The organism is Natrinema pallidum DSM 3751 (assembly GCF_000337615.1).
Lineage (GTDB): Archaea > Halobacteriota > Halobacteria > Halobacteriales > Natrialbaceae > Natrinema > Natrinema pallidum.
The window spans coordinates 1-55204 of sequence record NZ_AOII01000107.1; the positions used below are offsets into that span (position 1 = coordinate 1).

A 55204-nucleotide genomic window follows, 5' to 3' on the forward strand; every position below is an offset into this window, starting at 1 on the left:
GACGCAGGGAGTCCGGTGCACGGGGTAAGCCTGTGTACCGTGAGGGAGACAACCCAGAGCTGGGTTAAGGTCCCCAAGTGTAGACTAAGTGCGATCGAAGGTGGTCTCAAGCCCTAGACAGCCGGGAGGTGAGCTTAGAAGCAGCTACCCTCTAAGAAAAGCGTAACAGCTTACCGGCCGAGGGTTGAGGCGCCCAAAATGATCGGGGCTCAAGTCTACCACCGAGACCTAGCAGCACCTTTCACAAGGTGATCTCGTAGGTTGGCGTTCTGTTCGGGTGGAAGCANGTCTACCACCGAGACCTAGCAGCACCTTTCACAAGGTGATCTCGTAGGTTGGCGTTCTGTTCGGGTGGAAGCATGGAAGAGATTTCGTGTGGACCGTTCAGTAACGAAAATCCTGGTCATAGTAGCAGCGTTAGTCGGGTTAGAACCCCGACGGCCGAACGAGTAAGGGTTCCTCAGCAATGCTGATCAGCTGAGGGTTAGCCGGTCCTAAGTCANTGACAACAGGGAAATAGGTTAATATTCCTATGCCAGTGTGCACTCAAAGCCGACGCTTTGGGGCCGCCTGAGCTGGGCTTTCGCCCAGTCGAACTATCGAAATTCGTGGAAGCCGTAATGGCACGAAGCGAACGAATGGTAGGATCGCGCAAGTCAGGCCAACCTAGAGCCCGTGAAAAGGCAAGCACACTGTCCGTACCGAGATCCGACACAGGTACTCATGGCGGCGAAAGCCAAGGTCTGTCGGGATCAACCGACGTTAGGGAATTCGGCAAGTTAGTCCCGTACGTTCGCAATAAGGGATGCCTGCCTCGCGAAGAGGCAGGTCGCAGTGACTCGGACGCTCCGACTGTCTAGTAACAACATAGGTGACCGCAAATCCGTAAGGACTCGTACGGTCACTGAATCCTGCCCAGTGCAGGTATCTGAACACCCCGTACAAGGGGACGAAGGACCTGTTAACGGCGGGGGTAACTATGACCCTCTTAAGGTAGCGTAGTACCTTGCCGCTTCAGTAGCGGCTTGCATGAATGGATCAACGAGAGCGTCACTGTCCCAACGTTGGGCCCGGTGAACTGTACGTTCCAGTGCGGAGTCTGGAGACCCCCAAGGGGAAGCGAAGACCCTATAGAGCTTTACTGCAGGCTGTCACTGAGACGTGGTCGCCATTGTGCAGCATAGGTAGGAGGCAGTACACAGGTACCCGCGCTAGCGGGCCACCGAGCCAACATTGAAATACTACCCGATGGTGACTGCGACTCTCACTCCTGGCGGAGGACACTGGTAGCCGGGCAGTTTGACTGGGGCGGTACGCGCCTGAAAAGATATCGGGCGCGCCCCAAGATTTCCTCCCCCGAGTCGGAGACTCGGGGAAGAGCGCAAGAGCAAAAGGAAGTCTGACAGTGTCCGGCACAACGACGGACGCTGACGCGAAAGCGTGGTCTAGCGAACCAATTAGGCTGCTTGATGCGGCCAATTGCTGACAGAAAAGCTACCTTAGGGATAACAGAGTCGTCACCCGCAAGAGCACATATCGACCGGGTGGCTTGCTACCTCGATGTCGGTTCCCTCCATCCTGCCCGTGCAGAAGCGGGCAAGGGTGAGGTTGTTCGCCTATTAAAGGAGGTCGTGAGCTGGGTTTAGACCGTCGTGAGACAGGTCGGCTGCTATCTATTGGGGGGGTTACGGTATCTGACGGGAACGTTCGTATAGTACGAGAGGAACTACGAATGGGTGCCACTCGTGTACCAGCTGTCCGAAAGGGCACGTGCTGGGCAGCGACGCACCACGGGGTAAGAGCTGAACGCATCTAAGCTCGAAACCCACCTGGAAAAGAGATACCANGTCCGAAAGGGCACGTGCTGGGCAGCGACGCACCACGGGGTAAGAGCTGAACGCATCTAAGCTCGAAACCCACCTGGAAAAGAGATACCATTGAGGCCACTCGTAGAAGACGAGATCGATAGACTCGGGGTGTACGCACCAAGGCAACGAGGTGTTGAGCCCGCGAGCACTAACTGGCCAAGCCACACATTCATACATTACATCGCATTGGATCCGTGACGCGAGAACGGGTCCGGACGTAAACTGGACTACACGTACACANCATCGCATTGGATCCGTGACGCGAGAACGGGTCCGGACGTAAACTGGACTACACGTACACACGGTCTTAGACACACCAACCGATACTGGCATTGCAACGGTTCGATTCCGTTGATCGGCGTTACGGCGGCCATAGCGGCGAGGTGACTCCCGTACCCATCCCGAACACGGAAGATAAGCTCGCCTGCGTTACGGTTAGTACTGGAGTGGGCGACCCTCTGGGAACTTCGTTTCGCCGCCACCANCCGAACACGGAAGATAAGCTCGCCTGCGTTACGGTTAGTACTGGAGTGGGCGACCCTCTGGGAACTTCGTTTCGCCGCCACCACTCATATCGACCAATTCGGTCGACGGTTACCGATCGTGGTCTTGCGGCGGTTCGATTCCGCCGATCGGCATTACAGCGGCCACAGTGGCGAGGTGCCTCCCGTACCCATCCCGAACACGGAAGATAAGCTCGCCTACGTTACGGTCAGTACTGGAGTGGGCGACCCTCTGGGAAATCCGTTTCGCCGCTTCCATTCATATTTCCTCCCCACACAGCACCTGCTGTGTGGGGTTTTGTATTTATTTTACGACTGCGATACCATCGCCTGCTACTCGAGAGCGAGCCAAAAAACCGTAGTCGCGTCGGCTTAGACTAGTTCGATGACGTTCCCGTTCGAGGTAACGTGGAGATCGCGGCCGAGCGTGTAGCCGCGGTTGGATGCCAGTTCGACGTACCCCGAGAATCCGCTCATGTCCTGGTGGGCCGGGATGATGTGCTCGGGCTGTAGTGCATCGAGCATCTCGTAGTGGCCCTCCTGACAGAGGTGACCGGACACGTGAATGTCGTCATAGATGCGTGCACCCTGCATGCGGAGTAGCTTTTCGGCCTGATAGCGCTGGCCTTCGTTCGTCGGCTCCGGAATGACCCGCGCGGAGAAGACGACTTTGTCACCGTCCTCGAGCTGGTACGGTGTTTCGCCACGGCCCATTCGCGTAAGCGTTGCTCGAGGTTCACCTTGATGACCGGTGACGACGGGAAGGAAGTTCTCTTTCCCCTCGTTCATGATTCGCTCGAAGGTCTGCTCGATGGATTGGCGATAGCCGACCATCTCGACGTCGGAGGGGAAGTCGATCCCGATCCGTTTTGCGGTTCCGGAGTAGGTCTCCATCGAGCGGCCGAGGAGAATCGGTTCGCGACCGATGTCGCGGGCGAACTCGATGAGTGACTTGACGCGAGCGATATGACTCGAGAAGGTCGTAGCGACGATGCCGCCATCGTAGTCCTCCATGCTGTAGAGGGCGTCGCGCAGGTGTTCCCGGGCGACGGTCTCGGAGGGCGTGCGTCCTTTCTTGTTCGCGTTGGTACAGTCTTCGATGTAGCAGAGGACGCCATTGCCCTCGCGACCGATCTCGCGGAACCGCTCCATGTCGATCGGGTCGCCGATGACGGGCGTGTGGTCCATCCGTTTGTCGAGTCCGTAGACAACTGCGCCTTCGGGGGTGTGGAGAACGGGATTGATGGCCTGGACGATCGAGTGCGTCACGTTGACGAACTCGAGGTCGACCGCGCCGGAGTCGCCGATCGACATCGTCTCGCCGGCTTCCATCTTGACGAGGTCGTTGTCGGTGTTGAACTTCCCTTCCTCCTCGAGTTCGCCTTTGACCAGTTCGATGGTGAACGGTGTCGCGACGATGGGTGCGTCGTACCGGTGTGCGAGTTTACTGATCGCACCGATGTGGTCCAAGTGGCCGTGGGTGGGGACGATCGCTTTGACATCCCCTTCGAGGTCGCTCATGACCCGGTCGTCGGGGATCGCGCCCATATCGATCAGGTCGAGACTGTGCATGCCTTCGGTTCGGATGTTGTCGTGAATGAGTACCTTCGAGAGGTTGAGTCCCATGTCGAAGATCACGATGTCGTCACCGGCGCGGACAGCTGTCATCTGTCGGCCGACTTCCTCGTAGCCGCCAATTGTCGCAATTTCAATGTCCATTGGTAGGGCCGATCATAGCAGTCCTGTGGACAGTCGTGCAGCCGGAATGGCTACTGGGAGCTGCGTCCTGCAACGTGAGCCGGCTTCGATCACGTCCTCGGTGGGTCGAATCGACGGCTCAGTCCCAACTGTGCCAGGGACAGCGCCTGTTTCGGTTAGTGAATCAACGACTCTCCCGACGTAAGTAGTTCTGGGTTTCAAGGCGAGTTCGGGGGCAGGTGTGGTCTCGAGGCGACTGTCGCGAGTGGAACACTGGCGTTCGATCGGGTGAGCACACGAGCCGCGTCGCCGTTCCGCACTGGAGTCGCGACGGACAGACCGGTTTCCGTCGGTGTCGTGATGAGGAGAACGTGACTCGGAAGCACTGGCTGTGGCCGCGGGCCGTCTCGTCGACGACCGGTGTGGTGTTTCCAGACTGAGTTGCTGTCTGCCGGTCGGACTGGGATCGGCGCGGGCGAAGCGTGGCTGTGTGGCGGTGGATGAGCCGCGATCCCGTCGGGTACGTGAGTTCGAGCGCGTGTGTATGGGGTAAAACCGAGTTACCTGTCGATATACTGTTGTTCCCACTCCCGGCGCTGTTCGATGGTCTGGTGGCCGCGGTCACTGATCTCGTAGTAGTTAGTGCGCCGGTCGAGTTGCCCCTTCTCGACGAGGTCTTTGTTGACGAGCGTATCGAGATTGGGGTACAATCGCCCGTGGTTGATTTCGCTGTTGTAATACGTTTCGACCTCGTCCTTTACGTCCTGCCCCGACGGTTGATCGGCCCCTGCGATCACGTACAGCAGGTCGCGTTGAAACCCAGTCAGATCGTCCATTTTGTATTCGGGTGGACGGACGGGAACCCGACTATTTGTTATCGATTTCGTATCAACCGGTTCGAATACGTTCAACGGAGCTAACTGAGTCATTCGTAGTACTGTCCGTCCTTTCGTCTAGTAACCACGTCCTACAGCCGGCCGTTTAGTTCCAATCCGGTGTCACAGCCGAAAATCTCGGACGGTGAAACGATCAACACGCTGATCACGGCGCTGTCATGCGAGCAGGTGTCCGTGATGAGCAGGCTACGACGGCATCCGTCCGCTGCTAGAACCCGGTTGTTGTGCTCCAGTGATGGTGATCGACGATCGAGTGGGACCCCTCACTGGGACAGCGGGTTCGGGCCGAGCGGCCGGTCGGCGATAGCGTCCGCTGGTTGTCGAGTTGGATTGCGAAGAATGATATTCGAAGTGTGAAACCCGTTACCGAACGTAAAAAGCCGTATTACAGGCGGGTGACGTTGGTGGCGCGGGGGCCTTTGGGGGCCTGTTCGATATCGAATTCGATGTCTGTGCCTTCTTCGAGGTCCGGACCGCCAACGTCTTCCATGTGGAAGAAAACGTCATCGTCCGCGTCGTCCGTCTCAATGAAACCGTAGCCGCCTGTGTCGTTGAAGAAATCAACGTTTCCTTTCGCCATTGCAATTCAATCGAGGCCCGGGACACGTATAACAGTTGTGTTATAGGTCGTGTGTCGAAACAAAAATAATTAGTGCCGAAAGACGACGATCGGACGCCATATCGCTCGAGAACCGGCCCCTCGGTTTTCACTGCCCACTGATGAGTTAACTCTCGAGAAGGTCAGTAGGAGGGCGCTCTGTGCCGGAACGGTCGTCTGGGGCGTGCTGATGGGGTCACTTGCTAACGGAAGGGGTCGACGAACGCAGTCGATCCGGCCCGGTCCGGGGCGATCCGAACCGACTGTTCGTCCAGAGTCGGGGTCGAACTCACCGTGGTCTGTTCGGCAGGCTTTCGACTGGGATGGTCGAACGGACTCGAATCCGATCCCGTCCATACTCGAGTACTCCGTGAATAGCACCGTTTAGGTGGATTCGGTGGATACGCCGTCCTATGAGTCAGACACAGACCCGTCACGGGCCGACGATCGCACAGGTCGCGCTGATCGGTCTCTTCGTGACGGCGCTCGTGACTGCACAGTTGACCGCCTCGAAGGTGCTCGCGTTCGAACTTCCCGTTGCGCTGCCGATCACGGGGGCGCAACTCGCGTTACCCGGTGCCGCGCTCGCGTACGCGCTGACGTTCCTCGCGAGCGACTGTTATACCGAACTCTACGGGCGTCGTGCGGGACAGATCGTCGTCAACGTCGGCTTCGTGCTGAACTTCGTCGTTCTCGCGCTCGTCTGGTCGACGATCGCCGCGCCGGCGGCCCCCACGAGTGTCGATCCCGGCGCGTTCGAGACGGCCCTGGGGGCGTCGACGAACATCGTCATCGGGAGCCTGCTCGCGTACGTCGTCAGCCAGAACTGGGACGTGATCGTCTTCCACCGCATTCGGGAGTCCACCGGCCCCGAGAAACTTTGGCTCCGTAACATCGCCTCGACGGCGAGCAGTCAGGCGATCGACACCGTCATCTTCGTCACGGTGGCGTTCGCCGTCGCACCCGCTGTCCTCGGCGTCGGTGCGGTCCTCGAGCCCGACCTCTTGCTCTCGTTGATCGTCGGCCAGTACCTGCTGAAACTCGCGATCGCCGTTCTGGACACGCCGATCGTCTACGCTATCGTCTCGCTCGTGCGCTCGCGCAAGGAGGGATCGGCCGAGGACGCCAGTACCGCCTAAGCGCCCACGGTTCGCAGCCACTCTCCGCATAGCCGCCCTGGGGGTTTCGGTTCGAACGGGGAGCGTTTAGTAGCCCGCTCGAGAGGGTTGAATATGGACGAACGCGTGCGCGAACACGCCGCCGTGTTGGTCGACTGGAGCGCTCGAGTCGAAGCGGGCGATGACGTGGTCCTCTCGGTGGGACCCGCCGCCCACGAACTGGCGGTCGCCGTCGCCGAGAAACTCGGTGATAGGGGGGCGAACCTCCTCGCGACCTACGGCTCGGGCGAGATCACCCGCGCTTACCTCCGGGCACACGACGGCGACTTCGACGAGAGCCCGGCCCACGAACTCGCCGTCGTCGAGAACGCCGACGTCTACCTCTCGCTTGGTGGGGGCCGGAACACGAGCGCGATGGCCGACGTTCCCGGCGAGCAGCGCCGAGCCTACAACGAGGCGCGAACCGAGATTCGTGAGCGGCGACTGGGGACCCGCTGGGTCTCGACGGTCCATCCGACGCGATCGCTCGCCCAGCAGGCGAACATGGCCTACGAGGAGTATCGGGACTTCGCCTACGAGGCGATCCTGCGGGACTGGGAGTCGCTGGCCGACGAGATGGCCCAGTTGAAGGAGGCCCTCGATGCCGGCTCCGAACTGCGGCTGGTCTCGAGGGGCACCGATCTCACCATGAACATCGAAGGGCGGACGGCGGTCAACAGCGCCGCGTCGGTGGCGTACGACTCGCACAATCTCCCCAGCGGCGAGGTCTTCACCGCGCCCGACGCGACCGAGGGCGAGGTGACCTTCGACGTGCCGATGACGATCCGGGGCGAGTCCGTCAGGAACGTCCGCCTCGAGTTCGACGACGGCGAGGTCGTCGACTACGACGCCGCGCAGGGTGGAGATGTCATCGACGACATCCTCGAGACCGACGCGGGTGCACGTCGACTGGGTGAGGTCGGCATCGGAATGAATCGCGGAATCGACCGCTACACGGACAATATCCTCTTCGACGAGAAGATGGGCGAGACCGTTCATCTGGCGCTCGGGCGAGCCTACGACGCCTGTCTCCCCGACGGCGAGTCGGGCAACGAGTCGGCCGTTCACGTCGATCTGATCACTGACGTAAGCGAGGAGTCCGTCCTCGAGGTCGACGGGGAGGTACTCCAGCGAAACGGCGTCTTCCGATTCGAGGACGGGTTCGACGCGTAGTTCCGCCGCGCATCGTCCGTCCCCCATGCCGGAGGCGGACCCCCCGTCGATCGGCAGCGGCCGGGGTGGGCTCGGTGTGGCTCCGACCGCGACGGCCGAGGGTCCTGCCGGCGGTCTCCGTCTCCGTCACGTTCTCCAGTCTCGAGCCCTAACGACGACTATGCGCGATCGGCTCCGGGCCGGCGTTGCCGTCTTCAACGACGGCCACTACCACGCCGCCCACGACGCTTGGGAGGACCGCTGGCTCGATCTCGAGTCGGGGAGCGACGACGAGCGACTGCTCCACGGCCTGATTCAGTACAGCGGCGCGGTCTATCACGCCCGGGAGGGGAACTGGGAGGGGGCCGTCGGGCTCGCGGCGAGCGGCGGCGGGTACCTCGCGAATCTACCGGCTGACTATCGCGATCTCCGACTCGCGCCGGTTCGTTCGTTTCTCGCACGGCTCGCGGCCGATCCCGAGATCCTCGAACGCAGGGTGCCAGTTCGAATCGAACACGAAGGCACGCTCCCGACGCTGTCGACGCTCGGGTTCGAGCCGACGGCGCTCGCCGCCGTCGTGCTCGCCGAGGCGTTCGGCTACGACGAGGAGCCGGTCGACCGAGCGCGCACGTACGCACGCCAGGATCTCGAGGCCGGCGCGGACGACAGCACGTTCATCACGCTGCTGTTCGATTTCGTCCGCGAGGACGAGAATCGCGGGATCGTCTATCAGCGGCTCACCGATCACGTCGGCAGGCGGCGGGCGCGCGAGGAGGACGTGAAGGGACTGTTCTGAACGGGTTTCCACGGGTCTCGAGCGACGAGTGCCACGGTTGGCCGTACGTCCGCCGAACCGCATGGTACTTATCGACGCTTTCCCTTCCACCGAACGAATGGCACAGTCAGTCCTGCTTACGGGGGCTGCGGGGCGGGTCGGAGAGGCCATCCTCGGCGGCCTCGCTGATGACCACGAGTGGCGATTACTGGATCGAAATCCGCCGACCGACGACCAGCCGGGCGAGTTCGTCGTCGCGGACATCACCGACGACAATGCCGTCCGCGAGGCGATGGACGGGATCGATGTCGTGATCCATCTCGCGGGCGACCCGCGCCCCGAAGCGCCGTGGGATAGCGTGCTGACCAACAACATCGACGGCACACAGACCGTTTTCGAGGCGGCCGTCGACGCGGGCGTCGAGAGCGTCGTCTTCGCCTCGTCGAACCACGCCGTCGGCAACTACGAGACCGACGCGCGCACGCCCGAGCTGTACCGCGAGCACGACGACTATCTGCTCGACGGCACCGAACTCCCCCGCCCGAGCAACCTCTACGGGGTCTCGAAGGCCGCCGGCGAGACCCTCGGCCGGTACTATCACGACGAACACGACCTCTCGGTCGCCTGCGTCCGCATCGGCAACCTCACCGAAGGCCATCCGCCGATCGACTACGAGCGCGGGCAAGCGATGTGGCTCTCATACCGGGACTGTGCGCACCTGTTCGATCGCTGTATCCGCGCCGATTACGGGTACGAGATCGTTTACGGCATCTCCGACAACGACCGGAAGTACTACTCGATAGAGCGCGCCCGCGAGGCCCTGGGCTACGACCCGGAGGACAACTCCGCGTACTACGACGGCGAGGAGCGGGTCGCCGAACCGGACGCCTGATCGGTCGCGATCGGACCTCGTTCCCGTGTTCCCCTCGAGAGCCGGCAACCGATTCCGACGAGCCACGACGTTTTGTCGTCGGCGGTCACATTCCCAGCCATGGAGTACACCACGCTCGGATCGACTGGGATGACTGTCAGCCGGATTTGCCTCGGCGGTATGAGTTTCGGGACCGGCCAGGAATGGATGCTCGAGCCCGAGGACAGCAAAGCACTCATCGAGCGCGCGATCGATCTCGGGATCAATTTCTTCGACACTGCGAACGTTTACTCGACGGGCGAATCCGAAGCGATTCTGGGCGAGGCCCTCGACGGCTACGACCGCGATTCGCATGTCGTCGCGACGAAGGTCTTCGGTGACATGAACCCGGAGAATCCGAACGCGAGCGGGCTCTCCCGCAAAGCCATCGAGCAGGAACTCGAGGCGAGCCTCGACCGACTGGGCATGGACACGATCGATCTCTATCAGACACACCGCTGGGACTACGACACGCCGATCGACGAGACCCTTCGCGCGCTCGACGATGCGGTCCGTCGCGGACAGGTGCGGTACGTCGGCACGTCGTCGATGTGGGCTCACCAGTTCGCAGATGCGCTCCACACCAGCGACGCGCTGGGCCTCGAGCGGTTCGTGACGATGCAAAACCACTACAACCTCTTCTACCGGGAGGAAGAGCGGGAGATGTTACCCCTGTGCGAGCGGGAAGACATCGGTGTCATCCCGTGGTCGCCGCTGGCCCGCGGCGTCGCAACCCGGCCCCACGAGGAGATCGAAGCCACGACGCGCGGCCGAACCGACCAGTACCTCGAACAGATGTCGTACCTGCAGGGTGGCGGCACGGAGATCAACGAACGGATTCAGGAACTCGCCGCCGACAAGGGCGTCTCGATGGGGCAACTCTCCCTCGCCTGGCTCCTCCACAAGGACTGGGTCGACGCCCCCATCGTCGGGACGACCAGCGTCGAACACTTAGAGGACGCCGTCGAAGCCCTCGAGATCGACCTCTCGAGTTCCGACATGGAGTATCTCGAGGAGCCCTACGAGCCGCTGCCGGTCGCGGGCCACGAATAAGGATCGTCTTCCGCGCCGGGAACGGCGTCCATCCTCGAAACTGTAGCCGTAGCTGACGCTCCGAGAGGCCGACGGCCATCGCAATCCCCTTGCACGCCGCACTCGAGTGTCCGTCCATGTCCACGGACACGGCACCGACGGATGCCGAGGCCGCCTGTTTCGAGGCCGGCATCAAGTTCGGCTCGCTCTACCACCAGTTCGCCGGCACACCGGTCTCGCCCGATACTGCTCCGAGCCTCGCGGCGGCGATGGCGGACTCGATCGAGAATCAGCCCCACTGTCGCGAGGTCACCGTCGACGTCCGTACCGACGAACTCGAGGCCGCGCTCGCCGAGTCGACGGCCGACTACACCGAACTGACGGGCCGCTTTCTCGAGGTCGAGATCGTCGTCGACTACGAGGGCTGTGAGGTCGTCACCCGGATGGAAATGGAGGACGGCTATCCGTTGATGCGACTCGAGTCGGTTCGGAGTCGGGAGTAAGCTTCGCTCTTACCGAAATCGAACTCGAGCCTTCGAGCAGTCACGAGGCTCTGCTTGACCGTGATCGATCTCGAGGTCGCGGCGATCGACCACGCCGACAGACACCGGTATACCGTCACTCGAGACCAGTATCGGGAGATCGGGTCCGATCCGTAACTGCGTTGTAGCACCTCGTTACCGGTCCGACGCATGCTAACAGCGGACGGACCTGGCAGGAATAAGACCATTCTGTTCGAGGTCGTTCCTTTCGAAACGCCACTACCGTTTGGCCGATATCGGTCCGCTTCCGACCGATTTCACTTTCACTTTCGGGCTATCTTTTAACCATAGTGCCCGCAAAGACGATGACATGAGCCAAGCCACGCTCGGCGACGACGAGGAACTGTTCGGCGAAGCGGCCAACGAGATGCGCGAGGACGTCGAAACCTCGCTCGAGGCGGCCTGGGCGGCGCTGCCCGACGCCGACGATATCTGGGAGACCGACGCCGACAACGTGCTGGGTGTGCTCAACGGACTCAACTCGGCGCTCGAGGCGGGCGACGCCGAGGAGAACCTCCGCGATGCGAAGAAGTGGTTCACCATGGGCCAACGCGCCGACGCCTTCGACGACGCCGCCGATCTCGAGGCGGAAATCGAAGCCCTCGAAGCAGCCGTCACGGATATTTCCGCGGCCGGCGACCAGGTCGGCGAACTCACGTCGACGGTTCCGGCCCTTCGCGGAACGCTGCAGGATGCCGGTCCCGCGGCGACCGACGACGAGCCAGCGGACGCCGACACGGATGCGGACGAAGACGAGGAGTAACCGCTTCCCGCCGCCGACGGACCGCTCGCCTGCACCCCCTACCGGCGCTCGGGCCGCGAGACATCGCGCTCGGCGACCGCCTCGAGCAGCCGAGCCAGCGCGTCCGCCGCTAACTCGAACAGTTCTGCACCCCGCTTGGCGTCACCGTCGTCCGGATCGCCGACGACTCCGTTTTCCGTAAACTCCGCCGCGTCGTAGGCCATGTTGACGTAGCTCGTCCAGTCGCCCCAGCCGTCGGCTCCGCCGGCTCGAGCCGCTTCGATCCGGTCCTCGCGGATCAATGCCGGCTCGAGGTGTCGCAGGAGTCCCGTCTCGAGGGGGCCGCCGTGGCCCATCTCGTCGCTGTGCTCGCCGACGGCTTCGAACCAGGTGAAGGGGACGGCGTACGCGTCGCCGGCTCGCGTGAGCCGGCCGCCCACCTCACGGAGGGCATCGACGTTGCCGCCGTGGCCGTTGACGAGGACGACCCGATCGAACCCGTGGTGAGCGAGGCTGTCGACGGCCTCGCCGACGTAGTCGCGGAACGTATCCTCGGAGACCCACATCGTTCCGGGGAACTGCCGGTGCTCCTCGGCGATCCCGACCGGAATCGCCGGCGCACGCACGACCTCCCGGTCGACCCGCTCGATCCCGGCGTCGGCGATCGCTTCGGCGGTCAGCACGTCCGTCCCGAGAGGCGCGTGGGGGCCGTGTTGTTCCGTGCTTCCGACGGGGACGACCGCAAGGTCCGTCTCGAGGTCCCGAACGTCCGTCCACGTCGCCGTTGTGAGGTCCATACCGGAGTATGCCGACCGTGTCGGCATGAAACCCGCGGTGGTCGACACGCCCCGGTCTCGCTCCCCGGACCCACGGACCCTGCATGTTCCCGCCCGAGCGTTATCCACGCTACCGTCGAAGAGGGGCCGTATGAACCGCGGCGCTGCCCTTCTCGAGTCGATTCGCGACTTCGTCCCGCAGTGGGGTGTGGCCGTTGCCGCGGCCGTCACTCGACTCGGCGACGGCCTGCTGTTGCTCGCGCTCGGCATCGGCGCGTCGTGGGCGATCGCGTGGCGACGGACGGGGCAGCGCGGCCGGCAGTTCGGGACCGGCCGGCCCTCTCGACGGCCCGACGGACCCTGGTTCCTCGCCGTTATCGTCGGCGGCCTGGCGACGATGACGGCGCTGAAGCACCTCTTTTCCTTACCGCGTCCCGAACTCGCGACGGTCGAGTCGACCGTCTTTCCGTCGCCGATCCGCTCGGTGTCCCGCTCGAGCGCGAGCGCCGGCGGCTACGGCTTCCCGAGCGGTCACGCGGTCGGTGCGACCGTCACCTACGGGCTGTTCGCGATGGTGTTCGAGACGGGGACGCGACGCCTCCGTCTCGCGGGGGCCGGTGTGATCGTCACCGCCGTCTGTCTCACGCGGCTCGTGCTCGGCGTCCACTACCCGCTCGATGTGGTCGCAGGCGTCGTCGTCGGGTGGTGTTATCTCGCCGGCGTGCGGTGGCTCCTCGAGCGGTCGCCGTTCGATCGAACGGCAACCGCGTTCGCACTCGCATTGGGACTCGCCGGCGCGGCGATGGTCGCCAGCGGCCGTGCGGACAGTGCCGTCGCGTACGCGGCGCTCGCGGCCGGCGCGCTCGCAGGCTGGACCCTCGAGCAGTCGACACCACCGCTCGGGTCGACGGCCGTCGACCGACGCCGACTAAAGCCGGTGGCGCTGCTGGTCGCGGTCGTTTCCATCGCCGCCGTCGTCGGGATCGGCGTCTCGAGCGGGCCGTCGAAACTGCTCGTTTCGGCTGCCCTTCTCGGCTTCCTGTCGACACTGCCGGCACTCGCCTTGTCGCGCGTGCGAATGGTCGTCCAGCGCCGCTTGCAGCGGTGTCACGGCGAACGCAGGCCGAACCCGTTTGCGTCGCCGACCCCTTCGCGTACGTATGTCCGACGATAGCCGCGAACGCGGCGTCGAACTCGGCGAGCTACGGGAGACGCTGGAGCGCGAGGAGTATCCCATCGGCCACGACGAGTTGCTCGAGAAACACGGCGACGAAACGGTCGAGATGAGCGGCAATACCACGACGCTCGCGGATCTCATCGGGCCGCTGGGCGAAGACGAGTATCGGGATTACGGTGCGGTCGAGCAGGCGATCATGAATATGGTCGGCGACGAGGCGATCGGACGGAAGAACTACAGCGACCGCACGCCGCCCGCAGCGGGCGAAGAGCGGCAGGACGAGGGCGGACCGGGGCAAGACGACCAAGGAGAGCAGGAATCGTTTTAGGCCGCTGGTCGGAGACATCGACCGCGGCGTCGATCGCAGCACTCGTCAGTCGTCGTCGCCGACTTCGGTCCGCGCCTGCCTGCGCTGGGCGCGCTCGATGAACTCCGCGGGAAGCTCGTCGATCTCGCCGGCCTGCACGCCCCAGAGATGCGAGTAGAGTCCGCCGTTCGCGAGCAGTTCGTCGTGGGTCCCCCGCTCGACGATCTCGCCGCCCTCGAGAACGAGGACCTGATCGGCGTCCTTGATCGTCGAGAGCCGGTGGGCGATGGCGAACGTGGTTCGATCCTCGGCGAGGTCGTCGATCGAGCGCTGGATGAGCATTTCCGTCTCGGTATCGACGTCGCTGGTGGCCTCGTCCAAGACGAGGATGTCGGGATCTTTGAGGATCGCGCGGGCGATGGAGATCCGCTGGCGCTGGCCGCCCGAGAGCTTGACGCCCCGTTCGCCGACTTCGGTGTCGTAACCCTCGGGGAGGTTTCGGATGAACTCGTGGGCCTCGGCCATCTTCGCGGCCTCGATCACGTCCTCGCGGTCCGCGTCGAAGGCCCCGTACGTGATGTTCTCCTCGACGCTCCCGTAGAAGAGGAACGTGTCCTGGCTGACGTAGCCCAACGATTCGCGCAGGCTCTCGAGGGTCACGTCCCGAATCCGTTGGCCGTCGACCCGGATCTCCCCCTTGTCGACGTCGTACATCCGCAAGAGGAGTTTGAGGACCGTCGACTTGCCGGCCCCGGTGGGGCCGACCAGCGCGAGCGTTTCGCCGCCCTCCACGGTGAAATCGATATTCTCGAGGATCGTCTCGCCGTCTCCCGACTCACGGCGGTCGCCGTCCGACTGAGCGGCGGCGCGCCGGGTCTCCCCCTCGCCGTACCCGAAGGACACGTCGTCGTACTCGACGCGGCCCTCGGTCACCTCGAGATCGGGGGCGTCAGGCTCCTCGCCGACCCGGTTGGGCTCGTCCATCAGCCCGAAGATGCGGGCGCTCGAGGCGCGAGCCCGCTGGTACATATTGATGATCTGGCCGAACTGCGCCATGGGCCAGATGAATCGCTGGGTGTAGAGGATGAAGACGACGAACATGCCGGTGCTGAGGTCGCCCGAGAACGGGCCCGGTGGCCCCTCGATGACCCAGAGCCCGCCGACGAGGAAGGTAACGACGAAGCCGATCCCCGCGAGCACGCGCAGGCCGGGGAAGAACTTGATTCGCGTCCGAATGGCCCCCCAGTTGGCGTCGAAGTACTCCTTGGAGACGGCTTCGACGCGGTCGGACTCGTATGCTTCGGTCGTACTGGACTTGATGACCTGAATCCCGCCGAGGTTGTTCTCGAGTCGGGAGTTGACCTTACCGACGGTTGAGCGGACCTGTGCGTACTTGGGCTGGATCGTCTGGATGAACAGGTACGTGAAGGCGGCGATTAACGGCACCGGGAGCAGGGCGACCAGCGCGAGTTGCCAGTTGATCGCGACCAGCAGCCCGCCGATACCGAGCACCATCACGAGCAGCCGAAACAGGGAGTTCAGCCCGTCGTTGAGGAACTTCTCGAGGCGGTTGACGTCGTTCGAGAGGATCGACATCATCTCGCCGGTCTGCTTGTCGGCGAAAAAGCCCATATCGAGGCGCTGCATCTCGTCGTAGGTATCGGTCCGGATGTCGTGTTGGACGTTCTGAGCGAAGGTGTTGAACCCCCAGTTTCGGGTCCAGTGAAAACCCGCCGAGAGGAGGAAGGCACTCGCGATGATCCCGATCGTCAGCCAGAACTGCGCCAGCCGTCCCTCGGGGACGGCGGACGCGACGAGCCCCCCGCCGACTGGGAACGCCTCCGCGTACGGGATCTCCTGACGGATCACGGCGTCGATCGCGACCCCCAGCATGAGCGCCGGGAGCAGGTCCAGAATCCGTGCGAAGAAACTCGCAATGATGCCGATGACTGCAGCACCCGTGTAGTTCGACCCGTACTCGAGGAACAGCCGCTTCATCGGATTCTCGACCTCTTCGCGCTGTTCCTCGAACGGATCGTCCGCGTCCGGCTCGGCGCTATTCATTGGCCGTGCTCAGGGGTCGCCGGCAATAAGGATTATCGACGCACCGACCCATGCTCGGCGGCGACCGCTACCGGCACGATCGGCTCGTGTTCCGCCCTCGTGACGGCCTGCGTGAGCGTCTCGGAGCCGCTCCCGATAATACCGCCCCGATTCTCGAGGTCAATGTCGACCTCGTCCCCGACTTCGATGCCGGTCTCGTTCGCGTAGCCGCGTGGTACTTCGAGGACCCACTTTCCGCGCCCGGTGTATCTGAGCTCTTCCCCGTCCTCGTCGGGACCGGGCGCGCGGGCGTGGTGAATCGTCGTGATCTCGCGATCCGCGTCGATGAAGACGATGTCGATATCGAAGTCCATCCCGCGCATCACGTAGGTCTGTTCCCGTTCCTCGTCGTGGACGAACAACATGCCATTACCCGGCTCGAGCGAGTCGTGGTCGCTCAACCCGGTGTACCGCTCGACACCGGAGTCCGCGACCGCCACGTCGACGACGGCTTTGGGGATGCGGTTACCGCCACCGTCCGCAGTCGTCTTCCCGTCGCCCCCGCCATCGAAAACACGGACCTCACCGCTGTCAGGAGCCCACGGAGCCGAGACGAGCCCCACCTGAACGAGAAGCAGGCCGACGAGAGAAAGACCGGCGATCACGAGTAGACCCCGCAATACGTACTCGACTGCCATGCAGATGTCCTGCACGACGAGAGAGTAAAGGTTATTCGGACGGACCCACTCGTTGCGGATGCGGGCTCGTGGTCTAGCTGGTCATGACGCGGCCTTTACAAGGCCGAGGTCGGTGGTTCGAACCCGCCCGAGCCCACTATTGCTGGCGCGAACGATTTCGTGAGCACCGGCAGTGTGACGAAAAGACGGTCCGAATCAGGGAACCGCTTCGCTGTGACCGTGGTTCGAACCGGCAGGATGTCGTCGCCTCAGTCCGACGAACGACCGCGGTAGTCCCCTCGAGTCGGCCGAATCCATGTTCCTCTCGACCCGAGATCAACCCGGACCGGTCACTGCTTGAGTCGCGCGACGTTTTCGCGGATCTGGCCGAGGAGGCCATCCCCGGACTCGGTCTGGAGCGCGGCGTGCAGCGTCGAGTTCTCCGGCTCGTCCTCGACGACGATCCGGAGGTACGGCTCGAGCTGTTCGAAGTTGTCCGCGAGGACGACGGTATGGTTGTCCTCGTCGTGGTCGACGACGCCTGCATCGTCCAGTTTCGGGACGTGACACTGGACCGATGAGACGTAGACGCTCTTGTATTCGTTCTTCGCGACTTCGTCGGGCGGCACGTCGTGTTCCCAACCCGCGACCGTCTCCGCCAGCGTCGAGAGTTCGATCGGCTCGTCGTGTCCGCGCAACGCATAGAGGAGGTAGCGACGGCGGCGGTTCGCCAACAGCTCGAGGATGGTGTTGGCGTCGAGTTCTCGGGCCTCCTGACTCGAGGTAAGGGCTGCCATAACACGATATTACTCCCCAGTGCTGAAAAGGGTGTCTTGAATATCCGAAATTCCAACAGACGCCGGGTAATCACGTATAGAAATCCCGTATCGTTCACGTTACTCGGTTTCCCGACACTTACTCGGACCGTCGAACCGGTATCGGGTCTCCTGTAAGTGGCGTGGAACACCGATTCCGATTCGAAATCCTTTTTTATACCCTGGACGGAGAATGGGGTAGGCCGCCTTAGCTCAGACTGGGAGAGCACTCGACTGAAGATCGAGCTGTCCCCGGTTCAAATCCGGGAGGCGGCATCCTTTTGCGGTTCGTTGCAGATTGACCGTACAGCGGTGGATTTCGGCAGTGTTGCCCCCGCGATTTCCGGAGAGATTTGAACCGGCTCACGAACGCACCCTTCGCCGTCGGGCGTTTCATTACATTGTACGTGCCGAGGCATCTTCATTCCTTCCCTTGTTACGGGATGAATTGTGGAGTATCGTCGGCTACGAGTGTCGTTTTCGCGTGATTTGGATTCAATAGTGGTGAGTGAGAAGGTTGTCTCGCGCCCGCTCACCGGAGGTGTTCGAGAATCTGTAGGATACGGAATCCGAGTTCGCCGTAGTCCTTCTCGGTCTGCCCCGCTCGCTCGCGCAGTTCCTCTATGCGCTCGGTGTACTCTTCGTTGATTACGAGTTCGAGTTCTGCGTCCCGTTTCTCTTCGAACTCGTCGGCCAGATCGTACAAGCCTGTTAGCAAGAATTTCTCGTCACGGTCTCCGCGCACGACGGGCGACCAGAACTGGAACACGTAGGAATCGGCGTCGAATAGGTCGGTGACGTACTCTTGATCAGCAGTGAACTTCTGCCAGAGCCGTTCGAGGGTGTGCTGGTAGTCTTCGTTCCCGTACTCTGCCCACCGGTTGGTGGCAGGCGTCCCCGAGTAGTGAAGTCCGTCGATATGCGTCACAACCTCGCAGGTGTAGATGATTTGCTCACCCTCGTCGGTATTCTCTACACCAATCACGTCGATCTCGAGTTGGTCGCCTTGCTCCTGCGACCGTTGATTGTACATCACCAACTCACACCCCTCTATCAACCGAAGGTACGATCCTACCAGTAATTCACCTGATTCGGGCTGTTCAGTCATACACCTACTCGTGATTGGCACCTGAAAAAATGGGTGGTCAGAACCCGAGCGAGACTTCGACTTCGTATTCTTCGATACGGCTCGCGTCTTGACTCGTGTACATACAGTCGAACTCCCATTCACGACCAGCCGCGAGATCGTTCACGTTGTCGGGTCCTTCACCGATCTGCGTTCCATCGGCGTCGAGGAACGTTGCGGTCGCTTCGACGTAAGAGAGTTCCCGGTCAGCGTTGTTGACAGCAGTGCCACGGACACTGGACTGAAATCCCTCGTCGTAGAACTCGTGGTCCAGAATCTCTACGTCCGACTGGTCGCTGTCGTCATCATTGTTCTGTTTCTCACTCCGCTTGTCGTAGTGCTTATCAAGTACGTCCGAACCCACGTTCATGCAGTCGCTCACGACCTTTTCAGGCGCATCTTCGGAAAGATGGTGCGTGAACTTTCACGTCGAATATCGTGGGAAGAGACGTTCACTGGACACTTGCTGTAGCCGTTGTCGTGGGTTCCCTCACAGGTATCCGGATCACGATTATGTGGACAGTCTACTCCGTCGTAGCACGGTCGAGTGACTTTGTAGACCGTCTCCCGTGAGAGACGACTGTACTGACTGGTGACGAGAGGCTTTCGGCCGGAGTCGCCCCGCGTATCTGGTCGGTTATGTTCGATGTAGCCATCCATGGCGCTACAGACGGTGCCACTCAACACGATGATTCGTTCACCCTCCTTCCCGTTCTTGAGCGCGGTACCAGTTTCGGGTCGGTGACGGGCTTAAGCTCCCCGTCGTCGCGCCGCCACGTTTGGAACTCTTGGAGCTTCCGCCCGGTGAGGTCGTTCATGTTGTCAACGTCAGCCTACCTCGTTGCACATCGAATGAAGTGCTTCAGTCGATAGTGGTAGCCGTCGAGAGTCGATTGGGACACCTCGCGCTTGCGAGCGTTGAGGTACATTTCCTTTGCGCGTTCCGGTGAGATGGGTCGGAGTTCCTGACTCATTTCAATCACCGAAACACCCGACCAGCATGGCACGCACTCGACTGAAGATCGGGCTGTCCCTGTCCCCGCGAGCGAAGCGAGCAGGTTCTTAGGCGTAATTCAGAATTCGGGAGGCGCATCCTTCTCCAATTCGTCACGTAGCGGCCATACAGCAGCTGATTTCGGCAGTGTTTCTGCCTCGAGTCGGAGGGATTTGAACCGGCTCACGAACGTCCCCATCGCCGTCGGGCGTTTCGTTATTCACGAAAACACCGTGGGCGAAGCCGTAGTCCCTAGTGCCCGCGTGCCGATCCAGAATATTAACTGTACGTGGAGCGTTCCGCTCCACAATGACGGTTACGACTGAATTACGGCTCCGATCAGCCTCGCTGCCGCTTGTGGAGCTTACGGCGTCACTGCAACCCGACGAGGTCGAGTGCGTACACGCACTCTGTCTACAGTCGGACGTTCGGATATTTACCGTCCGGATCGATTCGACGGACGATGTCTCCGACGACGACCTCGCGGCGCTCGAGGAAGTCGTGGAGGTGACGGCGCTCGGACGCACGAACGGGAAACGGATGTACCAACTCACCGTCGAACTCGCGGACGCCATCTCGGAGGCGTTCGACCCCGACCGGTTCGACGGGGCGCAACTGGAGCCGACGACCATCACGCCGGAGGGCTGGTACGAGAAGAAGGTGTTCAAAGACTACGAGACGTTCGCCGAGTTCCGAACGAGTTGTGAGGAGCACGGTATCCCCATCGAACTCGTCTCGATCACCGCTGACGCCTCATCAACTGCTGACTCGTCACGGCACGGATTAACCGACCGCCAACACGAGGCGCTCACGCTCGCGATCGCTCGCGGCTACTACGACAGCCCACGCCGAACCTCGATGGAGGCGCTTGCCGAAGAGTTGGGCATTTCACAACCCGCGCTATCGACTCTGCTCCGTCGTGCGGAGCGGCAGGTCCTCACGTCCGCGCTCGACGCACGGAAACACGTCGAGACGGTCTCCAGCTAATATCGCCTGCATGTGCCCGTATCCGGATACTGACGATAGGACCAGTCTCGAGTCGCTGACAAGGAATTCGTCGGCGATCGAGTTCGGATCACCGACGGACTTCGGGGATCGCTGCTTGACGAGCCGGTTCCGGACGCGAGTACGCGCCCGAGAGTCTCGGTCCGGCCCACTGGACTACTTAAACACCCTTTCCATATAACAGCAGTCCCAAACCGGTCGCGACCCTCGGTTCGGGTGATGACAACAGCATTCGGTTCTGAACTGGACGGGCAGGTCGCGATCGTTACGGGAGCGTCTTCGGGCATCGGCGAAGCAACGGCTACCGCGCTGGCATCGCGCGGTGCGAGCGTCGTTCTCGCCGCCCGACGCGAGGACGCACTCGAGGAAGTCGCCGCCCGGATCGAGGACGAAGACGGGGAGGCGCTCGTCGTTCCGACCGATATCACGGACGACGACGACATCGATGAACTGGTCGAGACGACGACTGACGAATACGGTCGGATCGATATCCTCGTGAACAACGCGGGCTACATGCCGCTCGCACACATTGCGGATGCGGATCGGGAAACCCTCACGACGACCATCGATGTCAATCTCGACGGGCTGCTCACGCTCACCCACGCCGTCGTTCCCACGATGCTCGAGCAAGAACGCGGACACGTCGTGAATCTCTCCTCGGTTGCCGGACGGTTTGCGATGGAGAACAGTTCGCATTATATGGCGGCGAAAGCCGGCGTGACCGGCTTCGGCCGGGCGCTTCGACGCGACGTCGCCCAAGAGGGACTCCGCGTTTCGACTATCGAACCGGGGGCAGTCAACACGGCGCTCACCGAGGACATCCCCGACGACGAGGTCAAGTCCTACGTCGAGGACTACAACCAATCGATGCGACAGCTCGAGCCCGCTGATATCGCGCGGACGATCACGTTCGTCGTGACACAGCCAGACCACGTAGATATCAACGAAGTCCTGATCCGGCCGACGGATCAGGTTCAACCGTAGCGCACAGCCGAGGGCAGCAAACTCGGCCGGCATCGGTATCGGACAGCGCCAGTGACGGTCGGTGTCCGAGACGACGGCCGCCTCGGGGATGCGCATCGTCTTGTAAATCAAGATACTCCTGTCCGGAGACGTAATCCGTGATAGAAACGACGATCATGACGGCCATTACCCCTGTGAGACGCGCGATAACGGAGGCAAACCCCATCCGATGACGATCACGACTGAATTCCGTCTCGAGTCACCCTCGCTTCCGCTCCTCGATGTCGCCGAATCGGTTCGGAGTACGGAACTAACGTGCGTTCACGGGCTCCAACTCCGAGACGGCGTCCAGTTGTTCCTCGTCCAGATCGACAGCACGGACGACGTCTCCGAAACGGAACTCACAACGCTCGAGAACGTGAGGGCGGCGACGCTGGTCGGACACACGAGCGACGAAGCGATTTACAAGATCACCGTCGAACTCGAGGACCGACTCACACGCCTCTTCGATCCCGAACGGTTCGATATCGCACCAGTCGAACCGCCCACGATTTCGCCGAAGGGCTGGTACGAGCACAAACTATTCAAGAGCTACGCGGAGTTCAACGACTATCGAGCCTGCTGTCAGGATCGTGACATCGAACTCGAACTCGTTTCGGTCAGCCCCGATCCGTCCGCGATCGAGGGCCCCTCACGGCACGGATTAACGGACCGTCAACACGAGGCGCTCACGCTTGCGCTCGCTCGTGGCTACTACGACAGTCCGCGTCGAACGTCGACCGAAGACCTCGCCCACGAACTCGGCATCTCGCAGCCGTCGATGTCGAGTCTCCTTCGCCGCGGTGAACGACAACTCTTCTCGTCCGTACTCGACTCTCGGAAAGAAGGGCGGATTCGGTCCGGCAGGGAGTGACGGTCACCGGGACGAACTCGACTCGTCCGTCTCCCGCTCGGTGGGGTACTTAAACATGCTTTCTGAACAGCATCGAGTCCATGAGAGACGACCCCCAACTATAGGTTGTCTCAACCATGGACTACACGACCCTTGGATCGACCGGGATGGAGGTCAGTTCGCTCTGTCTCGGCTGCATGAGTTTCGGATCGAGCGAGTGGCAACCGTGGGTCCTCGACGAGGAGGAGTCACGGGAGATCATCGAACGGGCGATCGACCTCGGCATCAACTTCTTCGACACCGCGAACGTCTACTCGTCGGGCAAGTCCGAGGAAATCCTCGGGAACGTTCTCGCAGAGTACGATCGTGACGAACAGGTCGTCGCGACGAAAGCATTCTTGCCCCCTGAGGAGGACCCGCATCCGAACGCGACGGGGCTTTCCCGGAAAACCATCGAGCAGGAACTAGCGAACTCGCTCGATCGGCTCGGCATGGAGACGGTCGATCTTTACCAGATTCACCGCTGGGACTACGAGACCCCTATCGAGGAGACGCTGCGGGCGCTCGACGACGCCGTTCGCCGCGGGCAGACCCGCTATATCGGTGCCTCCTCGATGTGGACGTATCAGTTCGCGGATGCGCTCCACACCAGCGACCGTCTCGACCTCGAGCGGTTCGCGACGATGCAGAACCACTACAACCTCGTCTACCGCGAGGAGGAGCGCGAGATGCTCCCGTTCGCAGACCGGGAGGGGATCGGCGTGATGCCGTGGTCGCCGCTCGCTGGCGGCTACCTCACCCGTCCTCACGACGAACTCGAGGCGACGACGCGCGGCGAGACGGACAAGTACATCGATCAACTCCCGTATCGGGATGGCGGCGGTCCCGCGGTCAACGAGCGCGTCGCAGAACTCGCCGACGATCACGGTGTCACGATGGCACAGATCGCGCTCGCATGGCTCCTTCACAAGGAGTGGGTCACGACCCCGATCGTCGGGACGACCAGTGTCGAACACCTCGAGGACGCCGTTGAGGCGCTGGAAATCGATCTGTCGGACTCGGATATCGACTACCTCGAGGAACCCTACGAGCCGCTGCCGGTCGCCGGACACGAGTAGCCGCGCGCCGTCCGGACGATCACGCGATCGGCTCGAGGGGGGAGAGTCCGATACCGTCACTGGAGTCGAGCGACGGCCATCCCGTTCGGTAACCGGTGTTCTAGCCGGGGAAGCCAACCCCTCAAGGGGGACGAGGCTGTTGTTCCGTTCGTGAGCAGTAACTCGATCACAAACGAGAGCGACACGTTCGAGATCGGCGGTTCGACCGTTCGTCGGCTGGGGTTCGGCGCGATGCGGATCACCGGCGAGGACATCATCGGTGCGCCGGAGGACGAGGCGTCCGCACGCGAGGTCGTCCAGCACGCGGTCGACTGCGGCGTCGATCTCATCGATACGGCGGACTCCTACGGTCCCGCGGTGAGCGAGCGCCTCATCGGCGAGGCGATCGGCGACCCCGACGACGTCCTGATCGCGACCAAGGCCGGCCTGCTGCGCAACAGCGAGGGCGAGTGGCTCGCCCACGGCGACCCGGACTACATCCGTAATCAGGTCCTCACGTCCCTCGACCGGCTCCGGACGGACACGATCGATCTCTATCAGTTCCATCGGCCGGACGACGACACGCCTTTCGAGGACTCCGTCGCGACCTTCGCGGAACTCAAAGACGAGGGCCTCGTCGACGCGGTCGGCGTCAGTAACGTCTCCGCGGAACTCCTCGATCGAGCCCGTGAGCAGGTCGAGATCGAGACCGTCCAGAACCGGTACAACCTGAACGACCGCGGCAGCCGGGAGGTGCTCGAGATCTGTGCCGAGGTGGGGATCGGCTTCATCCCGTGGGCCCCGATCGACGGCGACGATCTGGCCGAACACGGCGACCTCCTCGACGAGATCGCCGAACGCCACGACGCGACACGACGACAGGTCGCGCTGGCCTGGCTCCTCGAGCGGTCCGCCGTCATGCTCCCGATTCCGGGCACGTCCGATCCCGCCCACCTCGAATCCAACCTCGCGGCCTCGCAACTCTCGCTCGGTGACGACGAGGTCCGCCGACTGACCGCGGCCGCCGACTGAAGGTCGACGTTCGACGGGTGTCCCCCGAGCGACCGGTCACCCCTCGAGTCGGCCGGCGATGCGCCGGGAGAGCGCCGTAAGGTAGAACGAGCCCCAGATCGCGGCGATGACGGCCCCGACGACGTCGTAGACGAGATCGACGATCGTGTCGGTGAGCCCGTGCTGGGCGAGGACCGCGTCGAGCCCGACCCGTTGTGCGCTTCGGTCGATCCCGAACTCCATGAGTTCCCAGATGACGCCGAATGCCAGGACGAACACGAGGATGAACGCGAACAGCATCGCGGGCGGGATGTAGATCTCGTCGGTGTGGAGGTCGATCGCCCGGACGACCGCGTAGCCCGCCGCAGCGACGATCGACGCCGAGATCGTATGCGTCAGGCTGTCCCACGGGCCGATCTGGGCGTACAAGCCGGCCGAACCGAGGACGTGGAGAAACACGGCCGCCGTGAGCCAGAACACGAGCCCCGGCTCGAGTGGCAGTTTGGCGTCTCGCTCGAGGACGGCCGGGAGGAACGTGATCGCGAGCGCGATGGCGGCGTTCGAAACCGTCGTCAGGTCGCGGCCGGCGATGCCATACAGCAGGAGGACGGCGAGGGCCGCCTGCATGAGGCGCGAGAGCCGTCTGACGGTCCCGTCGGGGACGTCCAGGAGATCACGGATCAGGGACGGGACGGGGGCAGGTTCCCCGTCGGGCGACGTCTTCCGCGGCGTCGGTGAGCCTCTGGCCTCGTTATCATCCGCGCCGTAGGACTGGAAGTAGCGCCCGAAGACGGCACCCGCGAGCAGGCCGGCGACCGCCGCGTAGGCGAAGTTGTACATCAATGCACGATTGGCGGCATCCTGTGAGCGGCCGTCTAGAATGTAGTCGGTCTCGAGGGTCACGTCGGCGAGCCACTGGGCGACGTGCCATGCCCCGGCGACGGCAAGGGTCGTCAGTACGACGAGTACCACCGCGAAGGCGTGGTTCATTCGTACCGCGGTGAAGCGGTCGATCTCGACGCACACGACGAGCGCGACCGCAGCGACGGCGACGTACACGGCGATCGACGTCAGGAACGATACACCGGATATCGCCGCATCGATGACGGGGAGCAAGACCAGACACAGTAGTTCCCAGGGTGGCATCACGAGCGGATTTCGGAACGCGGCGGCCGGCAGTAAGACGATCGCGACCGCGAACGCGGTAAACGCGAACCAGCGGTAGGCGTCGAAGAGTCCGTGGGCGATCGCGAGGGCGACGAGTGCGGCCGTGACCAGCCAGGCGAGCGCCGCGTTTCGCCGCGTTTTGTCGACCCGCCCGTCGAATCGACCGTCCGCCATACGCTCCCTACGCGACGACGCTCCTAAACGCGAGAGCATGCGAGAGCCACCGAACGACCGGTGTACGTCGGCCGGGACCGTCGTATCGCGCTCGATTTACTCGCCGCCGACCGTCTTTAGTCGTGCTCCGGCGGTCCCCGAAGGAACCACGCTGGAACCGCTCGCTCCGTACCGAAGACTGATATTTCAGCTTCCGAACGTTGTCGTATGGTCGCACACGACGACCTCGAGCACGGACAGGCCCGCGTCAACGGCGTCAAACTGCACTACGTGACCGCTGGCGACGGACTGCCCCTGGTATTGCTCCATGGCTGGCCACAGACCTGGTACGAATGGCGGAATGTCATTCCACACCTCGCCGACGAGTACACCGTTATCGCGCCCGATCTTCGCGGACTGGGCGACTCCGAAACCCCCGTTTCGGGGTACGACAAGGACACCGTCGCGACCGACGTTCGGGCCCTCCTCGACCACCTCGGACATGGCGACGACCCGATCGTGCTCGTCGGCCACGACTGGGGAATGCCGACCGCGTACGCCTATGCCGCCCAGTACCGCGACCATGTCCGTGCACTCTGCGTGCTCGAGGCCGGGCTACCGGGGATCAACGAGGACGAGAAACGCCAGCTTTGGCACACCCGCTTTCACAGTGTACGCGACCTCCCGGAGCAGTTGGTCGCCGGCCGAGAGCGACTCTATCTCGACTGGTTCTACAAGGAAGGCGCGTACGACCCCTCGGCGATCGACGACGACGCCCGTGAGGAGTACGTCCGCTGTTACTCGCAGGCCGGCGGGTTGCGGGGCGGCTTCGAGTACTACCGCGCCTACGAGACCGATGCCGAGCGCAATCGAGACCACGCCGAGGAGCCACTCGAGATGCCCGTGCTCGCCCTCGGCGGCGCGGCGTCCTTCGGGGACCTCCCGATCGGGGACATGAAAGCGGTCGCGACCGATGTCGAGGGCGAGGTCGTCGACCGCGCCGGTCACTGGATACCCGAGGAACGGCCGGCGTACTTCGTCGAACGCCTGACCGACTTTCTCGCGGACGCGGCGTGAACTGCCACGGACGCGAACCGGGTGGCTCGAGGTCAGTACTGGTCTCGAACGCGGTCGATCTGACACCGGACACAGAGATCGTCGGCGAAACAGGCGATATCGTCGTACGGGCACTCGTATTCGTCGATCTCGACGGACAGACGGCGCTTTGCGCGCTCCCACTCGGTCTCCCAGTCGTCGATGTCCATCTCGGACGACGTGAAGACGACCGCGCCGTCTCGATCCAGGATCTTCGCGACGGTGACCGAGCGGTGGTTCTCTTTGACGACGGCGATCGCGTCCTCGTAGGACGGACACCGGATCTCCTTTCGCCCCGACTGATCGTCCAAGAGACGGACGACGATGGAGCCGTCGTACTCCTCGGTCGGCTCCAGTCCATTGGTCATGGCAGCTACTGTTGGAACGCCGCGACAAAAAGTTGCGCGTCAGCGCCCGGACTCGCGTCTCCCTGGTCTTGCCCGCTCGCCGTATCACTCGTCTCGCGTGGTTCGATCTCGCTTTTCGGCTTGTCCACGTCTCTCCCCGGTCAACGGAGCGGCGATGCCGCTCCGACCCGTCGCTCACCTCGTTCGTGACGGCGTCGGGAAAAGGAAGTCCGGGTGCGAGAATCGAACCCGCGTCTCAGCCTCCACAAGGCTGAAGGATAACCACTACCCCAACCCGGACACGTGTACACGTTATCCTACAGCCGGTTGGACTAAAATACGTTACGACTCTCCGACGCGGTGTGGGTCTCCGTACCGCGCGATTTCCGTCCCGTAACTGCGCGACGGTCGTGCGGGACATCTGCCCCGCTCGTGACCGGGACACTTTTCGGCGTACGGCGGGTAGCGCCCACAAGCGTGGCCATCACCGACAAGATCTACATCAAGAACCACCGGCAGCTCAGCTCCCAACTCGAGACGAACATTCCCAAGGGAGCGTTCAAGGGCGCGACGCTCGACATGCTCTTTCAGGGCGACGGCCTCGAGAAGTTAGACGACGCGACCCGCGACCGGGTGCTCGATTTCACGCAGGACTTCCTCGACTGCAACTGCGACAACAATCCCTACTGTGGCTGTCCGGAGCGGAAGTTCATCCAGTACCTCCTCGAGTTGCGCGCCCAGGGGCTGGGGCCGGACGCGATCGTCGACGTGATGACCGACGACTACATGGTCTATGCCTACCCCGGCGACGTGCTGTCCTTCCTCGACAACGGCGTCCGCACGCTCGAGGCCGCCGAGGGGCTCGCTCGCGTCGAAGGAGCGGACGAGAAGTACGATCAGATTCGGCAGGCGAAACGGGAACTCGAGCGATAGGTCCGTCTCGAGGCGTTCGGGCGAGGCACTACTGCGGCCGGCTACCTACAAGCGATGTCTCGGACGGCTTTCGAGCCTATTGATACGATGCTTACGAGCGTTCAGTCGGCGGTCGACGAACCCGGAACTCCGTTTCACGCTCCGGACGTTCCGACAACCCCTCCGCTTGCTACACGAGCGAAACGAGGCGGGACGCGACGCGGTGGGGGAGTTCGATCTCGACGATGCGACGCGTGCGAACCTCGAGCGACTCGGCTATTTAGCGCCAGGCCTTCAATTCTTCTCTAACCAGTAATCTGAATCGTCTCGGACCCGCGTCTCCTGTCGCCGTTACTACCGTAGCTGGTACGATTCGTCTTCGTCGTCTAACTCGTCGAGCAACAGTACCTCGTCTTCCTCGTCCTCGAGTCGGTCTTGCAGGTCGTTGACGTATCCTTTGTACTCGTCGAGTTGTTCACGGAGGTGCTCGGCCTCAAGTTCGAGCCGTTCGTGTTCGCGAATGAAACGCTTCGGGACTTCGACGGTCGGCGGGAACGAGATCTCCTCGTCGGCTCCCGCTCCGCCGGTGCGGGCCTCGAGTTCGTCCTCGGGGACGACTTCGACCTGGCCGTCGTGTTCGACGAGGCGGTCGACGTAATCCCGGAAGACGGCGGACAGCGAGATGTCACGTTCCTCGGCGATCGCCTGTAGCGCCTCGAACGCGTCCTCGTTGACCCGGAACGAGATCGTCTTGTTCTTGTTCCCCATTGCTACCCGTAGTCGTCGGTCACGACACTTAATCATTTGTCAGACGACCGGTGCGAGCGACGACTGGGCCGTTCGTCCGGTGCTCGAGCGTGCCCGCCGTCCGCTCGAGTGCGCCGAAACAGACCCGTTCGAGAGTCGCGTTCAGCCCGTCGCTTCCGCGTCCGCGTCGTCCGCGTCCCCGACGTTTTCGAGGCTCTCGAGCGCCTGAATTACGTCGTTGCGGTAGTTGACGACGGGGGAGTCGTACCGTTCGCGGGCCATTTCGGCGTACTCGTTGGTCGGTGCCGTCGAGCCGCTTTCGGGCGCTTCCTGCTCGGCTTCCCAGGCCTCGAATGCCTCGATGCGATCGAGGGTTCGCTCAGCCGTCTCGACGACCCAGCGGTCGCGGGTCTCGTCGTCGACGACCGCGATGGATTCCGGTCGCAAGGAGACGTTGACGGTTCCGTCGTCGGTCTCGTAGGTTCGCGGTTTGCCGACGATGGAGACGTATTCCGGCGGCTCCGTATCACGGAGTACCGATGCGGCCTCGGGCTGGTACTGCCCGGCGTAGACGAAGAACGTTCCCGTCGGACCGACGACGCGGCCGCGCCAGTACTCGCTGTCGTCGCCGACGTCCTCGGTCTCGGTGAGGGTTCCGACCACGAACACGCGGTTCGCGCGGTCGCCCGTCGGGAGCAAGGCGTAGTTGGGCGCTCGCTCGTCGTCGCTCTCTTTGAATGCGTACGTCGAATCGTTGAATTCGGAGGCGAAGACGCGGCGGGCGACTTCGCGCGTGAGTTCGGACTGGCTCATGTTACATCGACCTCGCTTTGATCAGCAGTTCCTCGGCATCCGCCGGCCCGTCGAGTTCCTCGACGTCGTCGGCCAGGACGTACCGGCCGAAGGTGGGCCCCTCGATGCGGTAGTAGGTGCCGACGATATCCGCTCTGATCTCGTCGGCGACGACGGTCGTATCGAGCGCGTCCATCGCCATGTCCTTGGCCTCTTCGAGGCTCAGTCCCGTCAGGTCCTCGGTCGCGTCCTTGTCGAAGATGACCTCGTGGGCGTCGATACCGTCGTCGACGACGGCCTTGATGCGGAGGTCGAACTCGCCGTCGCCCTCCCCGTGTTCGTTACAGCGCCCGTTCTGGAGGACGCGGGTACAGTCCTCCTCCGGACAGCGCTTGATTAGCCCGCTGCCGCTTTGCATGTCGACCAGTGCCCCCTCGATTTCGCTGGTGTCGTTACCGACCTCGAGGTCCTCGTCGAGTTCCTCGATTACCGTCGTCGAGTTGAGTTTGACCGAGTATCGGCCCTGATACTCGTCGGTGACGACGTTGCGAAGTTCGTAGACGCCCCCTTCCTCGAGCGCGGGCAGTTCCGATTTGGCCCACTTGGTGAACTTGATCGTCCCCGTCGGATCGCCCAGCAGGCCGACCTGTGCGACCGAGTCGCTGCGGGGGTCCCAGAGTTCGATGACCTTCGCGGTGAGGTCGATCCACTCCTCGGGTTCGTCGACGTCCTCGATGGTGACCGCCTCGCTGTCGCCGCTCGAGATGTCCTCACGCTCGAGACCGGCCTCCTCGAGATAGTGGTTGGTGACGCTTCGCCGTGCCTCGTCCATCGGCACTTTGTACTCGTCGACGAGCGTGGTCAGGCGCTCTTCGACGTCCTCGACGTCGACGTCGAGGTGGTCCGAAAACTGCTCGTGGATGTCGTCCGCGTGTTGTCGTACGTCGCTCATTGTGTCTCGCCTCCTCTTTGGTTTCACTGGGAGGCATACGCCCGTTCGCGCCCGATAGTATTTAAAGTACCGCCACCGGAGCGAAAGTGAACGTCGGCGAAAGAAACCGCCAGACGGCGTCGAGGGGTCGTGTTCAGTATGTCGTCCGGTGTCGCTGTCATCCGGCTGATCTGGTCGCTCCCGCCGGCCGTCGTGTCGATCGTCACCCACCGCCGACGGGCCTATGTGTCCTGCGGTCGAACGGTGTGCCAATGCCGGATCGGCGTCAGCTCGAGCGGTTCCTCCGCTCGACGCTTCAGGAGGCGGGCGAGCAGTTCGAGGAGTTCCGGAAATCGACCGACGAGCAACTCGGGGAGGCCCGGGACTCCTACGAGGTCGCGAAGAACGCTCGCGGGTTGCCGGCCGACGATGCGGGCCGGGCAAAGATCGTCTGTCGGCGCTACGCCGAACAGCGGGCGGCGAAGCTCGACGCGGAGTATCGACCGGCCTGTTACGAGGCGGACCACCCCGACTGCGAAGGGTGTGCGGAGGACGTCCGGGCCGGCCGGATCGAAACCTGGTAACCCGGCTCGACCCGTCGTCGCCGAACTGCTCCAGCGCGTCCGCGACGTGGTCGCCCACCGTCGCACCCTTCAAAAATCGATTCCGTGGCTTAGTTCGGGCCCGATAGCTCGGCTTCGGCGTTTCCGTTCGGGGGCCACACCGCCCAGAGCACGATCGCGAGGACGACCGCGCCACCGAGGACGAGCGACTCGAGAACCGAGAGTTCGATCCCGAACCACGAGAGCGCCGTCCGGAACTCGACCACGAACGGGACGAGGACGGCGATGACGACCAGCAGTGCGCCCTTCGAGATGCGCATCTACGGCATCACCTCGCGGACCGACTCGAGAACGAGTGCGGGATCGGTTTCGATGGCGAGTTGGAAGCCACTGATATCGGGACCGAACAGGCCGCCGGAGTCGACGATACTCGCGAGCGGCAGCGTGTAGCCGACGATCACGAGCACGACGGCGATCGCGGTCCAGAGCTTGAGATTGTCGAGGACGGCCGGCGAATCTTCGGGACCCGAGAGCGTGCCGGCGTAGGTGTTTGCGGGCAGCGAGTCGCTATCGTCGTTGAACGAGGTGAGGACCATGTTCAGCAGGAACATGGCCAGCGCGACGGTCAGGAGCACTGCGCCGAGTGCCACCTGGGCGTTGATCTCGCCGACGGTCCCGACGGCCGGTTCGAAGTTGAAGCCCTGGTACTGCGGTTCGGCGGTTCGGCGTGGCATCCCGAACAGCCCGGAACGGTGCATCGCGTTCGACATGAACGTCATGCCGACGAACCAGAGAAGGACCTGCCCGAGTGCGAGCTGGCGACTCCACAGCGCCTTGCCGGTAACCTGTGGGATGAACCAGTAGGCGGCCGCCATGAACGTCAGGGCGACGGCGGTCCCGACGGTGAGGTGGAAGTGACCGACGACCCACCAGGAGTTGTGGACGAGGTAGTTGATGTTCATCCCAGCGTTGATCATGCCCGAGAAGCCGGCGGCGGCGAACATCAGGCCCGCAAGCGCCATCCCGGTAAACACCGGGTCGCGCCACGGGAGGGCCTTGAGCCAGCCGAGATAGCCCGTCCCCCCGCGCTGTCGTGCGCCGTGTTCCATGCTGGCAACGACGGTAAAGGCCGTCAGCAGGCTGGGCAACAGCAGGAACATCGTGTTCGTCATCGCGATGAACTTGTACCCCTCCGCGATGCCGGGATCCAGATACTGGTGGTGGATCCCGACCGGCGTCGACAGCAGCAGGAAGAGGACGAAGACCACGCGCGCAAGCGGGTCGCTGAACAGTTTGCCGCCGGAGAGTTTCGGCAGCATGATATACCACATCATGTACGCCGGCATCAGCCAGAAGTAGACGACGGCGTGACCGAAGTACCAGAACAGCGTTCTGGTCAACAGCGGGTTGACGGAGTCGACGATCCCCAGCGACCACGGCAGGAGGAAGACGAGAATCGACAGCGCGACGCCGAGCGTACAGAGATACCAGAACAGCGTCGTCGTCAGCGCCATGAACGTCGGCAGCGGAATCCGCTCGTCGGGGTTCTCTTTCCGCCAGGCCCACCAGGTCCGGAACCAGTCAGCACCGGCGAGCCACGAGCCGACGACGAACAGCACCAGCCCCACGTAGAACGCGGGATGGGCCTGCAACGGCGCGTAGAACGTAAAGAGAACGTCGGCGTACGTCGGAATCGCGTCGACGACCCCGCCGAGGATCGAGACGCCGACCAGTATCGTTCCGACGACCATCATGATGTACCAGGCCCAGGTAAAGCGGATATCGACGACGCCGCGATCGAGACTCGTCGTCACCGCCCAGGTAAAGATCCCCACGAGGAAGAAAATCGTGAAGGTGATCGCCAGCAGTACGCCGTGGGCGGTGAGGACGGTGTAGTAGTCCGCCGGATCGATGAACCGGAGGACGTCCGTCCGGTGGAGCGCCTGTACGAGCCCGAGCAGGCCGCCGATCGCCAGGGCCATGAACGAGCTCCAGAAGGCCGCCTTGATTACCTTCGCCTCTGCCGGGAACTGATCGAGATAGGTCCGACTCGCAGTGCTACTCATTCGTGTCACCTCCATCCGTCCCGCTGACGACCGAAAGCGTCCCGCTTTCCTCGTGGTCGTCGACCGTGAGCGTCCAGTCGTGCTCGCCCTCTCCGAGCGCGTCAGTATCGACGTCGAACGTGAGCTCCGCGCTGCCTTCGCCGTCGATGGTCACGTCCCGTTCGTACTGCTGCTCACCGATCTCGAGGGTCGCGGTCGTCTCGAGTCCGTCCTGCATCCCGTTGCTCACGGTGGCGTTGATCGTCGTCTCGTTGCCTGCCTCGACTTCGCGTGGCGCGTCGGTCGAGAGTTCGGTCAGATCGAACTCGTCCTCGGGGACGACGGTCAGCAGGCCTTCCATCGTGTGGTGGCCTTCCCCGCAGTACTCGTTACAGAGGATGCCGTACTCGCCCGGCTCGTCGAATTGGACGGTCATCTCCGATATCTGACCGGGAACGACCATCGTGTTGACGTTCGTTCCGACCACGGTGAAGCTGTGGGTCACGTCGCGACTCGTCACGTAGAACGTCACTTCGCTGCCGGCCGGCACCTCGATCTCGCTCGGCGAGTACGACCACGCCTGGGCGACGACGTTGACTTCGTACTCGTTCCCGCCGAGGTGTTCGACGCCGGTCTCGCCGAACCGCTCGTGATCGGAGATCTCGTTGGGATCGATCGATCCGGCGTCGTCGTCGATCATCGCGATTCCGGGGCCGACCGCCCCGTAGGTAATCGTCGCGATAAACCCGACGATCAATACCATGGCTGCGACCAGCCAGGCCTTTTCGTAGGTGTGGATATTCATGCCAGTCCCACCACCGTCAGAAGCGCCCCGACGACGGTCGGCCCGTTGCCGAGGAACTCGACGAAGTACATGAATAGCCACAGCAGTACCAGTATCAGGAAGTAGATCCCGATCAGGATCGCCGTCCCGATCGGATCGTACTCCTCGTGACCGATCTCCCGAACCTGATCGGTCTCGCTCTGTTCCGTTGCTGAAGCCATACGGAGTGGTAGGTGAGGGGGATGACTTACCACCGGCCGTGCTTCCCACTCCGTGGGAACGTCTCGTGGTTTTAACTCGTCTACGAACTCATTGACGGATATGTTCGAGACCGCCACGCCGCGACAGGCGGCGACTACGGGATTACTCGCGTTCATCCCGGTGATCGTCTACGGGGTGACCCACTCGCTGTTCGCCAGCGGCGTTACTACTGTCAACCTCGTCATCATCTTCAGCTCGCTGTATATCGCCATGTCGCCGGTCGACGGTGGACACGGGCACGACCACGCCGGTGACGCAAGCGGTACCGCAAGCTGAGCCCCGTCCTTCTCATGCTTTCAGGGTCGCTCCTGTCGGACCCGGTTTCGCCTCCGCTTGCGGTCCCCCTCGAGAGCGCCGTCTCCCTGCGCTCGGGTGCCGAGCACGTCGACCTGCTCGTTCTCGTCGTCGTCGGACTCCTCGCGGGCGCACACTGTCTGGGAATGTGTGGCCCGCTGGTGACGACCTACGCGGACCGGATCGGGTCCGCGAGCGACACGCGTCGCGACGACACGTTGACCGCCTTCGAGGTGCGCCAGCACGCGTTGTTCAACCTCGGCCGAACGGCGAGCTACGCGGCCATCGGCGGTCTGTTCGGGCTTCTGGGGGCGGTGACGATCGCCTCGAGCGAGGCCGTCGCAGCCATCGGCGATTCCGTCAGGGGCGCGACCGGCATTCTCGTCGGCATCGCAATTGTCGGGAGCGGCCTGTACTACCTCCGGGGGAAAACAGCCGTTCCCGGTCACGATCTGCCGGTCCTCGGCTCGCTGTTCCGACGGCTGTCGGGGCTGCTCTCGAGCCGGATCGATCGGCTCGCCACGTCGCCGGGGATCGTCGGGCTCGGGGCGGTCCACGGACTGATGCCCTGTCCGATTATCTATCCGGCCTACCTCTATGCGTTCGCACTGGGGTCGCCAGCGCGGGGGGCACTGTCCTTGGCGGCGCTCGGGGTGGGAACGATTCCGACGCTGTTCCTCTACGGCACTCTGTTGACCACGATCCAGGCGGACACGCGCGTTCGGCTTCACCGCGGGCTGGGCGCGGCGTTCGTTCTCCTCGGCTACATCCCGCTCTCGCACGGACTCATGCTGTACGGCATCCACCTCCCACATCCGCCGCTCCCGTTTGCACAACCGTTCTAACATGGGGTACGAATCACGACCGTCAACGGACCCGTCCGCACCGGAAGCCGGCCCCTCGAGCGCGCGTTCGACGCGGCCGGCCAGCGACACTGCGACCTGTGACCTCTGTGGCCTTCCGACCCCCGCTGACCCGCTTACCGGGCCGGACGGTGACGGCACGTTCTGTTGTCGGGGCTGTCTCGAGGTCTCCCGAACGCTCGACCGGGCCGACGACGCGCCCGACGAGTCGGCCGTCAAATCGCGCCTGGACGAGTCGCAAGACGAGGGCGGACTCGACGATCTCGACGGGGAAGACGCCTTCCTCGCCGTCGACGGCATGCATTGTTCGACCTGCGAGGCCTTCCTCGAGACGACCGCGGAGCGAACGGAGGGCGTCCTCGGGGCGACGGCCAGCTACGCGACGGATACGATCCGGCTCGTCTACGATCCCGATCGGATTTCGGCCGACGAACTGCCGGAACTGATCTCCGGCCACGGCTACACCGCGTCCGACCGAGCGGCCGCGGGCGCGGAGACGGACCCCGACGACGGGCTCGCCCCGCTCTTGCTGGGTGGCTTCTTCGGGATGATGGTCATGGTGTGGTACGTCCTCTTCCTCTATCCCACCTACTTCGGCTACGAACCGGTCGCCGACTTCGGCGGCTACGCCGGCTCCTTTCTGGCGTCGAATATCTTGGTGTTCACCTCGTTTATCCTCTTTTACACCGGCTATCCCATCCTTCGCGGAGCGTACGTCAGTCTCCGCGCGGGCCGGCCGAACATGGACCTCCTCGTCGCGACGGCCGCGGTGGGGTCGTACACCTTTAGCGCGGTCGCGACGCTGCTCGGACGGACCCACCTCTACTTCGACGTCACCGTCGCGATCGTCCTCGTCGTCACCGCGGGCACCCGTTACGAGCAGACGGTCAAGCGCCGCGCGACCGGCCTCCTCTCCGAACTGACCGAACGCCAGGTCGACGACGCTCGCCTCGAGAGCGGCGAGACGGTGCCGCTCGAGGCCGTCGAGCCCGGCGACCGTCTTCTCGTCCGGCCGGGCGAGCGTGTACCACTGGACGGCGAGATCGCGTCTGGAACCGCCGCGATCGACGAGTCGCTGGTGACCGGCGAGTCCCTGCCCGTCGAAAAAGCGCCAGGGGATTTCGTCCGCGGCGGGACGGTGGTCACGGACGCGCCGATCGTCCTCACGGTCGGCGACGAGGCCGAAAGCACGCTCGATCGACTCGTTTCCCTGCTCTGGTCGATTCAGAGCGCCCGGCCGGGCGTCCAGCGGCTCGCGGATAAACTCGCGACGATCTTCGTCCCGCTGGTCGTCGTCCTCGCCGTCGGTGCGGCGGTCATCTCGCTCGCGACCGGCTCGAGCCCGTCGGAGGCGTTGTTGCTCGGGCTTACCGTCGTGATCGTCTCCTGCCCGTGCGCGCTTGGGCTCGCGACGCCGCTCGCAATCGCCGCGGGCGTTCAAGCCGCCGCCGAGCGCGGCATCGTCGTCGCCACGGAGACGATCTTCGAGGACGCTCCGGCCGTCGATGTCGTCGTCCTCGATAAGACGGGCACGCTCACGACCGGCACGATGACCGTCGAACGGGTCCACACCGCCGACTCGATCGCGCCGGACGACCTGCTCCGGCGCGCCGGGACGCTCGAGGCGCTTTCCGAACATCCGATCGCCGCCGCCGTCGCCGATGCCGCACCGAACACCGCGACCGACGACGCCACTGCCGGGGACGCGGTCGCGGCGTTCGAGCGGGCGGACCGCGGCGTCGCCGGGCGTGTCGAGGGCGAGCACATCACGGTCGGCCATCCCGAGTTCCTCCGCGAGCGCGGCCTAGACATCCCCGATGCGCTCGCGTCGCGCGTCACCGACGCTCGCGAAGTCGGCCACGTGCCCGTCGCCGTCGGCTGGGATGGCCGGGTCCGCGGTGTGATCGCCGTCGGCGACTCGCCGCGCGCGGAACTGGACGACGCGCTCGAGGCGGTCGCCGCGGGTCGTGAGGTCGTCGTCCTCACCGGCGACGAGGGGCCGGCGGCGGCGGGGCTCCGCGAGTTGGACGGCGTCGACGAGGTCTTTGCCGGCGTCCCGCCGGAAGCGAAGGCCGAAACCGTCGATCGGCTCCGGGGACGCGGGACGGTCGCGATGGTCGGCGACGGGAGCAACGACGCGCCCGCGTTGGCCGCCGCCGATGTGGGGATCGCGATGGGCGGCGGGACGAAACTCGCGACCGACGCGGCCGACGCGGTGATCGTCGACGACGATCTCGAGGCCGTCGCCGAGACGTTCACCGTCGCGACGCGGACGCATCGACGGATCCGACAAAACCTCGGCTGGGCGTTCGCCTACAACGCGGTCGCGATTCCGCTCGCGGTCGCCGGGCTGCTGAACCCGCTGTTCGCCGCCGTCGCGATGGCAGCGAGCAGCGCGCTCGTCGTCTGTAACTCGGCGCGATCGATCTAGACCGGACCGACGACGGAGCGCTTATGCGTCGTCGTCGGCCGTTACGACCCGTTCGACCGCCCGGCGCTCCCCGTCCTCATAGACGTAGGTCGTCCCGTCGTCCTCGTCGCGCGTCCGTCGATGGCTGCCGTCGCAGAACGGAAACGACTCCGAAAGCCCGCACTGACAGACAGCGATATCGCCCTTTTCATCGTCGAGGTCCGACGGCTCGAGTTTCCGTGGGCCGGTCTCCTCGAGTTCGACGAGTCGTGTCATCGAACGCTTTTCCGCCCGCTCACGCCAAAAGTGATTCGACGGTCTCGAGCACGGGACCGTCGTGGCCGTTTCGCTGGCGAGCGGTCGGTTTGGCCGTCCGCGGTGCGATCCGGTCACGGGGTCCGATGCCATATCACACGCCTTTCGGGAACGGCAAGGTTCTTAGTACCGGTCTCGGATATCGAAACGAGAACAGTATGTCCTCCGCCGCGGCAATGCCGACTGCGCTCGCGCTCGCGGTCGTCAAGACGCTCGTCCTCCTCGTCGGCGGCGTTATCACGTTCTTCGCGTACAAGGCCTACCGGCGAACCCGACAGCCGGCGCTTGGCTATCTCTCGCTTGGGTTCGGCCTCGTCACGCTCGGGCTGGTCCTCGCCGGAATGCTGTACGAAATCCTCGACGTCCCGCTGATGACCGGTATCCTGCTCGAGAGTCTGCTCGTCCTGGCCGGCTTCCTCGTTATCGCCCGTTCGCTTTACGTCACCTGAACTGCGTTCGATCCATCGAACGGACGGTGCCCGTCTCGTCGCGGCTCACTTACTGCCAACCCTTAGCGGAGCGTCCGGCCCGAACAGCGAACCCACCAAATTCTTTTGGGAATACTGGTATGTGTGTTGCCGTGAAACAACCGCGGCACGGCAGGAGAGACGGCACTGGCCCATGGAGCTCGACCTGCCGTCGTACCCCCCTTCCTCCCGTCCGCGACGACTCGTCCCATCGAAGTCCCGGCCCGTCCGACTCGACCGACGGTGACGACCTCCTGTGCCGATCACCCAGAGGTAAGTACGTCCCGACTCGAGTAGGGGCTATGCAAGCCGATTTCGACTGCGCAACGGCAGCCGACGGTCGCGGCTCGAGTCGTTCGTTCCGTTTCATGTTCCCGAGTGATCCGTCATGAGCGGGTCCGACGATCCCGAACTGGCCGTCGGCGCGGATGCGTTCGCGGACCGAGGCGCGGGTCTCGAGGTCGCCGTCGTCGGCGCGGGGGCCGTCGGCGCGACTGCGGCCTACGACCTCGCGAGCGAGGGTGCGGACGTGACCCTCTACGACCGCGGGTCCGTCGCGAGCGATGCGAGCGGGCGAGCGGCGGGAATCTGCTACGACGCCTTCGCTGACGGACTCGACGCCGCCATCGCGAACGACGCGCTCGAACGGTTCCGTGCCTTCTCGGGCGATGACACCTTCCCGTTCGTCGAGTGTCCCTACGTCTGGCTCGCTCGCGAGAACGACGCGGACAGGGCCGATGCGATCCGCGAGCAGGTGCGTCGCATGCAGGACAACGACGTCGTCGCCTTCGAAATGGACGGTGATGCGCTCGGGGAGCGCTTTGCCGCCCTGCGGACGGACGACATCGCAGTTGCGGGGGTCGCCGGCGGGGCGGGCTACACCGACCCGGCCCGGTATACGGCCTGCCTCGCGGCTGCGGCCACCGGTGCCGGCGCAACCCTCGAGACCGACACGCCGGTCGAGGTACGGGCCGACCCTCCCCGCGTCGTCCGTCCGGACGGCGCAGTCCACGAGGCCGACGCCGTCCTGGTGGCCGCCGGGGCCCGAACGAAAGCACTGCTCGCGGACGCGGGGCTCTCCATCGCAATGAAACCCTACCGCGTGCAGGCGCTCGTCGCCGACGGTGACTTCGCGGAGCCGATGTGTTACGATGCGACCGGCGACTTCTACCTGCGGCCCCACCCCGACGGCTTCCTCGCGGGCGACGGCACCGAAGAACGCGAGGCCGATCCCGACGCGTACGATCGCAGTGCCGACCCGACGTTCGCGGCCGATCTCAGCGAACGGATCACACACCGGGTTCCGAGCGTTGCGGACAGCGACCTCGAGCGGGCGTGGGCCGGACTCTGTACGGCGACGCCGGATCGGGACCCGCTGGTCGGAGCGCTTGCGGACGGGCTCTACGTCGCGACCGGGTTCCAGGGCCACGGCTTCATGCGTGCGCCGGCGATCGGCGAGCGGATCGCGGAAGAAATACTCGGCGGGTCGGGAATCGACGCTTTCGACCCGACCCGGTTCGACGGCGACGAGACGTTCGATGTCGTCGAGGGAATGACGCTCGATCGGGACTGAGTCAGTCGTCGATGGCGACCGGTTCCGTTTCGGTATCCGAATCCCGTTCGCGGTCCGTTTCGGCCTCCGACTCGCCGCTCTCCGCGGTACTTCCGACCGATGATCCCTTCGGCAGTTCGACGCGCAACGTTCCCGTTTCGCTGAGTCGCGCCGTGCCGGCGTCCGGATCGACGACCGCGTCGGGCGGGAGTTCCGCTTCACCGTTCAGCGACATTCCGCGACCGGGGAACCGTCTCTCGTACCCCTCGTGGAACTGCCGGAACCGGTCGATGCGAATCTTGACGTGTCCGTCGAGGTAGCGGACCTGCACGTCGTCCGGTTCGGCTCCGGGCGCGTCGAAGACGACGCGATACGAGGTGTCGTTCTCGAGGATGTCGACGGGAAGGGATCGGTGACTCTGGACGCGACCGTTCGCGCGACCGATCTGTCGGTAGAGCATGTTTCCGACGGATTTCCCGAGTTCTTTGAGGCTCACGGAGGCTCACCTCGGGTGGTGTGGACGGCGCTGACGGCGGCCGCGGGGACCGAGAGAAAGGTCTGGGAGTTCATGGCAGACATGGCCGTACGGACGGCTACGGCAGCTGCGTTGATATCTCTTTCGTCGGGATCAAAAGAAAGGTCTGACGAGGGTGCCTGGACTCGGGTCGTGCTCGTCGGGATGGGGGACCGGGCGAACACCGCTCAGAGTTCGACCCGCTCGAGGCAGTCGGTCCCGCCACAGACCGGACACGACAGGTCCGAGACGTCGAAGTCGTCGGGAACGTCGTAGGTGTAGTGGTTCTCGAAGATATCGAGAAAACAGTCCGAAGCGGTACAGACGATCTCTTCCGTCGGAGGCATATCGGCCCTTGGCGGGCCGAACTAATCAACATTGGCTTCACCCCCGGTGACTGCAGGCAGTGCGCCCGTTTGTGGAGGCTCGGGACCGTTTGCGGCTTTCGGTTGCGGTCACTCGGACGGCAATTCGACATCCGATGCAAGCCGATTGATGACCGCCGGTCCCTCGCGATCCCTGACGACCAGTCCAGCGTCCGCCAGCGACGTGAGATGGTGGCTTATCGTGCTCGGGTCCCGATCGAGTTCGTCCGCGAGCGTCGTCGTCTGTGCCGGCCCGCGCTCGGCCAGCACTTCGAGTATCCGTCGGGTCGCCGGCTTCTCGAGTGCGGTCCGGAGCGCGATGTCGACTTCGTCTGTCGCGTCGGTCCGATAGTAACACCGCTTACCCTGGACCTTCTCCGAACGAAGCAGCGTCTCCTCCTCGAGAATGCGGAGGTGGTGCCGAACCGTCGACAGCGATGCGTCGGTCGCGGCCGCGAGTTCGGAGAGGGAGATCCCGGGATCGTCTCCGACCACTCGATAGATTTCCGCCCGGGACTCGTGTGCGAGCGGATCGGAGTCGTCGAACCGGCTGTATCGGAACAGCGACCCGAGATATCGCCACCAGTCGTCGGTACTGGCCCGCTCGAGGGACAGCCGTGCTAGCCGAGCCGTTCCGCCGAGCGACGACCGTCCGACGACGAGTGGCGTGCGTCCGACCGCCGAGGCGTTGACAGCGGTTGCCGTGAGCAGGGTCGCAAGCGCAGTCCTAGCCGCGTCGCCCCGACTCGGCGATGTCTCCGGCGTCGACTCGTCACCCTCGTCGGCGTTCGTTTCGCTGGGTCCCGTCACCGTCGTGACGGGGTCACTCCTCTCGCCGAACGCGGGGTCGGTTCCGCTGCTATCGGACGGGAGGTCAGTCGTGTTGTTCAAGTCGCTAGCATCGTCGGAGACGTTCGAACCGCCGGCGGTATTGGAGTCATCCGACCCGCGGAGACCATCTCCGTTGCTTGTATCGTCGGAGTTGTCAGAACCATCGAGACTGTCGGTGGAATCAGGGGAATCGGAGGCGTCGGAAGGATCGGATTCGTCGGGACTGTCAGCGGAATCAGGGGAATCGGAGGCGTCGGCGGAATCTGAGGTATCGGACTCGTCGGGACTGTCGGTGGAATCAGGGGGATCGGAGGCGTCGGAAGGATCGGACACGTCCGGGGTGTCTTGGATCGCGAGTGGCGAACGGATGTCGTCCATGCGGTTTAGCGCCTTTCCGGTCTCGAGGCCGACGGTTGCCGTTGCTCCCGCAGTGAGCGTTGTCGCGAGGAGGACCGCGACGATACTCGCGCGGAGTATCGATCGGAGCGCTGTTCTTCTGGTCATCATACTCGAGGGTCCGTCCGTGGGTCGTCCGCGGTTCGTGAGCGTGCCGTCTGAACGACGGGTCTCCGGTCGTGAAACTGGCCGGTGGCCCGGCGGCACGGCTCACTGTGGAGGGGACGGATCAGCGGGCGGTACCATCGGGGGAGCGGAGACGGGCGGACGCACCGCTCGCCTGTCCACGGACTGCCGTCCCGTCCGTTTCGACCACTTCGGTTGTTAGATACAATCCACTCCCGATGCATTAAACTACTGCAACCGGACGATGTCGGTCGGTGACGGGCGTGGCCACCCCCTGACGCGCGCAGCGCCGCGTGGGCAGTGCCACGGACTCACGACCGCACTTAGCGCGATCGACGACCGCCGATCGACCGCTCGAGGCGGACCGACGGCGTGTAGTCACCGTTTTATCGCTTGAGGCGCTATCGAGAGCCATGACTGACCCCGAGACGCTGTCGGTGACGATCGTCGACGGCTACGTCGACGAGCCCGCACACTTCGGGGTGCCGCCGTACATCTCGACGTACCCCCGATACGCGGCCGGCGCGCTCGTCGACGCGGGCGTTCCGCGCGATCAGATCACGTATCACACGATCGACAGGCTTCGCGACCAGCCCGACTACTGGCGGGATGTCGATGAGGCCGATCTCATGATTTACCTGGGCGGGATGACCGTTCCCGGCAAGTACGTCGGCGGCACCCCGGCCGAACCCGACGAGGTCCGCAAACTGGCCTGGACCGCCACCGGGACGAGCCTGATGGGCGGGCCGGTCAAGTTCGGCGTCGGCGAGGAAAACGCCGGCGCGACCGAAACCGAGCGTCAGGACCTCGATTTCGATTTCGTCGCCAAAGGTGACGTCGAGGCCGCCGTCCACGACCTCGTCGACAGCGGTCTCGAGGGATTCAACAACCGAATGCGCGACCTCGACGAAGTGTCGCGGTGGGCCCAGCAGGGTGCGTTCATCGTCGAACAGCATCCGAATCATCCGGCACACCTCATCTGCGAACTCGAGACCTCGCGGGGCTGTGCGTATCGCTGTTCGTTCTGTACGGAACCGCTGTACGGCAACCCCGAGTTCCGGCCGCCGCCGACGGTCGTCGGCGAGGTCGATGCCCTCTCTGACTACGGCGTCAAACACTTCCGGATCGGTCGACAGGCCGATATCCTCGCCTACGGCGGCGACGGCGAGGCTCCTAACCCCGACGCCGTGCGCCAACTCTACAGCGGCATCCGCGAGGTCGCGCCCGACCTCGAGACGCTCCACCTGGACAACATGAATCCCATCACGATCGTGAACTGGCCCGAGAAGAGCCGGGAGGGGATTCGGATCATCGCCGAGCACAACACGCCCGGCGACACGGCTGCGTTCGGCCTCGAGTCGGCCGATCCCGTCGTCCAGGAGGAGAACAACCTGAACGTCACCGCCGAGGAGTGTTTCGAGGCGGTCAGGATCGTCAACGAGGCGGCCGGGTGGCGGCCCGGGGAGGACCCCGCAGACGCGCCCACGTTCGGCGACGGCGCGCCGCGCCGACTCCCCAAGCTCCTCCCCGGGATCAACCTCCTGCACGGGCTCAAGGGCGAGCGCGAGGAGACCTACGAACGCAACCGTGCGTTCCTCCAGCGGGTGTACGACGAGGGCTACATGCTCCGTCGGATCAACATCCGGCAAGTGATGGCCTTCGACGGGACCGACATGAGCGATACGGGAGCCGAGATCGCACACGACCACAAACAGCTGTTCAAACGCTACAAAAAGCGGGTCCGCGAGGAGATCGATAACCCGATGCTCGAACGAGTCGCGCCGCCGGGAACCGTCCTGCCGGACGTCCACCTCGAATACCATCAGGACGGCACGACCTTCGGCCGCCAGCTCGGGACCTACCCGCTGCTCGTCGGGGTGCCGGGCGAACGCGAACTGGGCCGGACGATCGACGTCGCGGTCGTCGACCACGGCTACCGTTCGGTAACCGGCGTCCCCTACCCGCTCGATCTCAACGCGGCTTCGATGAACGAACTCACCGCCATCCCCGGCATCGGCGACAGCACCGCCGGCGACATCGTCGTCAACCGTCCCTACGAGTCGATCGCCGATGCCGATCTCGGGACGGCGTTCGATCTCTCCCAGTTCGTTACGACCCGATCGCTCGAGTCCGCGGACTGAACCTCGTAGTCCGGTCGAACCGCGTCGCCTGCCAACCGACGACACGGTGTCGGTAGTTCTATTATGGAGGCGGATCTGAGGTGAAATCGAGGGTCTGCCTGTGGAAATATCTGAAAAGCTGCTGTGTCTGTTCAGTACGGACGTTTCGGAAGAGGAGGATCGTTACGTCATCGAAGTACCACGTCAGGAGGTCGAGACCGGCGATATCGACCCGGGCGAGGTCTATCGCGTTGCGCTCATCTCGCGCGAAGACGAAGAGACGAGCGACGACGACGGTTCGGCGGCGACCGCGCCACAGAGCGCTCCGTCCGAGCCACAGCCGCCGGTCGACTCCGGCGAAACGCGCTACGTCGAGATCGAAGACATCGGCAAGCAGGGTGACGGGATCGCCCGCGTCGAGCGCGGCTACGTCATCATCGTTCCCGGGGCCGACGTCGGCGAGCGCGTCAAGATCGAGGTCACCGAGGTCAAATCGAACTTCGCTGTCGGCGATATCATCGAAGATACGTTCTAGCGCGGCCTTTTTGCGTCCGGGTCGGCGACGCCGACCTCGCGCAAACCCGTGACGAGAAGGGGCGGGTACGAGCACCGTCTCCGCCCGGCGATCTCAGTTACCTCTGCCCTTCCGAGCAGTAGCTGCCGAACTGCTACTCCGACAGCGTGATCGATGTCGTCAGTTGTACCCCTCACTCAGTTTCCTCGAGCGGCGTCCCGTCGACCCGCTTTGCTCCTTCGGAATCGTGGACGACGATCTCGCCGGGGCTGGGGTCGGCGGGCGCGTACTCGTCTCTGACGGCGATGGCCTCCTCGAGTTCCCGCACGGCTCGTTCCTTCAGCGCTCGAGCCAGTGCCTCGGCGTCGTCCCGGGAGATATCGCGGCCGAGCCCGTCACACTCGTGGGCGCGGAGGACGCCGTCCTCGTCGCCGGCGTCGTGTTCCGCGTCCAGCGCAACGCTGTCGACGGCCTCGCCCATCGGTTGGCTGGTGCCGTCGAGTGCGATACTGAACGGGTAGGTCCGACAGATCAACGGGCGGTCGTCGTGAGCGGTACAAGCTCCCGTCCCCGCCTCGTCTTCCTCGTAAAAGGTACAGTCGCCACAGCCGTCAGTCTGCAGTGCCCACTCGAAGGTCTCGCCCTCGAGTCCGTCGTCACCCGCCGAGAGCCCGTATGGCATGGGCCGAGCGATGTCACGCCAGTCGTAGTCGTCGTCCTGCTTGCTTTCCTCGAGCGCGCGCACTTCGTCGGGAAAGACGGTCGCCGTGTGATCGTCCTCGGCGTCGGCCTTGCAGCAGGCTCCACAGCGAGTACACTCGAAGCCGATCGATTCGATCGCGTCCGCGAGGTCGGCAACGGACAGTTGGCGGGCGTCCTCGAGTTCGGCGTCGAGCGATTGCACGCTCGGGGGGAGGGGGCCGACGCGGAAAAGTCAGTCGCCCTCGGGCGGGGTCGCCCGGTCGCCGTCCCACGCGATACGACCTTCGACGGCGAGTTTCTCGAGGTGGGCGCGGACCGTCGCCCGCGCGAGGTCGCGCACGCCGGAGAGATCCTTCTCGTACGCTCCGTCGAGGATTTCGCCGATCGTCTCGGCACCGTCGGTGACGGCCTCGAGCACCCGTTGTTCGCGGTCGGCCCGGTGGGAGAGCAGTCGTTCGAGGGTCGCTCGAGGGGCGTCGATTTCGGGACCGTGGCCCGGATATAGTACGGGCGGGTCCATCGCCCAGAGCCGACGCAGCGTCGTCACGTACGCGCGCATGTCGCCTTCGGGTGCGCCGACGACGACGCTCCCCTCGCGGACGGCACAGTCGCCACACAGGATCGGGCCGGTGCGGCCGGCCGCGATCGCGATGTGATCCGGCGCGTGGCCCGGAGCGTCGAGGAGTCGAACGTGCTCGTCGCCGAGTGGGATCGTCGTCCCCGGTGCGAACGTCCGATCGGGGGCCAGACCCGTCGCGTCTCGAAACCGATCGACGCGCCCGTCACGCGCCCAGACGGTCGCACCGGTCTCGGCCGCGTAGGCGTCGACGGCACCGACGTGATCGGGATGGGTGTGGGTGACGAGGACGTGGTCGACGGCTTGCTCCCGGACCGCGCGGTCGAGGGCATCGGTTCGGGCTGCCGGATCGACGAGGATGGCCGATTCGGGGTCGGATTCGCGACCATCCCGGTCGTCGTTCGGCGACGAGCCCGTCGGCTCCCGAAGCAGGTAGGCGTTGGTCTCGCCGGTCGGCGCGCGCGTCGCAACCGGGACGGACCACCGAGTGACATCCATGTCCGGACGGTGCGACCGAGCGGAAAAAGGCGTATCGACGGACGGCCGGTGTGCGGTTCCACCTCCCCCACGTGGTAGCGACCCGCGCCGATCGAATCAGTGGTTGAGGAAGTAGACCTGCTTGCGGGCGTCTCGGAAACTGTACCTCGAGCCGACGAGTCCGACGTCCTCGAGTCGGTTGAGCGCGTAGCGAACGGTGCGGTCGGGAAGCAGCGATTCCTCGGCGAGTTGGCCCTGCGAGAGCGGCGACTCGGTCTCGAGGACTTTCGCGACGAGTTTGGCACTCGGTGGGAGATCACGGAGGCGGTCGCGGTACTCGTCCTCGGAAAGGGTTTCCTCGGCGGCAGCGCCACGGTTCTCGGCTGTACTCGTGCTCATACCTACGTCAGCGGAATCGTCAGTGGTAAACCTTCCCTATATGTGGATACGAACAATGCAGTTTGTATAAGGCATAGAGTACTGTATTAACACACTAATATTTCGGCGCGTTTCCGGTGTCGATCGGTCCGTGAACGCGGCGACGGCGGGCGACGAACCGGCCGCCCTGGTCGGCGGACTCCAGTATCGTTTTATCCCATCGCAACAGTAGATTCGCCCAGTGTGAAAGGACAGGAGTGGTACCAAGCCGACGACATCGCCGAGGAATACGACGACAAGCGGTTCTCCCAGGGTGGCCAACTGATCGACCGCCGGGAGAAGGAGGCCGTCCTTGAGGCCATCATGCCGGTCGAGGACCGGAAGGTCCTCGAAATCGCCTGTGGTACCGGGCGATTTACCGTCATGCTGGCCCATCAGGGGGCCGACGTCGTCGGACTCGATATCTCGGCAGCGATGTTACAGCAGGGACGCCGGAAGGCGAAAAACGCCGACCTCGCGGGGACGATCGAGTTCCTCCGCGGTGACGCCGGGCGGCTGCCGTTTCCGGACGATCACTTCGATACCGTGGTCGCGATGCGGTTCTTCCATCTCGCGGACGATCCCAAGGCGTTCTTGGAGGAAATGCGACGGGTCTCTCGCGATCAGATCGTCTTCGATACGTTCAATCGGTTTTCGACGCGCAGCGTCTACAACTGGGCGCTTCCGATGGGGTCGCGACTCTACTCGACGAGCGAGGTCGCGGTCCTCCTCGCGAAGACCGATCTCACCCTCGTCGATGTCGAGGACGACTTCCTCCTCCCGTACGGCCTGTATCGGTCGATCCCCAACGGCCTCGCGTCCCCGCTTCGCGCACTCGACAAGGCGGTCGGCGAACTCCCGGTCACCGACCACTTCGCGTCGGTGTCGTACTGGAACGCACGCGTTCGCTGACCGAACCGAGTGAAATCCCATCTATTTACTATCAGGGGTCCCTATCGGGCAGTATGAAGCTCTCGGTAGTCGTCTCGACGCTCAACGACCGGGAGCGATTGCTGTCGTGTCTCGACGCCCTCGCGGCGCGGACGCCGTCGTCGACGGAGGTCATCGTCGTCAACGGCCCCTCTTCGGACGGGACGACCGGCGTCGTCCGAGAGCGCGACGATGTCGACGTCCTGGTCGAAATCTCCGAACGGAACCCCGGCGTCTCCCGCAACGCCGGCTTCGAACTCGCGACGGGGGACGTCATCGCCTTCCTCGACGGTGAGTACGCCATCGACCACAGCTGGTATTCCGCCATCGACGAGTCGCTGGCCGACGAAACGGCCGTCGTCACCGGCCCCGTCACCGGCGGCCCCGTCGGGACCGATCTCCAGTCACCGCGGCGGGTCGCGGGGCAGCCCGTCACCCTCTTTCACGGCGACAACGTCGCGTTCGAGCGCTCCGTTCTCGAGTCCTTGGACGGGTTCGACGAGTATCTCGAGGACGGGAGCGAGCGCGATTGCGCCCACCGCGTGGCCGGCCTCGGCCACGACGTGTCGTGGTCCGCGACGATGGCCGTTCGGTGTGAGATCGGGACGGACGGCGGCCGGGCCGACCCCGACTGGGGGACGACCTACCGGTCGCTGTCCTACCGGCTCGCGAAGAATTACGGGCCGCGACCGACCGTCCTCGCTCGAGCCGTCGGGAGCGCACTGTGCGACGGCGGCAGCGGCGTTCGCCGGCTGGTCTCCGGCGAGGCCACGCCGACGGGGTGGGTCTCGGACGGCACCGATGTCGTGACGAACATTACGCGCGGGCTCTGGGACGGCGTTCGTGCCCGGTATACCGATCGCTCGAGTCAGCGCAACCCGAACGGGCTCTCGAAGCGTCACGACCGAGCGGTCCGGGTTTACGACCGACGCTAATCCTGCGGTTCGATGTCGGAGCCCGACCGGACGCGCGGTGTCTCTTCTCACAGGCCACCAGCCAGCCGCTCCCGATCGATCCCCGTGAGGGGCGGACTCGCGATGTCGGTCGGCCCGCCATCACCGACGCTTCCGCTACAACCGATCCGGCGCGAGCGCGTCGATCGTCGTCTCCGCGACCGCGTTCGAGGCCGGTTCCGGAACCACGACGATCGGGTGATCGATTCCGGTCTCGGCGACGAGCGTCCGGAGCCGATCGCGGGCCTCGGCGGGCGGTCCGGCGACGCCGAGATCAGCGACCATCTCGTCGGTGACGGCGCTTACGGCCGCGCTCCGCTCGCCGTCGCGCCACGCCTCGGCGATCCGGTCCGCCTCGTCCGGGAACTCGGTCGCGACCGCTCTGCGATACCCCTCGCCGCTCCCGACGTAGTACGCGACGTGTCGCCGCAGCGTGTCACGGGCCTCGGTCGGGTCCGCACTGACCGCCGCGGGCACGTAGGGCGCGATCGTGATGTCGCCCGGATCGCGGTCGCGTTCCCGCGCGGCCGTCGCGACCTCTTCGAACGCGTCCTCGAGCCGCGAAAACGGGATATTGTGCGGGATCCAGCCGTCACAAAGCCGGCCGACGACGCGGCGATTCGCCGGCCCGAGTCCGGCGTGGTAGATCGGGACCGAGCTCTCGATCGACGGGAACGCCGCTGCCTCGAGCAGTTCGCCGTCGTAGTCGACCGGCTCGCCGGTCCCCGCGGTGAACGCGCGCAGCAGTTCGATCGTCTCGTGAGCGCGCCGTACCGGCCGGTCGAACGCCATCCCGTGGAGGTCCTCGACCGCCGCGGCCGTGCTCGTGCCGAGGCCGAGCGTGAACCGCCCGTCGGACGCGTCCTCGAGCGAGGCCGCCGTCATCGCGAGGACGGCCGGCGACCGGGAGTAGACGTTCAGGATCGCGGTCCCGATTTCGATCTCCTCGGTCCGACAGGCCATTTCGGTGGCCTGGACGACGCCGCTGGCACCCCAGAGCTCGCCGACCCAGACCGCGTCGTACCCCTGCGATTCGGCGCGGACGGCGACGTCCGCGAGGTCCACGTCGCCGAAGGCCGTGACCATGAGTCCAACGTCCATGCGCCTCCCGTTGTGCTCCAGTGACAAAAATCGACGCCTCGGTCGGGTCGCGCACTCCGGCCGATTACCGGCTACGAACGGCCCTCCCGCCCCGTCACTCGTGTTCGGCGTCCGTCCCGAGGGTGGTTCGAAACCCTGTCGGTGACATCTGTGCTCCTCTCATGCCCCGCGACCGTCGAAGACGACCTCGCCGTCGACGAGCGTCATCGCGACGTCGATCTCGTCGATCCGATCCGAACGCTCCCACGGCGACGCCTCGAGCACGACCAGATCGGCGCGCTTGCCGGATTCGACCGTCCCGAGTCGGTCGTCGTCGAAGCCGGCGACGGCTGCACCCCGCGTGTACGCTCGCAGCGCCTCGGTGACCGAGAGCCGCTGTCGGTCCGTCGGCGCGTTCACTGCGTGGTGGACTCCCAACAGCGGGTCCAACGGCATGCAGTCCGAGCCGAACGCGAGGGGGACACCCGCATCGAGCACCCGGCGGAACCGGTTCGTCCGCTCGCGTCGCTCCGTGCCGAGACACCGGTCGTAGAGCCCGCCCTCGGCGGCCCAGCGATGGAAGTTCGGCTGCATCGAGGCGACGATCCCCGTCTCGGCCATGCGCTCGAGGTGGTCGTTGGTCGCCAGTTCCGCGTGCTCGATCCGGTGGCGCGAGCCGCCGGGATCCGCGGTCGACTCGAGGATCGACAGCGTCTCCGCGATCGCTTCGTCGCCGATGGCATGGACACAGACCTGATACCCTTCGCCGTCGGCGCGGTCGACGAGGGTGGAAAGCGCGTCGGGGTCGACGACCCACTGCCCGCGGTCGCCGTCGGGTGCGGGCGTATCGTCTTCACGACTGGCATCGTCTGTAGCGTCCCGGTCTCCGTCTGCGTCCGCGTACGGCTCCCGAAGCCTCGCCGTCCGACTCCCGAAACTCCCGTCCGAGAAGGATTTGATCGCCCCGGTCCGGACCCGTTCGCCGCCGTCGTTCGTCCCGACGCCGATGTCGACGAGCGCCTCGAGGTGGTCGCTCCAGTAGTCGATCCGGACGCGCAGGGGAAGGTCGCCGTCGGCGGCCATCTCGCGGTAGGTCCGCGGGGCGACCGAACCCCGAACCTTGTCGTGGACGCCGGTGACGCCGCGTTCGACCGCGTACTCCGTCGCGGCCGCGAGCACTGTCCGCATCTCCTCGCGGTCGGCCGTGAGCCCCGTCCTGACCGCCTCGGCGGCGTCCTCGACGGCGACCCCGGTCGGCTCGCCGCCCTCGGTCCGGAGGTCGGAGTCGGGCAGGTCGTCGGCGAGGCGCTCGAGCGCGACCGTGTTCAGCGAGGCGGTGTGTAGATCGACCCGCATCGCGACGACCGGCCGATCCTCGCTGACGCGGTCGAGGGCCGCCCGTGTCAGCGGCGTCGACCGTGCGTCGGTCCATTCGCTTTCGTCGTAGCCGAATCCGAGAATCCACTCGCGGGCCGGGTCACGCGCGGCCTGCTCGCGGAGCAGTCGCACACACTCGTCGGGACCGTCGGCGTCCGAGAGATCGGCGTGGACGAGGTGTTGCCCCAGTTGCTCCATGTGCGTGTGCGCGTCGATGAATCCCGGGAGGACGACCCGCCCGCCGCAGTCGATCACGTCGGTTTCGACGCCCGCGAGGAACGTGACCTCGGACGGTCTCCCGAGACGGACGATCTCGCCGTCGCGGATCGCGACTGCGTCGGCGACGGTATCAGGCTCGGTGAGCGTGTGGACCTCCACGTCGACCAGCAGGCGATCAGCGGCCGCAGTCATGCGAAAGTGCCGGCGGGCGAGCGACAAAACAGTTCCGTCCTCGCACGGATCGCGCGCCCGTCGGGAGCAGTAGGGTTCGCCAAACAGCCCACTCGAGCGCGTACGACGGGCTTACGGCCCCCGCTCGAGCGCAAGGTTGACTTGGCCGTCAGTTGACCGGCCCGTATGATCGATCGCGAAGGCCGCGTCATCTTCGGCTCGTTGCTTCTGGTCGTCCTGTCACTCGCCGGATCGATCGCCGTGGAGCGCCAGTTCGGAGTCGCGATCTGGGACCGACCGCTCCTCGCGTTCCTCCTGTTCGCCGGCGTCGCCGTGGCGGTGCCGCAATTGTACCTCGCGGCCACCGACGACACCGAGGCTCGGTTCCGGAGCAGGGTCCGGTTCGCTGCGGTCGCGACGGCGACGCTCGCGATCGTGTTCGCCGCCGATGCGGACGGGGGTCGCCATCTGGTGATCGCCCTACTCGGAACCGGTTCGATCGTCGCGCTCGTCTGTTACGAGGTGGTGGCGGACTATCGCACGCCGAGCGACGACTCCGTGACGGGAGTTCCGTAACCGCCGCAATGCCGTCACCGTGACCGTGGGCTTCCCGTGGCAATCAGCAACTGTTAGGACCCACCACCCTCTTGGCCCATCCATGACGGACCCCGAGGACCTCGCCGAGCGGGTACGCGAGGGCGACCTTCGCATTCACGAACTCGAGGAGCACGCCGACTACGACACCGCAGCCCACGCACGCCGGTTGCTCGTCGAACGCGAGACGGGAACCGAACTCGAGGCGATCGGCGACTACGCGTTCCCCGCCGAGGAGGCGGATCCGAACATCGAGAACATGATCGGCGCGGCGCAGGTGCCGATGGGCGTCGTGGGTCCCGTTCCCGTCGCGGGCGGCGCGGCCGACGGCGAGCACTACCTGCCGCTCGCGACGACCGAAGGCGCGCTGCTGGCGTCGGTCAACCGCGGCCTCGGCGTGATCCGGTCGGCCGGCGGCGCGGACGCGCGCGTGACGAAAAACGGGATGACTCGAGCGCCGGTCTTTCGGGTGGCAGGCGTGGCGGAGGCCGCCGAGACGGTCGAGTGGGTCGAGGACGAGTTCGAGACGCTCCGGGCGGCCGCCGAGTCGACGACCAGCCACGGCGAACTGCTCGATATCGAGCCCTACGTCGTCGGCGACTCCGTCTACCTGCGCTTCGCCTACGACACCAAGGACGCGATGGGAATGAACATGGCCACGATCGCCACCGGCGAGGCCTGCGAACTCGTCGAGAGCGAGACGCCAGCCTCCCTCGTCGCGCTCTCGGGGAACCTCTGTTCGGATAAGAAACCGGCCGCCATCAACGCCGTCGAGGGACGGGGACGCTCCGTGACGGCCGATGCTCTGATCCCCGGCGAACTCGTCGAGGATCGCCTCCACACGACCGCCGACGCCATCGCCGAGGCCAACACGCGAAAGAACCTGATCGGCAGCGCCAAAGCTGGAAGCCTGGGGTTCAACGCTCACGCCGCCAACGTCGTCGGCGCGGCCTTCCTCGCGACCGGCCAGGACGAGGCCCAGGTCGTCGAAGCGGCGAACACGATCACGACCATGGACGCTCGCGAGCGCGAGGACGGCACCACCGACCTCTACGCCAGCGTCTCGCTGGCCTCGCTCGAGGTCGGAACCGTCGGCGGCGGCACGAAACTTCCGACCCAGGCCGAGGCACTCGATATTCTCGGCCTCCGGGGCGGCGGCGACCCGCCGGGCTCGAACGCCGACGCGCTCGCCGAGATCATCGCCGTCGGCGCGCTCGCCGGCGAACTCTCCCTGCTCGGCGCGCTCTCTTCGCGACACCTCGCGAGCGCTCACGAGGATTTGGGTCGGTAGCGTCGACAACTCTGTCTCGCAGACAGCGCATTGCAGTTCGGGTGCGCTCAGTCAGGCGGGACCGAACCCGGTCAGCACTCCGCTGTTGGCTCCCCGGACCCGTCGTCGCGGCGTCGCCTCGTTCTGATCGCGATGTACCCACCCGACAGGACGAGCAGTACCAGTCCGAGCGCGACGTGGGCTCCCGTCGATCCGACCAAGACGAGAAGCCACCCGACGGCACCGCCCCCGTGTCCGAGCGTGAGATCGTACTGCCCGACGCTCGCGTGGACCGCGGCGAGAGCGGCGAACGTCGCCGCGAGAACCCATGTCGCCCCGACGGTGGCGTCGATTCCGACGACGGTCTCGCTGACGACTCGTCCGTAGACGAGCAACCCGATCGCGGCCACCAGCCCCGCGCCGACGACAGGTGCCTGGAGGTCGACGGTTTCTGCCATACCCTACGGACCCCCCGTGACGGGATAGCCGTGGCGATACGACGCCGACGACCTACAACAGTCGATACCGCCCGCGGCTCTCGCTGACGACCCCGCGCCGCGTCAGTTTCTCGAGCACGTCCCGTGCGTCTGCGGCCGAGACGCCGCGCTCACTGGCGTACTCGGCGACCTCGTCGTCCGTCGGTTCCTCGAGCGCGTCGAGGGCCCCTTCGACGATCTCCCGTTTGCTCCCGCTGCGGCTCGGCCCGCGCGGGTCGCGGTCGCCGGCCGCGTCGACCTCGTCGACATCCAGGCCGGATTCCGCGAGATACTCGTCGTCGTCGACGACGCCGTCGGCGACCGCCGTCTCGAGGGCGGCAAAGGAGTCCAGTTCGGCGAAGGCCTCCCCCTCGCCCTGGCGGGTGGCGAGCATCGAGGCGCGAACGTCGCGGGCGTGGGCGGCGTCGTCGGTCTCGACGAACTTCTTGCGTTTCTCGTAGGCCCGGCGCGAGCCACAGCGGGGACACTGGGTCGTCTCGGAGCGCCCCTCGATGATCCAGAGGTTCGAGCACTCGCTACAGCCGACGACGGCGTACATGTCTTGCCGTGAGCGTTCGACCCTGTTTAATCGCTCGGAGTGGCGGCAAGTGACAACGCTTCTGTATGCGCCCCGCCAGGGG

General features: G+C 64.5%; 57 protein-coding genes, 3 tRNA genes and 3 rRNA genes. 33 read left to right on the forward strand and 30 right to left on the reverse strand.

Going from position 1 to position 55204, the window contains the following annotated elements; all coding sequences use genetic code 11:
* The 3 genes from C487_RS21230 to rrf (C487_RS17550) form a co-directional block, all read left to right on the forward strand.
* A 23S ribosomal RNA gene (locus C487_RS21230) occupies window positions 1-2040 on the forward strand; the annotation flags it as partial.
* 190 nt (window positions 2041-2230) lie between these two features.
* Window positions 2231-2352, forward strand: a 5S ribosomal RNA gene (rrf, locus tag C487_RS17545).
* A gap of 155 nt (window positions 2353-2507) precedes the next feature.
* A 5S ribosomal RNA gene (rrf, locus tag C487_RS17550) occupies window positions 2508-2629 on the forward strand.
* Window positions 2630-2743: 114 nt separating this feature from the next.
* On the opposite strand, the gene C487_RS17555 is transcribed toward rrf (C487_RS17550), so the two are convergent.
* From C487_RS17555 to C487_RS17565, 3 genes are all read right to left on the reverse strand, one after another.
* On the reverse strand, window positions 2744-4090 hold the full coding sequence (locus C487_RS17555) for an RNase J family beta-CASP ribonuclease (RefSeq protein WP_006187178.1): 1347 nt from the start codon (window positions 4088-4090) through the stop codon (window positions 2744-2746).
* Window positions 4091-4629: 539 nt separating this feature from the next.
* Window positions 4630-4905 carry a helix-turn-helix transcriptional regulator gene (locus C487_RS17560; protein ID WP_006187179.1) on the reverse strand — a complete coding sequence of 92 codons (276 nt, stop codon included), beginning with the start codon at window positions 4903-4905 and terminating at the stop codon, window positions 4630-4632.
* Between the two features lie 445 nt (window positions 4906-5350).
* Window positions 5351-5545: a cold-shock protein gene (locus C487_RS17565; RefSeq protein ID WP_006187181.1), complete on the reverse strand. Its 195-nt coding sequence runs from the start codon at window positions 5543-5545 to the stop codon at window positions 5351-5353.
* 431 nt (window positions 5546-5976) lie between these two features.
* Here C487_RS17565 and C487_RS17570 point away from each other — a divergent pair, with 431 nt between their 5' ends.
* The 7 genes from C487_RS17570 (at window position 5977) to C487_RS17600 (ending at window position 11894) form a co-directional block, all read left to right on the forward strand.
* Window positions 5977-6702 (forward strand): queuosine precursor transporter, encoded by a 726-nt coding sequence (locus C487_RS17570; protein WP_006187183.1) that lies wholly within the window; start codon window positions 5977-5979, stop codon window positions 6700-6702.
* A 93-nt stretch (window positions 6703-6795) separates the two neighbouring features.
* Complete coding sequence (locus tag C487_RS17575) at window positions 6796-7893, forward strand: aminopeptidase (RefSeq protein ID WP_006187184.1); 1098 nt, start codon at window positions 6796-6798, stop codon at window positions 7891-7893.
* 160 nt (window positions 7894-8053) lie between these two features.
* Window positions 8054-8668 (forward strand): DUF309 domain-containing protein, encoded by a 615-nt coding sequence (locus C487_RS17580; protein ID WP_049908260.1) that lies wholly within the window; start codon window positions 8054-8056, stop codon window positions 8666-8668.
* 97 nt (window positions 8669-8765) lie between these two features.
* Window positions 8766-9539, forward strand: a complete 774-nt coding sequence (gene azf / locus C487_RS17585; RefSeq protein WP_006187186.1) for an NAD-dependent glucose-6-phosphate dehydrogenase Azf — start codon at window positions 8766-8768, stop codon at window positions 9537-9539.
* Between the two features lie 99 nt (window positions 9540-9638).
* Entirely contained in the window at window positions 9639-10610 is a 972-nt protein-coding gene (locus C487_RS17590; protein ID WP_006187187.1) for an aldo/keto reductase, read from the forward strand.
* A gap of 116 nt (window positions 10611-10726) precedes the next feature.
* Entirely contained in the window at window positions 10727-11092 is a 366-nt protein-coding gene (locus C487_RS17595; RefSeq protein WP_006187188.1) for a dihydroneopterin aldolase family protein, read from the forward strand.
* Between the two features lie 349 nt (window positions 11093-11441).
* A complete protein-coding gene (locus C487_RS17600; RefSeq protein WP_006187189.1) occupies window positions 11442-11894 on the forward strand; it encodes a DUF5790 family protein in 453 nt (150 codons plus the stop codon).
* 38 nt (window positions 11895-11932) lie between these two features.
* On the opposite strand, the gene C487_RS17605 is transcribed toward C487_RS17600, so the two are convergent.
* On the reverse strand, window positions 11933-12670 hold the full coding sequence (locus C487_RS17605) for a creatininase family protein (protein WP_006187190.1): 738 nt from the start codon (window positions 12668-12670) through the stop codon (window positions 11933-11935).
* A 130-nt stretch (window positions 12671-12800) separates the two neighbouring features.
* Here C487_RS17605 and C487_RS17610 point away from each other — a divergent pair, with 130 nt between their 5' ends.
* Both C487_RS17610 and C487_RS17615 read left to right on the forward strand, forming a co-directional pair.
* On the forward strand, window positions 12801-13823 hold the full coding sequence (locus tag C487_RS17610; protein ID WP_006187191.1) for a phosphatase PAP2 family protein: 1023 nt from the start codon (window positions 12801-12803) through the stop codon (window positions 13821-13823).
* Window positions 13810-14154 carry a DUF5789 family protein gene (locus tag C487_RS17615; RefSeq protein WP_006187192.1) on the forward strand — a complete coding sequence of 115 codons (345 nt, stop codon included), beginning with the start codon at window positions 13810-13812 and terminating at the stop codon, window positions 14152-14154. The genes C487_RS17610 and C487_RS17615 overlap by 14 nt, the downstream gene beginning before the upstream one ends.
* 45 nt (window positions 14155-14199) lie before the next feature.
* Here the strand turns inward: C487_RS17615 and C487_RS17620 are convergent, their stop codons facing one another.
* Window positions 14200-16197 carry an ABC transporter ATP-binding protein gene (locus C487_RS17620; RefSeq protein ID WP_006187193.1) on the reverse strand — a complete coding sequence of 666 codons (1998 nt, stop codon included), beginning with the start codon at window positions 16195-16197 and terminating at the stop codon, window positions 14200-14202.
* Between the two features lie 32 nt (window positions 16198-16229).
* A complete protein-coding gene (locus C487_RS17625) occupies window positions 16230-16874 on the reverse strand; it encodes a DUF192 domain-containing protein (protein WP_006187194.1) in 645 nt (214 codons plus the stop codon).
* 62 nt (window positions 16875-16936) lie between these two features.
* Here C487_RS17625 and C487_RS17630 point away from each other — a divergent pair.
* A tRNA-Val gene (locus tag C487_RS17630) sits at window positions 16937-17010 on the forward strand.
* A 193-nt stretch (window positions 17011-17203) separates the two neighbouring features.
* On the opposite strand, the gene C487_RS17635 is transcribed toward C487_RS17630, so the two are convergent.
* On the reverse strand, window positions 17204-17650 hold the full coding sequence (locus C487_RS17635; RefSeq protein ID WP_006187195.1) for a DUF7344 domain-containing protein: 447 nt from the start codon (window positions 17648-17650) through the stop codon (window positions 17204-17206).
* 220 nt (window positions 17651-17870) lie between these two features.
* Between C487_RS17635 and C487_RS17640 the strand changes: the two genes are divergently transcribed.
* A tRNA-Phe gene (locus C487_RS17640) sits at window positions 17871-17944 on the forward strand.
* A gap of 256 nt (window positions 17945-18200) precedes the next feature.
* Here C487_RS17640 and C487_RS17645 read toward each other — a convergent pair.
* Window positions 18201-18776, reverse strand: a complete 576-nt coding sequence (locus C487_RS17645) for a hypothetical protein (RefSeq protein ID WP_049908256.1) — start codon at window positions 18774-18776, stop codon at window positions 18201-18203.
* 37 nt (window positions 18777-18813) lie between these two features.
* Window positions 18814-19164 (reverse strand): FxLYD domain-containing protein, encoded by a 351-nt coding sequence (locus C487_RS17650; RefSeq protein WP_006187197.1) that lies wholly within the window; start codon window positions 19162-19164, stop codon window positions 18814-18816.
* 933 nt (window positions 19165-20097) lie between these two features.
* On the opposite strand from C487_RS17650, the gene C487_RS17655 reads away from it, so the two are divergent.
* The 5 genes from C487_RS17655 (at window position 20098) to C487_RS17675 (ending at window position 24777) form a co-directional block, all read left to right on the forward strand.
* Window positions 20098-20775: a helix-turn-helix domain-containing protein gene (locus C487_RS17655; RefSeq protein WP_175417045.1), complete on the forward strand. Its 678-nt coding sequence runs from the start codon at window positions 20098-20100 to the stop codon at window positions 20773-20775.
* A gap of 237 nt (window positions 20776-21012) precedes the next feature.
* The gene (locus C487_RS17660) at window positions 21013-21777 is read left to right on the forward strand and encodes an SDR family oxidoreductase (protein WP_006187199.1); all 765 of its coding nucleotides are present in this window, start codon (window positions 21013-21015) and stop codon (window positions 21775-21777) included.
* A 208-nt stretch (window positions 21778-21985) separates the two neighbouring features.
* Complete coding sequence (locus C487_RS17665; protein WP_006187200.1) at window positions 21986-22669, forward strand: helix-turn-helix domain-containing protein; 684 nt, start codon at window positions 21986-21988, stop codon at window positions 22667-22669.
* Between the two features lie 116 nt (window positions 22670-22785).
* Complete coding sequence (locus tag C487_RS17670; RefSeq protein WP_006187201.1) at window positions 22786-23766, forward strand: aldo/keto reductase; 981 nt, start codon at window positions 22786-22788, stop codon at window positions 23764-23766.
* A 150-nt stretch (window positions 23767-23916) separates the two neighbouring features.
* Window positions 23917-24777 carry an aldo/keto reductase gene (locus C487_RS17675; protein ID WP_006187202.1) on the forward strand — a complete coding sequence of 287 codons (861 nt, stop codon included), beginning with the start codon at window positions 23917-23919 and terminating at the stop codon, window positions 24775-24777.
* Between the two features lie 36 nt (window positions 24778-24813).
* Here C487_RS17675 and C487_RS17680 read toward each other — a convergent pair whose 3' ends face one another.
* Window positions 24814-26097, reverse strand: a complete 1284-nt coding sequence (locus C487_RS17680; RefSeq protein WP_006187203.1) for a hypothetical protein — start codon at window positions 26095-26097, stop codon at window positions 24814-24816.
* Between the two features lie 207 nt (window positions 26098-26304).
* On the opposite strand from C487_RS17680, the gene C487_RS17685 reads away from it, so the two are divergent.
* A complete protein-coding gene (locus tag C487_RS17685; RefSeq protein WP_006187204.1) occupies window positions 26305-27153 on the forward strand; it encodes an alpha/beta fold hydrolase in 849 nt (282 codons plus the stop codon).
* Between the two features lie 32 nt (window positions 27154-27185).
* Here C487_RS17685 and C487_RS17690 read toward each other — a convergent pair whose 3' ends face one another.
* Together C487_RS17690 and C487_RS17695 are read right to left on the reverse strand one after the other, a co-directional pair.
* Window positions 27186-27539, reverse strand: coding sequence for a hypothetical protein (locus C487_RS17690; protein WP_006187205.1), 354 nt, complete (start codon window positions 27537-27539; stop codon window positions 27186-27188).
* Window positions 27540-27746: 207 nt separating this feature from the next.
* Window positions 27747-27818, reverse strand: a tRNA-His gene (locus tag C487_RS17695).
* A gap of 177 nt (window positions 27819-27995) precedes the next feature.
* Here C487_RS17695 and C487_RS17700 point away from each other — a divergent pair.
* A complete protein-coding gene (locus C487_RS17700; RefSeq protein ID WP_006187206.1) occupies window positions 27996-28451 on the forward strand; it encodes a DUF5814 domain-containing protein in 456 nt (151 codons plus the stop codon).
* Between the two features lie 333 nt (window positions 28452-28784).
* On the opposite strand, the gene C487_RS17710 is transcribed toward C487_RS17700, so the two are convergent.
* From C487_RS17710 to C487_RS17720, 3 genes are all read right to left on the reverse strand, one after another.
* Window positions 28785-29198, reverse strand: a complete 414-nt coding sequence (locus C487_RS17710) for a ribbon-helix-helix protein, CopG family (RefSeq protein ID WP_006187208.1) — start codon at window positions 29196-29198, stop codon at window positions 28785-28787.
* A gap of 141 nt (window positions 29199-29339) precedes the next feature.
* The gene (locus C487_RS17715) at window positions 29340-29990 is read right to left on the reverse strand and encodes an RPA family protein (protein WP_006187209.1); all 651 of its coding nucleotides are present in this window, start codon (window positions 29988-29990) and stop codon (window positions 29340-29342) included.
* Window position 29991: 1 nt separating this feature from the next.
* Window positions 29992-30921, reverse strand: coding sequence for a hypothetical protein (locus C487_RS17720; protein WP_006187210.1), 930 nt, complete (start codon window positions 30919-30921; stop codon window positions 29992-29994).
* A 251-nt stretch (window positions 30922-31172) separates the two neighbouring features.
* Between C487_RS17720 and C487_RS17725 the strand changes: the two genes are divergently transcribed.
* Window positions 31173-31484, forward strand: coding sequence for a DUF7091 family protein (locus C487_RS17725; RefSeq protein ID WP_006187211.1), 312 nt, complete (start codon window positions 31173-31175; stop codon window positions 31482-31484).
* 89 nt (window positions 31485-31573) lie between these two features.
* Here the strand turns inward: C487_RS17725 and C487_RS17730 are convergent, their stop codons facing one another.
* Genes C487_RS17730 through C487_RS17745 form a run of 4 tightly spaced genes read right to left on the reverse strand, consistent with a single transcriptional unit; the run spans window position 31574 to window position 34513 of the window.
* Complete coding sequence (locus tag C487_RS17730) at window positions 31574-31783, reverse strand: hypothetical protein (RefSeq protein WP_006187212.1); 210 nt, start codon at window positions 31781-31783, stop codon at window positions 31574-31576.
* Window positions 31784-33529, reverse strand: coding sequence for a b(o/a)3-type cytochrome-c oxidase subunit 1 (locus tag C487_RS17735; RefSeq protein WP_006187213.1), 1746 nt, complete (start codon window positions 33527-33529; stop codon window positions 31784-31786). It lies immediately after the preceding gene.
* Window positions 33522-34313 carry a cytochrome c oxidase subunit II gene (locus C487_RS17740; protein ID WP_006187214.1) on the reverse strand — a complete coding sequence of 264 codons (792 nt, stop codon included), beginning with the start codon at window positions 34311-34313 and terminating at the stop codon, window positions 33522-33524. Before C487_RS17740 ends, C487_RS17735 begins: the two co-directional genes overlap by 8 nt.
* Window positions 34310-34513, reverse strand: coding sequence for a hypothetical protein (locus C487_RS17745; RefSeq protein ID WP_006187215.1), 204 nt, complete (start codon window positions 34511-34513; stop codon window positions 34310-34312). Before C487_RS17745 ends, C487_RS17740 begins: the two co-directional genes overlap by 4 nt.
* Window positions 34514-34613: 100 nt before the next feature.
* Here C487_RS17745 and C487_RS17750 point away from each other — a divergent pair, with 100 nt between their 5' ends.
* Genes C487_RS17750 through C487_RS17760 form a run of 3 tightly spaced genes read left to right on the forward strand, consistent with a single transcriptional unit; the run spans window position 34614 to window position 38141 of the window.
* Entirely contained in the window at window positions 34614-34829 is a 216-nt protein-coding gene (locus tag C487_RS17750; protein WP_006187216.1) for a hypothetical protein, read from the forward strand.
* A gap of 14 nt (window positions 34830-34843) precedes the next feature.
* On the forward strand, window positions 34844-35692 hold the full coding sequence (locus tag C487_RS17755) for a sulfite exporter TauE/SafE family protein (protein ID WP_006187217.1): 849 nt from the start codon (window positions 34844-34846) through the stop codon (window positions 35690-35692).
* A gap of 1 nt (window position 35693) precedes the next feature.
* Window positions 35694-38141: a heavy metal translocating P-type ATPase gene (locus C487_RS17760; RefSeq protein ID WP_006187218.1), complete on the forward strand. Its 2448-nt coding sequence runs from the start codon at window positions 35694-35696 to the stop codon at window positions 38139-38141.
* 21 nt (window positions 38142-38162) lie between these two features.
* On the opposite strand, the gene C487_RS17765 is transcribed toward C487_RS17760, so the two are convergent.
* Entirely contained in the window at window positions 38163-38396 is a 234-nt protein-coding gene (locus C487_RS17765) for a CDGSH iron-sulfur domain-containing protein (protein ID WP_006187219.1), read from the reverse strand.
* A 197-nt stretch (window positions 38397-38593) separates the two neighbouring features.
* On the opposite strand from C487_RS17765, the gene C487_RS17770 reads away from it, so the two are divergent.
* Together C487_RS17770 and C487_RS17775 are read left to right on the forward strand one after the other, a co-directional pair.
* Window positions 38594-38884, forward strand: a complete 291-nt coding sequence (locus tag C487_RS17770; protein WP_006187220.1) for a DUF7521 family protein — start codon at window positions 38594-38596, stop codon at window positions 38882-38884.
* A gap of 406 nt (window positions 38885-39290) precedes the next feature.
* On the forward strand, window positions 39291-40475 hold the full coding sequence (locus C487_RS17775) for an NAD(P)/FAD-dependent oxidoreductase (protein WP_006187221.1): 1185 nt from the start codon (window positions 39291-39293) through the stop codon (window positions 40473-40475).
* 1 nt (window position 40476) lies between these two features.
* On the opposite strand, the gene C487_RS17780 is transcribed toward C487_RS17775, so the two are convergent.
* The 3 genes from C487_RS17780 to C487_RS17785 form a co-directional block, all read right to left on the reverse strand.
* A complete protein-coding gene (locus C487_RS17780) occupies window positions 40477-40950 on the reverse strand; it encodes an Hsp20/alpha crystallin family protein (RefSeq protein WP_006187222.1) in 474 nt (157 codons plus the stop codon).
* 206 nt (window positions 40951-41156) lie between these two features.
* A complete protein-coding gene (locus C487_RS21140) occupies window positions 41157-41315 on the reverse strand; it encodes a DUF7559 family protein (protein ID WP_006187223.1) in 159 nt (52 codons plus the stop codon).
* Between the two features lie 108 nt (window positions 41316-41423).
* The gene (locus C487_RS17785; protein ID WP_049908261.1) at window positions 41424-42668 is read right to left on the reverse strand and encodes a helix-turn-helix domain-containing protein; all 1245 of its coding nucleotides are present in this window, start codon (window positions 42666-42668) and stop codon (window positions 41424-41426) included.
* A gap of 431 nt (window positions 42669-43099) precedes the next feature.
* Between C487_RS17785 and C487_RS17790 the strand changes: the two genes are divergently transcribed.
* Together C487_RS17790 and C487_RS17795 are read left to right on the forward strand one after the other, a co-directional pair.
* Complete coding sequence (locus C487_RS17790; protein WP_006187225.1) at window positions 43100-44827, forward strand: radical SAM protein; 1728 nt, start codon at window positions 43100-43102, stop codon at window positions 44825-44827.
* A 100-nt stretch (window positions 44828-44927) separates the two neighbouring features.
* Window positions 44928-45341, forward strand: coding sequence for a TRAM domain-containing protein (locus C487_RS17795; protein WP_006187226.1), 414 nt, complete (start codon window positions 44928-44930; stop codon window positions 45339-45341).
* A 172-nt stretch (window positions 45342-45513) separates the two neighbouring features.
* On the opposite strand, the gene C487_RS17800 is transcribed toward C487_RS17795, so the two are convergent.
* The 3 genes from C487_RS17800 to C487_RS17810 all read right to left on the reverse strand — a co-directional run bounded on the left by C487_RS17800 (window position 45514) and on the right by C487_RS17810 (window position 47475).
* Entirely contained in the window at window positions 45514-46224 is a 711-nt protein-coding gene (locus tag C487_RS17800; protein ID WP_006187227.1) for a YkgJ family cysteine cluster protein, read from the reverse strand.
* Between the two features lie 30 nt (window positions 46225-46254).
* The gene (locus C487_RS17805) at window positions 46255-47097 is read right to left on the reverse strand and encodes an MBL fold metallo-hydrolase (RefSeq protein ID WP_006187228.1); all 843 of its coding nucleotides are present in this window, start codon (window positions 47095-47097) and stop codon (window positions 46255-46257) included.
* A gap of 96 nt (window positions 47098-47193) precedes the next feature.
* Window positions 47194-47475, reverse strand: coding sequence for a MarR family transcriptional regulator (locus tag C487_RS17810; RefSeq protein WP_006187229.1), 282 nt, complete (start codon window positions 47473-47475; stop codon window positions 47194-47196).
* A 222-nt stretch (window positions 47476-47697) separates the two neighbouring features.
* Here C487_RS17810 and C487_RS17815 point away from each other — a divergent pair, with 222 nt between their 5' ends.
* Together C487_RS17815 and C487_RS17820 are read left to right on the forward strand one after the other, a co-directional pair.
* The gene (locus tag C487_RS17815) at window positions 47698-48405 is read left to right on the forward strand and encodes a class I SAM-dependent methyltransferase (RefSeq protein WP_006187230.1); all 708 of its coding nucleotides are present in this window, start codon (window positions 47698-47700) and stop codon (window positions 48403-48405) included.
* 53 nt (window positions 48406-48458) lie between these two features.
* Window positions 48459-49358, forward strand: coding sequence for a glycosyltransferase family 2 protein (locus tag C487_RS17820; protein ID WP_006187231.1), 900 nt, complete (start codon window positions 48459-48461; stop codon window positions 49356-49358).
* Between the two features lie 135 nt (window positions 49359-49493).
* On the opposite strand, the gene C487_RS17825 is transcribed toward C487_RS17820, so the two are convergent.
* Both C487_RS17825 and C487_RS17830 read right to left on the reverse strand, forming a co-directional pair.
* Window positions 49494-50477 carry an LLM class flavin-dependent oxidoreductase gene (locus tag C487_RS17825; protein WP_006187232.1) on the reverse strand — a complete coding sequence of 328 codons (984 nt, stop codon included), beginning with the start codon at window positions 50475-50477 and terminating at the stop codon, window positions 49494-49496.
* Between the two features lie 159 nt (window positions 50478-50636).
* The gene (locus C487_RS17830; RefSeq protein WP_006187233.1) at window positions 50637-52244 is read right to left on the reverse strand and encodes an amidohydrolase; all 1608 of its coding nucleotides are present in this window, start codon (window positions 52242-52244) and stop codon (window positions 50637-50639) included.
* A 165-nt stretch (window positions 52245-52409) separates the two neighbouring features.
* Here C487_RS17830 and C487_RS17835 point away from each other — a divergent pair, with 165 nt between their 5' ends.
* Together C487_RS17835 and hmgA are read left to right on the forward strand one after the other, a co-directional pair.
* A complete protein-coding gene (locus C487_RS17835; protein ID WP_006187234.1) occupies window positions 52410-52799 on the forward strand; it encodes a hypothetical protein in 390 nt (129 codons plus the stop codon).
* An 82-nt stretch (window positions 52800-52881) separates the two neighbouring features.
* Complete coding sequence (hmgA, locus tag C487_RS17840) at window positions 52882-54108, forward strand: hydroxymethylglutaryl-CoA reductase (NADPH) (RefSeq protein ID WP_006187235.1); 1227 nt, start codon at window positions 52882-52884, stop codon at window positions 54106-54108.
* Between the two features lie 71 nt (window positions 54109-54179).
* Here the strand turns inward: hmgA and C487_RS17845 are convergent, their stop codons facing one another.
* Both C487_RS17845 and C487_RS17850 read right to left on the reverse strand, forming a co-directional pair.
* Window positions 54180-54545 carry a hypothetical protein gene (locus C487_RS17845; protein ID WP_006187236.1) on the reverse strand — a complete coding sequence of 122 codons (366 nt, stop codon included), beginning with the start codon at window positions 54543-54545 and terminating at the stop codon, window positions 54180-54182.
* A 52-nt stretch (window positions 54546-54597) separates the two neighbouring features.
* Complete coding sequence (locus C487_RS17850; protein ID WP_006187237.1) at window positions 54598-55122, reverse strand: DUF5817 domain-containing protein; 525 nt, start codon at window positions 55120-55122, stop codon at window positions 54598-54600.
* Window positions 55123-55204 lie beyond the last annotated feature (82 nt).

Coding starts and splice junctions, on each gene's coding strand:
- C487_RS17555 (WP_006187178.1), bottom strand. CDS start 4,090: ATGGACATTGAAATTGCGACAATTGGCGGCTACGAGGAAGTCGGCCGA.
- C487_RS17560 (WP_006187179.1), bottom strand. CDS start 4,905: ATGGACGATCTGACTGGGTTTCAACGCGACCTGCTGTACGTGATCGCA.
- C487_RS17565 (WP_006187181.1), bottom strand. CDS start 5,545: ATGGCGAAAGGAAACGTTGATTTCTTCAACGACACAGGCGGCTACGGT.
- C487_RS17570 (WP_006187183.1), top strand. CDS start 5,977: ATGAGTCAGACACAGACCCGTCACGGGCCGACGATCGCACAGGTCGCG.
- C487_RS17575 (WP_006187184.1), top strand. CDS start 6,796: ATGGACGAACGCGTGCGCGAACACGCCGCCGTGTTGGTCGACTGGAGC.
- C487_RS17580 (WP_049908260.1), top strand. CDS start 8,054: ATGCGCGATCGGCTCCGGGCCGGCGTTGCCGTCTTCAACGACGGCCAC.
- azf (WP_006187186.1), top strand. CDS start 8,766: ATGGCACAGTCAGTCCTGCTTACGGGGGCTGCGGGGCGGGTCGGAGAG.
- C487_RS17590 (WP_006187187.1), top strand. CDS start 9,639: ATGGAGTACACCACGCTCGGATCGACTGGGATGACTGTCAGCCGGATT.
- C487_RS17595 (WP_006187188.1), top strand. CDS start 10,727: ATGTCCACGGACACGGCACCGACGGATGCCGAGGCCGCCTGTTTCGAG.
- C487_RS17600 (WP_006187189.1), top strand. CDS start 11,442: ATGAGCCAAGCCACGCTCGGCGACGACGAGGAACTGTTCGGCGAAGCG.
- C487_RS17605 (WP_006187190.1), bottom strand. CDS start 12,670: ATGGACCTCACAACGGCGACGTGGACGGACGTTCGGGACCTCGAGACG.
- C487_RS17610 (WP_006187191.1), top strand. CDS start 12,801: ATGAACCGCGGCGCTGCCCTTCTCGAGTCGATTCGCGACTTCGTCCCG.
- C487_RS17615 (WP_006187192.1), top strand. CDS start 13,810: ATGTCCGACGATAGCCGCGAACGCGGCGTCGAACTCGGCGAGCTACGG.
- C487_RS17620 (WP_006187193.1), bottom strand. CDS start 16,197: ATGAATAGCGCCGAGCCGGACGCGGACGATCCGTTCGAGGAACAGCGC.
- C487_RS17625 (WP_006187194.1), bottom strand. CDS start 16,874: ATGGCAGTCGAGTACGTATTGCGGGGTCTACTCGTGATCGCCGGTCTT.
- C487_RS17635 (WP_006187195.1), bottom strand. CDS start 17,650: ATGGCAGCCCTTACCTCGAGTCAGGAGGCCCGAGAACTCGACGCCAAC.
- C487_RS17645 (WP_049908256.1), bottom strand. CDS start 18,776: ATGACTGAACAGCCCGAATCAGGTGAATTACTGGTAGGATCGTACCTT.
- C487_RS17650 (WP_006187197.1), bottom strand. CDS start 19,164: ATGAACGTGGGTTCGGACGTACTTGATAAGCACTACGACAAGCGGAGT.
- C487_RS17655 (WP_175417045.1), top strand. CDS start 20,098: ATGACGGTTACGACTGAATTACGGCTCCGATCAGCCTCGCTGCCGCTT.
- C487_RS17660 (WP_006187199.1), top strand. CDS start 21,013: ATGACAACAGCATTCGGTTCTGAACTGGACGGGCAGGTCGCGATCGTT.
- C487_RS17665 (WP_006187200.1), top strand. CDS start 21,986: ATGACGATCACGACTGAATTCCGTCTCGAGTCACCCTCGCTTCCGCTC.
- C487_RS17670 (WP_006187201.1), top strand. CDS start 22,786: ATGGACTACACGACCCTTGGATCGACCGGGATGGAGGTCAGTTCGCTC.
- C487_RS17680 (WP_006187203.1), bottom strand. CDS start 26,097: ATGGCGGACGGTCGATTCGACGGGCGGGTCGACAAAACGCGGCGAAAC.
- C487_RS17685 (WP_006187204.1), top strand. CDS start 26,305: ATGGTCGCACACGACGACCTCGAGCACGGACAGGCCCGCGTCAACGGC.
- C487_RS17690 (WP_006187205.1), bottom strand. CDS start 27,539: ATGACCAATGGACTGGAGCCGACCGAGGAGTACGACGGCTCCATCGTC.
- C487_RS17710 (WP_006187208.1), bottom strand. CDS start 29,198: ATGGGGAACAAGAACAAGACGATCTCGTTCCGGGTCAACGAGGACGCG.
- C487_RS17715 (WP_006187209.1), bottom strand. CDS start 29,990: ATGAGCCAGTCCGAACTCACGCGCGAAGTCGCCCGCCGCGTCTTCGCC.
- C487_RS17720 (WP_006187210.1), bottom strand. CDS start 30,921: ATGAGCGACGTACGACAACACGCGGACGACATCCACGAGCAGTTTTCG.
- C487_RS17725 (WP_006187211.1), top strand. CDS start 31,173: ATGCCGGATCGGCGTCAGCTCGAGCGGTTCCTCCGCTCGACGCTTCAG.
- C487_RS17730 (WP_006187212.1), bottom strand. CDS start 31,783: ATGCGCATCTCGAAGGGCGCACTGCTGGTCGTCATCGCCGTCCTCGTC.
- C487_RS17735 (WP_006187213.1), bottom strand. CDS start 33,529: ATGAGTAGCACTGCGAGTCGGACCTATCTCGATCAGTTCCCGGCAGAG.
- C487_RS17740 (WP_006187214.1), bottom strand. CDS start 34,313: ATGAATATCCACACCTACGAAAAGGCCTGGCTGGTCGCAGCCATGGTA.
- C487_RS17745 (WP_006187215.1), bottom strand. CDS start 34,513: ATGGCTTCAGCAACGGAACAGAGCGAGACCGATCAGGTTCGGGAGATC.
- C487_RS17750 (WP_006187216.1), top strand. CDS start 34,614: ATGTTCGAGACCGCCACGCCGCGACAGGCGGCGACTACGGGATTACTC.
- C487_RS17755 (WP_006187217.1), top strand. CDS start 34,844: ATGCTTTCAGGGTCGCTCCTGTCGGACCCGGTTTCGCCTCCGCTTGCG.
- C487_RS17760 (WP_006187218.1), top strand. CDS start 35,694: ATGGGGTACGAATCACGACCGTCAACGGACCCGTCCGCACCGGAAGCC.
- C487_RS17765 (WP_006187219.1), bottom strand. CDS start 38,396: ATGACACGACTCGTCGAACTCGAGGAGACCGGCCCACGGAAACTCGAG.
- C487_RS17770 (WP_006187220.1), top strand. CDS start 38,594: ATGTCCTCCGCCGCGGCAATGCCGACTGCGCTCGCGCTCGCGGTCGTC.
- C487_RS17775 (WP_006187221.1), top strand. CDS start 39,291: ATGAGCGGGTCCGACGATCCCGAACTGGCCGTCGGCGCGGATGCGTTC.
- C487_RS21140 (WP_006187223.1), bottom strand. CDS start 41,315: ATGCCTCCGACGGAAGAGATCGTCTGTACCGCTTCGGACTGTTTTCTC.
- C487_RS17785 (WP_049908261.1), bottom strand. CDS start 42,668: ATGACCAGAAGAACAGCGCTCCGATCGATACTCCGCGCGAGTATCGTC.
- C487_RS17790 (WP_006187225.1), top strand. CDS start 43,100: ATGACTGACCCCGAGACGCTGTCGGTGACGATCGTCGACGGCTACGTC.
- C487_RS17805 (WP_006187228.1), bottom strand. CDS start 47,097: ATGGATGTCACTCGGTGGTCCGTCCCGGTTGCGACGCGCGCGCCGACC.
- C487_RS17810 (WP_006187229.1), bottom strand. CDS start 47,475: ATGAGCACGAGTACAGCCGAGAACCGTGGCGCTGCCGCCGAGGAAACC.
- C487_RS17820 (WP_006187231.1), top strand. CDS start 48,459: ATGAAGCTCTCGGTAGTCGTCTCGACGCTCAACGACCGGGAGCGATTG.
- C487_RS17825 (WP_006187232.1), bottom strand. CDS start 50,477: ATGGACGTTGGACTCATGGTCACGGCCTTCGGCGACGTGGACCTCGCG.
- C487_RS17830 (WP_006187233.1), bottom strand. CDS start 52,244: ATGACTGCGGCCGCTGATCGCCTGCTGGTCGACGTGGAGGTCCACACG.
- C487_RS17835 (WP_006187234.1), top strand. CDS start 52,410: ATGATCGATCGCGAAGGCCGCGTCATCTTCGGCTCGTTGCTTCTGGTC.
- hmgA (WP_006187235.1), top strand. CDS start 52,882: ATGACGGACCCCGAGGACCTCGCCGAGCGGGTACGCGAGGGCGACCTT.
- C487_RS17845 (WP_006187236.1), bottom strand. CDS start 54,545: ATGGCAGAAACCGTCGACCTCCAGGCACCTGTCGTCGGCGCGGGGCTG.
- C487_RS17850 (WP_006187237.1), bottom strand. CDS start 55,122: ATGTACGCCGTCGTCGGCTGTAGCGAGTGCTCGAACCTCTGGATCATC.